The following is a 57,671-nucleotide window of genomic DNA, read 5'->3' as shown; positions in this document are numbered from 1 at the left end:
GAGCGTGCGCCGCATCTCGAATGGGTACTGCTGGCAATGCCGTATCATGCCGGTAATATCTTCGCCATTGAGCAACTGCGCAAACGCTCTTACCAAGGCAAGATTAGCGCCATTATCCAATACAGCGAGGATGAACAATCGCTGCAAGATCTTGGGGTTAATGCGGTTTATAACTTGTATGAAGCAGCCGGTGCGGGTTTTGTGGAACACGTGATCAGCCAGTTGACACCGAGTGGCACCATGCCGCCGCTGTTTAACGAAAACAAAACCCAAGAGCAACCACAGTAAAGTGAAATAACCCTTAAAATCCTGCTAACTCTTATTGGTGCAGTCGTGATATAACTGCACCATAACTGTGCTATGTATTTGAGTTAGCAGGATCCGCTTATCTATGTCCAATCCAGCCCCTAGTGCCACTAAATTATTTGTTAAAACCTTCGGTACTAAGCCAGATATGCTGTTTAGTGCCCCGGCACGGGTTAATTTGATGGGAGAACACACCGACTATAACGACGGTTTTGTGTTGCCGGTCGCCATCAACTTCCATACGGTTATCGCCGTTAAGGTGCGTAAAGATAACCAATTTCGCGCCATCTCCGACAGCTTTAGCGACATTCGCCAATGGCAATTTGGTGCAGAAGGCACCATGCACCCGGAAGATGGCTGGGTGAACTATCTGAAAGGCTTTAGCGCAGCCGTGGCATTGTCAGGCTTGCCCGCCAAAGGGCTCGATTTAGCCGTGGTTGGCAACGTTCCGGCTAATGCCGGTCTAGCCTCATCCGCATCGCTGGAAATCGCCTTTGGTACAGCCATTAACGATGCCAGCCAACTGCACTTGTCACCGCTGGCGGTGGCACAGTTAGCACAACGCGGCGAAAACCACTATGTGGGTTACGCCTGCGGCATCATGGATCAAATCACTAGCGCCATGGCCGAAGAGGAATGCGCGCTGTTGATCGACTGCATGGACCTTGAATGCCAGCCAGTCAAAATTCCTGATGAACTCAGCCTGATGTTGATTAACTCCGGTTTACCATCGGTGCTACACAGTGATGAATTCAATCTACGTCGCCAACAATGCGAGCAAGTCACGCACCATTTTGGGCTGGAGAGCTTACGCGACCTCGACCTTGCCGAACTGACCGCCGCCCAAGCCGAACTTGATCCAGAGGCCTACCGCCGCGCGCATCATGTGGTGACGGAAAACATCCGCACCCAACAGATGGCACGCGCGCTCACCCGCGGCAACATTGGCAAAATTTCACAACTGATGGCCGAAAGCCACGCTTCGATGCGTGATGATTTTGAAACCAGCGATCCGGCGATTGATATGTTGGTTGATCTGGTACAACAACGTGTCGGCAGCCGTGGCGGCGTGCGTCTTGCAGGTAAAGGTTTCGGCGGTTGCGTGGTCGCGTTAGTTGAGCATGAACTCACTGACGAAGTGATCGCCACTGTCGAACAACAATATCAGGCACAAAGCGGCTTAGAAGCCAGCATCTACCTGTGTAGCCCATGCGCAGGAGCCAGTAGAATCGAAAAATAGCGGTTGAAGGAGTCGTGACCGCTCACTTGAAAAAGGAGTCACAATGGTACGTTGCACCGTATTAGCACCTTGGCAAGATCCACGCGGCGGCGAAGTTGAACGCGTTCGTATCGACAATGGCACACTCGCCATTGAGGTGCTTAGTTTAGGTGCCATTATCCGCAAGTTGTGGGTGCCAGATAAACTCGGCAACCGCGCTAACATCGTACTCGGCTGTGACTCAGTGGCCGATTATCTCGCTCAAAGTGCACTCCTCGGCGGCGTCGCAGGCCGTTACAGCAACCGCATCAAAGATGGCTTGATCAGTTATCAAGGCCAGCAATACCCACTCGACACCAATCTACAAGGCAACTGCCTCCACGGCGGCACTGAGGGCTTTCATCGGCGCCAGTGGCATATTGGCCTGTTGCCTGACGGCGTGCGGTTGACCATGCTCAGCCCCGATGGGGATATGGGCTTTCCCGGCAACTGCCGCGTGCAGTTAGATTACCGCCTCGTCCATAACAATCTGTTTGTGGAGTTTACCGCCGCGCCCGATAAAGCCTGCCCCATCAGCCTGACCCAACACAGTTATTTTAATCTTGATGGCAGCGACAGCATTCGCACGCATACGCTGCAAGTGTGGGCCGACAAACTGCTGGTGCCGGATGAACGTAAGTTGCCGATTGATGTGAAATCTGTGGCTGGCACCGATTTTGACCTGCAACAACCGCAGCAAATCTCAACCATTTTGGCTAAACCCGCCTTGCATGGTGATGGGCTCGACCATTGTTACCAACTGCCCCATGCGCGCTCCGCGTTACATAAGGCGGCGCAACTGTCCACGCCGCTATCAGGCAGGCGCTTAACGTTATACACCAATCAGCCGGGCATGCAGGTTTACACGGGCAACTATATTGAGGGCACCATGGCGAGCCACGGCCAGTTGCTCAAAACTCATCAAGCGATGTGCCTTGAGCCACAGATGCTGCCAGATTCACCCAATCAGCCACAACTGGGCGATCCTTGGATTCTGCCGCCAGCGCTGTATCATCACATCAGTCGCTATGAATTTGATTGTATTTAACCGATGAATTTTCACTTTAACGGCGAAGATGCCGGACAGATTGTCATTGGCGCGTTTGCACTGTCGGTGCCGATTGCGTTTTCAGAAGAGTCTTGGCATCTCGCGCAAACCTTGCCATTGGGCAACATGGCGCTAGTGGTGCTGCTGAGCTTAGCGTTTATCGCCTTGTTTGCTTATCAAAGCGTGTTTCAATCCAATATTGTGCGGCGTCTTGCAGTGTTTTGGTTGCGGGTAATTATTGCGTACGTATTAACGCTAGCGGTGGTCAGCGTGGTGCTGATTGCATTAGATAAGTGGCCAATGTGGGCAGAGCCTGTATTGGCCATTAAGCGGACATTGCTGATTGCCATGCCCGCTTCGATGGGTGCGATTATTGTCGATAGCTTCGATAAGGAATAACTAGCGATTACTCGTCGATAGCTTCGATAAGGAATAACTAGCGATTACTCGTCGTAATCGTCGCTATCCCAATCATCACCGCCGTCATCATCGTAATCGTCACCGCTGGCAGTCACGTCAACATCGCTGTCGTCGTCATCGATTTGCGGCTCAGGTTTTGCCTTACGGCCACCGGCTGGCGCGGTATCTTTGATATTCGCCAGATTGATGCGCGACTGCTGTTTTGCCATAAAGGCAGAACGTGCAGACTTCCAGTCACCATTGAATGCGCTTTCCGCAGCTTTTACCTGGTCATCGCTCAACTCATACAAATTGGGTTTCACGATATCTTCTACATATTCCACAATCGCTTTGCGTTGGGTGTTGTAGAGAAATACGCGGCCAGGTGAGGCCTCGGGTAACTGATTATCATGGATGACGACAACGTTGCCGCGCGCGGTTCTCAGCTCGCCATACCAAACTTGTTTTTTTGCAGTGTTATACATATATGCCAATACCCTTAAATCAACACATATACCAAATTTTGTGAGCAAATAACGCGCGTTTCCAACAAGTGTGTACTCGTGCAACTGCGCTGATATCCCGGGAGTAAATTCGTTATTACACTGAATAAAACCCTTCGCGGAACCCGGCAAAACTCAGTCACCTTCCCCACAATCATAGCAGTGGTTTTAGCGGCCAGTTTCAGAGTGGGAATTTAGCCTAAAAATTCTGGAACGCAAACGAATTTATGCGATAAAAAACCAATTACTGATATTAATGCCGCATTTTTACCATACCGCTACCGCTTGATGACCGTTTTGAGAACAGTTTGTACTAAAGCGGAGAGAAATTTGCAGCGCGACGAGCGGCCATCCGCTTCAACCAGTAAAGATAGAGGCAAGCGCCGATGCGCGCCAGCACCAGCCCCACATCGGCACTGACGCTAACGCACCATCAATTGGCGCCACTCACCTGCAACACGATCTTGCCTTGATGTTCGCCCGACTCCATCAACTGGTGCGCCTGAGCCGCTTGGGCCAATGGCAACTCGGCATAAAGATGTGGTTTGAGCTGGCCTTGATCCAGCAGCGGCCACACCTGCTGTGCCAACTGCGCCGCAATCGCCGCCTTTTGTGCCACGGTTTGTGGCCGCAGGGTCGAGCCGGTCCACAAAATACGCTTAAACATCAACATACCGACATCGACCTCTGCCATGCGTCCTTGGCGGCAAGCAATCGACACCATGCGGCCATCCATGGCTAACACTTTGAGGTTACGGTTGATGTAATCGGCACCAATCATATCCAGCACCAACTGCACACCTTGGCCGTCGGTGAACTGATTCACCCGCTCGACAAAATCTTGTTCACGATAGTTAATCGCCACATCGGCACCGAGCGACTCGCAATAGGCTTGTTTATCGGCCGAACCACAAGTGACAATCACCCGCGCGCCAAACGCTTTCGCCAGCGAAATAGCGCTAGAACCGATGCCACCGCTGCCACCGTGGATCAACACTGTTTCGCCGGCTTGCAGCGCGCCGCGCATAAATAGGTTATGCCATACGGTGAAATAGGTTTCAGGCAGCGCCGCCGCTTCACTCATGCGCCAACCGTTAGGCACAGGCAAACAATGGGCCGACCAAGTAAGCACGTACTCACTGTAGCCACCACCGGGCACCAAGGCACACACTTTATCGCCCACCTGCCAACGGGGTTCACCCGCAGCAACAGCGGCAATCTCACCCGCCACTTCCAGCCCCAAAATTGGCGAAGCATCGGCCGGTGGTGGATAACTGCCCTGCCGCTGATAGATATCAGGGCCATTCACGCCCGCAGCGACGACTTTAATCAGCACCTGCCCAGCTTGCGGCGCAGCTACTTCCCCCAACGCCAACTGCATCACCTCTGGCATACCTGGGTGAGTAAATACGATTTGCTGACATTGCATAAGCTGCTCCTTATATTTCAAACACACTACATAGTAAAACCATCAGTAAGCAGAAATACACCGCCGCGTGACAACTTGCCCTGTAGTAGGCACTTAAATCAGCCATTAAAAAAGGATGCCGTAGCATCCTTTTCATTATCCCGTGCGGCTTATTCGCACTCAGCTAGCGCTGGCTGCAGCGGTGCTTCGTGCAATTGCAAGCGGTGCGGGTGGGTATAAACGGTAGCGCGGCCATTACGGCAAAAACCGACTAGGGTGATTTTGCTTTGCTCGGCGACTTCAGCGGCCAGAGCGGTAACGGCGGAGATAGCAAATAACACTTCAACACCGGCGCTGGCGGCTTTTTGCACCATTTCAAAACTGGCGCGACTGGTCAGCAATACCGCAGCCGGTTTTTCTGCATTACGCTGTGAAAAAGTACCAATTAATTTATCCATGGCGATATGGCGACCAATATCTTCATGGGCATAAATCACATCGCCCGCCAAATTAATCCCGAAGGCGGCATGTGTGGCACCGGTTATTTCGTAGGTGCGCTGAAATTCTTTAATTTTTAATAAAACGTCGGGCAATAAGCCTAAATCAAAGTTAACCGTATTGGGTACTTCTTTAATCGGTTTAACGGCTTCATCCAGCTGGGCGACACCACATAAACCACAACCGGTACGGCCTGCCATACTGCGGCGTTGCTCTTTCAATGCCATAAAACAGCGTTGGGTAATTTCGATGTTTACAATCACGCCATTTTCAACGTATTCAATATCAACACCTTTGATTTCATTGATGTTTGATACGATACGTTCTGAGATGGTAAAACCAATGGCAAAGGCTTCAATGTCTTCAGGGGTAGCCAGCATGACGGTGTGTGAGATGCCGTTATACACCAGTGCAATGCGCACTTCGTTGGCTAGGATATTGCTGCGCTCAGATATATTGTCACGATCGATGAGGGTGATATTTCGTTCAACTGTGACTTCTTTTGAAACTTCCAACATAAGCACCCTCTAAAATTAACAATTATATAAAAACAAGCATTCTTTAAATAAAATAGGAACTGTTTCACAAACACATCAGCTAATTAAGGTTTAGCGTTGCTTAACATACCACAATTCCCTATTATACGGCGGTCTTTTGATGGAAGAACGTCGTCTCCGGTGAGGCGTCCGGATTTCAAATCCGGGTGGGGCTGCCAGCAGTCCCGGGTAGGTTCGACTCCTATGTTCTTCCGCCACTTTCCTCAACGCTTGCTGCAAACACCGTAGCGTCACGCAATTCTCTACTATTGGCGCGATATTTTCTGCGAGTAAAGCCACAGCGATCAAGAAACTCTAGTAACTGAATGCTGACTTTGCGGCCTAAACCCACCATCTCTTTAAATTCAGCGGTTTCCAGCTGTGGCTGCTCGGCAAAGTGCTGGCGCAACATGGTGGCAATCTGCTGCAACTGCTCGGTCAACATGTAGCGGTCTTTCACTACGGCGGTTAAATAACCTTGCTGTACCACTTGTAAGCACAATGGCCGAATCTCACTGGCAGGCAGGTCAAACTGCTCGGCCATATCGGTCACCCACACTGGGCCGCGTTGCTCAGTCATCCACGGCAAAATCTGCTGCCAAAATTGCTCCGCTGCGGCGGTCATCTGCTGTTTGTGTTCGGTCAGCAGTAACAAGGAACCACGCTTGAGCACGCGCTGCTGTTGAGTCAAGTCGTCCACCAGCGCCACAGCAACCGCATCGGGCAAGGTGCTGTGCGCCATGCGTAGTAAGCGGTGTAAGCCGACGCCGGGCTGATCGGGATGCTGCTCATGAAAACTCGCCAGCGTATTGAGCAGTAATTGTTGCTGCTGTTGATACAGCTTCGGCGATACCACCCAATCACCAATCGCATGCAGTGATTGAGTCAGCACTAACATAGCAACACCACGTTCGTTGAGCTGCCAGCGCCACGCCAGTTGCTGCTTGTGCATCACGCTGGTTTGCAGCAGTAGCTCCACTTCATCACTCATATGTTGGCAATTTGCCACGGCTTGCAGCAACGCTAAACGATCGCCACTGCGCTTTTTACGGCTCGGCACATCCAGCGCTAATACGCGCGCGCCGCCAATGGTGGCTTTGGCGCTGGCATGGCGCAGCACGATGGTGTCATTTTGTGCCAATAGTAACGGCTGTTCGAGGATCAATTCCGCCAACGGGGCGCCGTCCTGCGTGGTGTCCGTCAATAACGACAAACGCGCCAAACAGTGTTCACCACCGTGATGGCAGTGCACGCTTTGCCAATGGGTGACTGGTTCGAAGGTGGATAAGGCGACCACCGGCCGATCACACGGCGCCGGCTGTTCAATCGAACTGAGCCAGTCGCCCCGTGTAGGCAAACGGTGGTGGTCGGTGCCGGTAAGGTTTAAGGCGACGCGGCAACCCGCAGTGGCATGTTGTTGCTCTTGGCCTTGGCTGTGCAAACCACGTACCCGCAACATGCCCTGCTGCGCCGAGCTGTAGAGCATATCGCCGACGCGGATCTCGCCGCTGATCACGGTGCCCGTGACCACACACCCCGCCCCTTTGACAGTAAAGGCACGATCAAGCGGCATACGAAATGCCTTGGCGGGGTGTTCACTGGCGTCGTCTTTCAGTTGCTGCAAGTGTTGCTGGAGCGCTGCAACGCCCTCGCCGGTCACCGACGATACCGCAAACACTTGGTCTGCTTGCAACTGATACTGTGCCAGCAGTGCCTTACCTTGTTGACGAACTTCTTCCACGCGCTCGGCTTCGACCATGTCGATCTTGGTCAGCGCGATGGTCAAACTGTGCAATGGCAGTAACGATAGGATCTCTAAATGCTCGCGAGTTTGCGGCATAACGCCATCGTCACAGGCCAAAATCAGTAGTGCATGACGGGCATGACTGACGCCCACCAGCATGTTGTTGATAAATTTTTCATGTCCCGGCACATCGATAAACGCCAAGCGGCTAGCATCAGGGCGATCCATAAAGGCGTAGCCGAGATCGATAGTCATGCCGCGACGTTTTTCTTCCGGTAGCCGGTCAGCGTCGATGCCGGTCAGCGCTCGGATCAGCGAGGTTTTACCATGGTCGACATGGCCAGCGGTAACTACGATCATGTTGGCGCTCCCAACTGTGCCAGGCTAGCGAGCAGTTGCTCAAAGTCATCAGCGCCGCGCAGATCCAGCAGCAGTTGCTCATCCTTGATACGGCCAATAATCGGTTGTTCAGCCGATTTAAAGTGGCGCTCTAACTCGGCTAAACTGCCACCCGCTTGGGCGCGGAATGCCAAAGCGGCGGATGGCAGATAAGTATCCGGCTGTGAGCCACTGCCAACTTGGGTTTGGCAAGGCACCGCGCGCAGCGGATAACGTGGCGCAAACAGCGGCTGCAGCGCGGCCACAAAACGCTCGGCTTGGCGGCAGATCTCCGCTTCACTGCGGGCAAATTTCGCCATAATCGGCAGTTGGCTATCGAGCGTTTCAGGATTGAGATAATGCAGTAAAGTGGCTTCTAACGCCGCCAGAATCAGCTTGTCACAGCGCAACGCGCGCTTGAGCGGATGCTGTTGCAGTTTGTCGATCAACGCTTGTTTACCGACAATCAAGCCTGACTGCGGCCCGCCGAGCAGTTTGTCGCCGGAGAAACTGACCAGATCCACGCCATCGGCCAGCATCTGCTGCGGCATCGGCTCTTGCTTGAGACCAAAGCGACGTAGATCGGTGAGCGCGCCACTGCCGAGATCGGAGATCAACGGAATGCCACGTTCACGGCACAACTTGCCTAAGGTAGCTTCGTCAACGGCGGAGGTGAACCCTTGAATATGGTAGTTACTGGTGTGTACTTTCATAATCGCACCAGTATTTTCGGTAATCGCTGCTTGGTAGTCACGCAGATGAGTGCGATTGGTCGCGCCCACTTCCACCAGCGTACAACCGGCTTGGCGCATGATGTCTGGAATGCGGAACGCGCCGCCAATTTCCACCAACTCACCACGCGACACAATTACCTCTTTACCCGCACACACTGCCGATAACATCAGCAATACCGCGGCGGCGTTGTTGTTCACTACACAGCAGGCTTCGGCGCCAGTAAGGCGGTGGATCAGTTGGCTGACGGCGTTATCGCGATGGCCGCGTTTGCCCGCTTCCAGTTCAAACTCCAGCGGCGTGGCATGGCGCATCACTTGGGTTACCGCGTTAATTGCGGCTTCTGACTGCTGCGAGCGGCCTAAGTTGGTGTGCAAAATGGTGCCAGTGAGGTTGTGCACTGGGCGCAAACTCAACTGATGTAATTGCTGTAGATGTTGAGCCAAATACTCGAAAGTCGTGGTGCTATTTGCCAGCCATTGCGGCAAACGTTGCTCGGTAGCAATCACTGCCCGCGCTGCTGCTAATTGTTGGTTAATCACCTGTTTTACGGCGTCTTTACCATATTGCGTTAGCAAGGCTTGGCTGGCATCGGCCGCCAATAGGCTATCAACCGATGGCAGGGCGCGATACAGGCTGGCAGGCGTGTCAAATACTTGGGTCATCATGTACAACTCAAAGGTAAAAATGGCGTGGCCGCAAGCAGCCACGCCATGAACGTTTAGTCAGCTTCGTGAGCTAACAACAGTGGGTTTACCGTAGTCGCGCTGTAACCTTTCTCGCTCAATTGCGCGTCCAGTCCCAGCGATGCCAAATCATCAGCCACAGCATCAAGTTGTGGTGACTTAGTGACAAACAACATCTTGGTATAACCATTACAGTCGTCGCAGGTTTCGATACGTACCGCGGCTTGGTGATCTTCAAATGACCACAGCTCCATCGATTCCGATTGGTTACAGGCGGTGCAATGTGCCCGCACGTAATGCCATTCGGTTTCACACAGGCTGCAGTGCAGATAACGCAGCCCTTCACGCGGTTCTTCACGTACCATGCTCGCCACTGGATGACTGCCACAAACAGGACACAGGCTTTCCTGTTTGATGGCGTTGGCATCCATACGGCTGATCAGCGCTGGCGCCCAATGTGACCAATACAGCGACATGGCAGCCCAAATAAACAGGCTGTATTGTGCTGGCACATCACTGAACTTTCCTTGACGCAGGCTGTTGCCCCATTCAGCCCACTGATCAGGCGACTGCTGCATCAATTCACGGATAATTTCAGCCACATTGGCCGGTACCAGCGGTAGCGCTTCACTTAACAGTGTTTGCAACTGCGCTAACCAGTAACGGTTATCGTGAGTGTTGGCGACTGACATTGGCTGCTCAAGTGCGGCGTTCAGCTCAGGTGCTGGGCCCATATCGGTTTCAGCTAACTTGGCTTGAACGCCCACTAATGAGCTGCACAACTTCAGGTAATCTGCCAGCGGAGAATCCTCCGCTAAAGTTTGCAGACGCTTGGCCCGATGACTGTACAGCGCTGCTGGCTTAGCCGGTAACACAGGTTTCAGCGCTAACGGTGACGGGTCAATCGGCATTACGGGGATATCGCTGGCATTACTCACAGCTGTTACTCCTTATCTTCGTGTTCTTTTGCCATCAATGGATGGTGTTTACGCGCCCAAGCCAAAGAGACTTTGCCGTACAACATACCGGTGATAGAACCTTCTACCCAGGTAGCCATCCAGAAATGCACTATGACAAAAACCAACATGCCAACGGCACATAATGCGTGGATCAGAATTGCCCAGCTTACCGCGTCGGACTCAAAATATGGCGCAAAGTACGGCTGCCACATCATGATGCCGGTAACGATCAGTGCAATTGCAAACACCACAAAGGCGCGGAACAGAATTTTCTGACCTGGGTTGTAGTGACCTACAGGCGGAATATTCTCTTCGTCCTCAAACATCACCGCCTTGATCGATTTGAACCAAGCGATGTCGGTTTTTTCCCATTTGTTGTGGCTATAGTAACGCACCAGCATCAGCAGCAATGGCAAACACATCATCAACCCCGCAATAGGGTGAACAAAGCGTGCCAGTTGCGGTGTGCCAGAAATCGCCCCTAACCACTGGAATGATGGATAAAAGAAAGAAAAACCAGTCAAAAACGTTACCAGACCTACCGCCACAATAAACCAGTGGCAGATACGGTCGAACAACTTATGACGCACGATCATTTTCTGCTTTTTCATTGGTTGTCCTCCTCGTGGTCTTCGGCACGATAGCCCGGTTGGTCTTCCTCAACGATGTTGCGACCTACAGTGATACGGTGCAGCAGTGCCACACCGGCGGTAGCCAAAATCCCCGCCGTACCCAAGGGTTTGAGCACGTCTTGCCACAGTTCAGTAGACACTTTGATCTGTGGATCTTTTGGCATGTCGTAGCTTTCTGGGTCGTTGATGTCACGCAGGATCATCACCATACCCGTGCCACCAACGCCAGCTGGGTTATAAATACCCGCGTTAGTGAAGCCACGATCTTTCAACTCGGCCACGCGTTTCTCTGCATAAAACAGCATGTCTTCGCGAGTACCGAACCGCAGTGCGCCAGTGGTACAGGTTTTCACGCACGATGGCTCAAGGCCAACGGCGGTACGGTCTGAACACAGGGTGCACTTGTAGGCCTTGTTGTCTACTGGGCTGATTTTAGGGATGTCGAACGGACAAGCACTGGCGCAGTAACCGCAACCAATACATTTGTCAGAGTCAAAATCCACCGTGCCATTGGCATGTTGCACAATGGCGCCCGCAGTAGAACACGCTTTTAAACAACCAGGATCGGCACAGTGCATACACGCACTGTGGGTAAACTGCCAGTGTAGCTTGCCGTCGGCTTCGACCTCGTTGTACTTCATCAAAGTCCAGCATTCCGGAGAGAGAGAAGCTGGGTTTTGATAAGTCCCTTGGAAAGAGCCAACCTCTTCCCGCAGATCGTTCCACTCGGAACAAGCTACCTGACACGCTTTACAGCCATTGCATTTGGTTGCATCAAACAGTTTTGCCACCTGTTTAACGCCGCCAACGCGTGCTTGCGCGGCTGGTGTTACGTCCGAAGTGCCGGAGCGTCGAATAATATCTTGAGTTGCCATTATCAGACCTCCGCCTTCTCAACGTTCACCAAGAACGCTTTGTACTCAGGAACACCAGTGTTCGCATCACCCATTTCGGTCGTCAGTACGTTACAGGTATAGGCTTTCTTGGTCAGGGCGTTATGGCTGCCGTGACGCGGAATACCTAAGGTATGTACGACTTGACCGTTCACGTTCAGCGGACGCAAACGCTTGGTCACCAAGGCTTTAGTGAAGATGTGGCCACGTTTCGAGCTAACTTTCACCAAATCGCCGTTCTTGATGCCTTTTTCTGCTGCCAATGTCTCGTTCATTTCCACAAAGGTCTCTGGCATAGAGATCGCTGCCAAACGGCAGTGCGTCGTCCAGAAGTTAAAGTGTTCAGTGAGCGAGTAAGTGGTACAGGCGTACGGGAATTCCTCTTTAGTACCTATGGTGTCTTTCACACCTTCAAACCAACGCAGCACAGGGCTGTGCACCACTTTTGGATGCAATGGGTTGGTACCAATTGGTGATTCCACTGGCTCGTAGTGTTCAGGGAACGGACCTTCTTTCAGCAGTTTCAGGGCGAACAAACGACCGACACCTTCAGGCTGCATGATGAATGGGTGCGCACTGTCTTGTGGATTCAACTTAGCATTGAAGTCAGGCACGTCGATGCCTTCCCACTTGCCGTCTTTCCACTCAACGATGGTGCGGTTTGGATCCCACGGTTTACCGTTCACGTCACAAGAAGCACGGTTGTACAGCACACGACGGTTTACTGGCCATGCAAACGCCCAGCCCGGGGTGATACCTTTGCCTGATGGGTCGTGGTTATCACGGCGATCCATCTGGTTACCTTGCTCGGTCCAAGAACCAGCGTACAACCAGCAACCACAGGCAGTGCTACCATCGGCTTTCAGTTCAGCGAAGCTGCTGACTTGACGACCGGTGTTCACATCGTAACCGTTCAACTCTTTGGTCAGCTCAATTGAGCTTGGGTTGTGCTTGTCGGTGTATTCCCAGTTAACCGCTTTCACTGGCTCAGGCAGACGACCGCCCTCTTCTGCATAGAGTTTTTTCAACTCCATCAGAATGCCAGAAACGATTTCTGAGTCAGCCATCGCTTCGCCCGGTGCATTCGCGCCTTTATAGTGCCATTGCATCCAGCGACCAGAGTTAACGATGGAACCTTCTTCTTCCGCAAAACAGGTCGTTGGCAGACGGAATACTTCGGTTTGGATACTGGCAGTATCCACTTCGTTGTAGCCCGGCTCGTTTTGCCAGAAGGTGGCAGTTTCAGATGACAAGTTATCCAGCACCACCAGATATTTCAGTTGGCTCAGTGCTTTCAAGTTCTTGTTACGGTTAGGCATGGAGTTAATTGCGTTAACACCCTGCACAATACAACCGTTGATCTGACCGCGGTACATCATGTCGAGGTATTTACCGAAGTCATACATCTGATCCCATTTCGGCATCCAGTCATAACCGAAGTCGTTTTCTGGTGTAGCGTTGTCGCCCCAGAACGCTTTCAGCAAGGATACGTAGAACTTAGGATAGTTTTGCCAGTAGTTGGTTTGACCTGGACGCAAAGGTTTTGGCGTATGCGCCGCCAAGTGGTCAGCCAAGGTTGGTTCTTTATCGCTTGGCAGTTTGACGTAACCCGGCAAGCTCTGCGCTAGCAGACCCATGTCGGTTGCGCCCTGCACGTTGGCGTGACCACGCAATGCGTTCACACCACCGCCCAATTGACCAATGTTACCCAGAATCAACTGCACCATCGCCATGGTACGGATGTTCTGCGCGCCTTTACTGTGGTGGGTCCAGCCCAACGCATACATAAAGGTAGCAACGCGATCTTTGGTGTGGGTGCTCGCAATCATCTCGCAAACGACTTTGTAGTCTGCTACCGGGGTACCGGTGATGTTGCTTACGGTTTCGAAGTCGTAACGTTCTACGTGCTGTTTCAGCAAGTTCCACACGCAACGCGGATGCTCAAGGGTTTCATCCACTTTGGCATAGCCATCGTCGTCGAGTTGGTAGAACCACGATTCTTTGTTGTAGTCGCCTTTTTCTTCATCAAAGCCAGAGAACAGACCATCGTGGAAGTCAAAGTCATCCCGCACCAGATAGCTGGCGTTGGTGTAAGCCTTCACATAGTCGAAGTTAACTTGGTCAGTGGTGGTCAAATAGCGGATCACACCCAGAAGGAACGCAATGTCAGTTCCTGAGCGGATTGGGGCATAGTGATCGGCCAAAGACGCGCTACGGTTGAAACGAGGGTCAACCACAACCAGTTTGGCATTATTATGTTGCATCGCTTCTGTAACCCAGCCAAAGCCGACAGGGTGAGCTTCTGCAGCGTTACCGCCCATAATAATCACTACGTTAGAATTTTTGATGTCGATCCAGTGGTTGGTCATGGCACCACGCCCAAATGTTGGAGCAAGACTTGCTACCGTTGGGGAGTGTCAGTTACGTGCAATGGTATCGATGGCAACAAGGCCGAGTGAACGTGCAAACTTTTGCGTTGCAATGCCACTCTCGTTGGACATACCTGATGAAGTCATCATCCCGGTAGTCAACCAACGGTTTACAGTTACGCCATCAGCGTTTTTCTCAATCAGGTTGGCATCACGGTCATCTTTCATCAAACGCCCGATGCGCGCGAAAGCTTCTTCCCAGCTGATACGTTGCCACTTGTTGCTGCCCGGAGCACGATACTCTGGGTATTCCAAACGGTGTGGACTGTTCACATAGTCCACCAGGCCTGCGCCTTTCGGGCACAATGCGCCACGGTTTACCGGATGGTCGGCATCACCTTCAATATGGAAAATTGCATGTTCAGAGTTTTTACCACCGCTGCCTTGGCTGTACATCAGCAGGCCACAACCTACCGAGCAATACGGGCAGTTGTTGCGGGTTTCTTTGGCTCTGAGCAGCTTAAATTCTCGCACTGCGGCATAGGCCTTCTCGGACATCAATCCCAGCGCTGAAATCGCTGAGGTTGCCGCTCCGGCCGCGCACAGTTTGAAAAACTGTCGTCTGTTCAATGTCATTTCACACACTCTCTTTAGTTATGTGCTCTCCAACTGCAGCTTCACGACTGCAGACAAGAATAAAAGGCTAAAAAGCGCCCTTTACTCACAGCGCGATTATCCTAAAAACAGACGATAGATAACAAATTATGACATGTGACATCAGTCACACGCGGCAGCGAGAAACACAAAACACTAATATATAGATGTCAATCTATATGAATCGCTAAATATCCAACAAAAGTAAGTATTAACTATAGATTTAACCACTTTTAATCTGTGGACATATTGTCTAAAGCAAATTGCCTATTTTGACCAATATGTGCCACCGCGCTCACAAACGAGTGACATCGATCACTAATTGCCACCACTTTCGGCCGAATTGCTGCTTTTATGAGTGATTTATCAAATGAGATATCGATCACATTTCAGTAAATTTGCCTCGCTGAATGCGGCAGTTGGCAGCCATCTCAGCACGGCTGGCATTCTAGGGGCAGCGCGAATGAGCCAGCATTCTTTATGCGCAGGCACCCGCCCAAAGCGCGCTTGATGCATGGCTGTAGCGGCTGTTGACCTTTGTTTATCGTTTTTACGGCAGACAGAGCGGGATTTAGGCAAACAGATGATGGGCGGTGAAGTCATTCGCCACCAATAGCCCGAATGAATGCCGCAGAATATTTTGTTGAAGAGCATATTCGCCAACGGAAGCTCTGATGGATGATGAATAGCAGCACCTTGCCCAACAAAAAGCGGCGCCTTGCCACTACCACACAAGACACCGCCATTGGCTTACTACTTACCGCCGACCGCTTACAACTTACCGCTTACGGCTTATAGTTCCGCCGTTAATCTCCTAGCTCTTGCTGGAATACAGGAAAGCCGTTGGCATCCCAATACAACGCGCGGGCGCGGGCATGACGGTTCGGGTCGGTCAGCGGATTACCACGCAGCTCTTTGTAGTTACGGGCGTGGTAGATCATTAAGTCGGTTTTACCATCTTCGGCCAACACAAAGCTGTTGTGGCCGGGGCCAAAACGCCCCACAGTAGCGTTGGTGGTAAATACTGGTGTTGGGCTTTTGTGCCAGCTTTTGCTGTCGAGCAGATCGCTACCGGCATCGGCCCACAACAAACCCATGGCGTAGCGTTCATCGGTGGCGCTGGCAGAATAGGTAACAAACACGCGGCCGTTACGTTCTATCACGGCGGCACCTTCATTCACTTTATAGCCTTGCACTTCCCAATCGAGTTCTGGTTCGCTTAGCTTAACCACTGGGCCAGTAATGCTGGTGGGCGAGTCCATTTCGGCAATCCACAAGGCAGAATTGTAGCTGCGGGCTTGATCTTGCTGCGCCCAAATCAGATAACGTTTGCCGTTGTGGGCAAAGGTGGTGGCATCAAGCGAGAAACTGTCCCACGGGGTTTTGATGCGGCCTTCTTCCTTCCAACTGCCTTGAGTTGGATCAGGATTGGGGTTAGACAGCACATACATGCGGATATTGCCCGGTTGGTTGGCAATACCGGCAGCAAAATAGATGTACCACACGTTATCAATGCGGTGCAGCTCTGGCGCCCAAATGGTGTCGCTCATCGGGCCGGTGGCATTTTTACGCCAGATGATTTTTGGCACAGCGATCTTCAGATCATTCAGCTCGCACGCTTGGCGAATCGCCAAATAGTCGAACTTAGGCGCGGTGGCAATCATGTTGTAGCAACCTGTGCTGGCATCGCGGTAGATAAATGGATCGGCGGCTTGCGGCACAATCGGGTTATCAATATTCAGGTTATCGTTAGCCTGCGCGTTGCTAAAGCTGAGCAGTAACACAGGGAGCAGTTTCACTGCCAAGGAGCATGTTCGGCGTAATGTGGACATTGGGTTCCTCGTTTTGCTGGCGACTGATATTAGCCATAAACCACCAATGTTAATATTGTAATAACAATAAAGGTACCGCTATTAAGGTCGAACTGTGCGCTGGCGCATGGGATGATAAGTCGACATTGATTATTACTTATTCCTTAATCATTTATTACCTTTTAATTTCATATGGTTATATTGAATTTTGAACAGCGAGATATAAATCAGTAATATGCTGTGTAGTTAAGGTTTAGCTGTTAGATTTACCTAAATCACTGCGACACAAGGGGGATGTAGATGAGCGACAAGCAATATGTACCGCCTAAAATTTGGAAAAATGAACCAAGCTCGGGCAACCAATGGGCCAATATCAATCGGCCTGAAGCGGGCGCCAGATTTGAAAGAGTATTGCCGGTAGGCGAGCACCCATTTCAACTGTATTCATTGGGAACGCCCAACGGTCAAAAAGTTACCATCCTGTTTGAAGAGCTGTTAGCGCTCGGCATTAACGACGCTGAATACGATGCGCACCTGATCAACATTGGCGATTCAGATCAATTCTCATCCGGGTTTGTGGCGGTGAATCCCAACTCCAAAATTCCCGCGTTGGTGGATCGTTCCGGTGATGCGCCAGTGAATGTGTTTGAATCGGCGTCGATACTGGTGCACCTTGCGGAAAAATTTGGCCAGTTTCTGCCTGCTAGCGGCCCGGCAAGAACACAAACCTTTAACTGGTTGTTTTGGGCGCAAGGCTCGGCACCGTTTTTAGGCGGTGGTTTTGGCCATTTCTATGCCTATGCTGATGAGAAGCAAGAGTACCCGATTAACCGCTTCGCCATGGAAGTGAAACGCCAACTGGATGTGTTAGATAAACAACTGGCGCACCACACTTATATCACCGGTGAAGACTACACCATTGCTGATATGGCGATTTGGCCTTGGTATGGCAATCTTGTGCTCGGTAAGGCGTATGATGCTGCCGAGTTTTTACAGGTGCATACCTATAAGCATGTGGTACGTTGGGCGAAACAGTTGGAAGCCCGCGAAGCGGTGCAACGCGGCCGCATAGTTAACCGAGTGATGGGCGAACCTTGGGAAAAATTGGCTGAGCGCCATAGCGCAGCGGATATTGATCAGGTGTTGGCGTTGAAGCCAGCGGATTAGCTTTAAGCTGTAAGCGATAAGCGATAAGCGATAAGCGTTAAGCGGTAAGCCGAGAGCGATAAGCTGTAAGCAAACAAAAAGCCCCGCCAGTGATTGGTGGGGCTTTTGCTTAGCTGAATACGCAGATGCTAGTTAGCGGCGTTAGTTTCAGGTTTGAGATACTTTTCAAAGAATTCGGTTTTTAACGTCATCAGATGCAGCGAGGTGCCCGCGCCTTCCGACAGCGAATGGGTGCGGTTCGGATAAGACATAAACTCAAACTGCTTGTTATGTTTCACCAACTCGTTGATCAGCTTTTCAGTGCCTTGGTAATGCACGTTGTCATCACCGGTGCCATGCACCAGCAGCAAGTGACCAGTAAGATCCTTAGCAAAGGTGATCGGTGACGTTTGGATGTAGCTGTCAGGGTCAGTGTTCGGGTTACCTGAGTAACGCTCCTGATAGATGGAATCGTACAGGTGAATATCCGCCACTGGCGCAAACGCCGCGCCGACTTTGAATTTATCACCGTGGCGGAACAGCAAGTTCAGCGTTGAGCTGCCACCGCCGGAATGACCCCACACGCCAACGCGCTCGGTATCAATCACGTTCCAACGTTTAGCCATTGCATCCAAGGCATCCACTTGATCGCGCACGGTGATACTGCCGATCTTTTTATAGATCGATTTGCGCCAGTCGCGGCCTTTGGGTGCGCGGGTGCCACGGTTATCAATCGACGCCATGATAAAACCACGTTGCGCCATCATGCTCGACCATAAGTAGTTGCCGCCGCCCCAACGATCTTGCACGGTTGAGCCCCAAGGTTCGCCGTAAACGTAGAAGATAATTGGGTATTTTTTGTTAGGGTCCATATGCGGCGGGAACATGATCCAGCCATCCAGCGCCACGCCATCACGGGCGTTCACTTGGAAGAACTGATGTTTAGGCAGATCCACCGTCGCCAATTTGGCTTTCAGCTCAGCATTATCGGTCAGCGCTTTAATGGTCTGGTGGCCGTCGACTTTGATAATTTCGTTGCTGCTTGGCACATCAAAGCGGCTATGGCTGTGCATCGCTAGGCTGCCATCTTTAGAGATGTAGTAGCTGTTGCTGCCTTGGAATTGCGCCGGGGTTAACCGCTCAAGTTTACCGGTGCCATCCAAATTAGCGCGGTACAGATAACGCGACTCGGGATGATCCGGCGAGGCGGTAAAGTACAAGCTGTTGGTGGCTTCGTTCAGGGTAAGCAGATCGACAATGTCATACGCGCCCGGCGTTAAATCAACCACACTTTTGCCATCGCGCGATACGCGATACAGGTGGCGCCAGCCGTCACGTTCGCTGTGCCAGATAAAGTGGCTGCCGTCTTTTTCCCACTCGGCGCTGTAATACCACTCTAAAAACGCATCGTCGTGTTCGGTCAAAATGGTGCTGAGCTGTTCATGCTGCCAATCAAACAGGCGTAAAACGTTGCTGTTTTGCGGCCGATTCACATCTTGGATCATCACCGCAGCGCTAGTGCCTGCCCAGCTAATGCGCGGCACGTAACGGTCGCGATTATCGCCCGGCAATGGCGCCCAGCGGGTTTTAGCATCGTTGATATTCACCACGCCGATGCGCACCGCCGAGTTTTGCTCGCCCGCTTTCGGGTATGGAAACTGAGTGATAGTCGGATACAGCGCATCAGTGTTGTTAATCATGGTGAACTGCTTCACGCCGCTGCTATCAAGCTGCCAATAAGCGATGTTTTGGCTGTCTGGGCTCCACTCAAAACCATCGCGAATGGTAAATTCCTCTTCGTACACCCAATCAAAATGGCCGTTGATTAAGCTGTCTGTGCCATCAAAGGTCAGTTGGGTGACTTTATGCTTGGCGGCATCTTTGCCCGTCAGCGATTCCATAAAAATATTGTTGTGCTGCACATAGGCCACTCGCTGGCTGTCGGGCGAGAACTTAGCAAACATTAGCGATTTGCCTTCTGGCGTCGCGCCACCAACTTGCTGCAATTGGTTGGTTTTTAAGTTCAAGACCCAGTAATCACCACGGCTACGGCTGCGCCACACTTTCTCGGCATTGGTAAATACCAGCAACCAGTTGCCATCGTCTGACCAACGGTAGTCTTCAATGGTCAGCGCTTCTTTGGCATCTTTTGGCGTCAACTGTTCCAGCGATACCAACACCTTACGGCCAGTGCCATCGGCCTGATAAAACACAATGTCGCTGCCTTTAACGCCGTGTTCCTCTTCCTCGCCCGGCTTAGGTTTTTCAGCGCTTTTATCGCGCGACTCCAGCACAGTGTAACCACTGCCATCATCGAGCCAACGAAAGTACGGTGCCCGCTCTGGCTTAAAGGCTTTATCATGGAAAATCTGTTGTAAGGTCAGCATGGATTGGCTCGGTGTCGCAGGTTCAGAGGTGGCGCAACCGCTCAGCAACGTCAGCGCGGTAGCCGTGCCCACCAGCAAATTAATAAGTTTCATAGGCGATGTGATGATTAGCATTGTGGCAGAGTTAAGAGTGGTTTATTGAGTATCACGAAGCCGTTGCAAGCGACAATCTTTAGCCGCGCAAACTTCGTTAACAAATGTGTATCATCACATTTACCCACCAGCGACATTGGCGACTAACCCGTAATACTCAGTGACAATTCTTGTTTTGTCTGGCTAATAACCTCTCGTTAGCATGGCTGACACAAATCATTCGAATAACGACAAAAAATGCCCATTAAAACAACTCTACTCGCCTCCTCAATTATCGCTATTCTGAGTCTTAGCACTGCCAGCGCTATGGCCGCCCCGCTGCAAGCCACTACCTCCGCCGACAGCAGCAGTGAACTTTGGCCGAATGCCCAATACGCCGCCAATATTCCCACCATTAAACAGGTACTGGGCTACCACTTGGGTGAGCGCATCACCACCCACAGTGACATGCTGCGCTACTTTGAAGCACTCGCCAAAGCCGCACCAGATCGCATCAAACTGTTTGATTACGGCACCACGTGGGAAGGCCGCCAACTGATCTACGCCGCCATCGCTAAACCGGACACACTGGCGCATCTCGATCAATTCAGTGCCGACATGCAGCAACTGGCCGATCCACGTAAGACCAACAAACAACAAGCGCAAAAGCTGATCAAGCAGCTGCCCTCGTCAGTGTGGTTAGAGCACAGCGTACACGGCAATGAGATCAGCAGTACCGATGCGGCAATGATGACCGCCTACCACCTGCTGGCCACCCAAAACGATGCGATGGTTGATAAAATTTTTGCCAATACTGTGGTGTTTATCGACCCACTGCAAAACCCCGATGGTCGCATGCGTTTTATCAATTTTTACTATCAAACCGTGGGTCTGCAACCGAGCAGCGATCGTTTGAGTGTTGAGCATAACGAGCCGTGGCCACGCGGTCGCAGCAACCACTATCTGTTTGATATGAACCGTGATTGGCTCACCATCACCCAGCCCGAAACCGCTGGTCGCATTAAAGCGCTACTCAAGTACAAACCGAACATTGTGGTCGATTTGCACGAGATGCAAGGCGACGCCAGCTACTTCTTTGTACCGGCGGCCGATCCAATCAACCCGCACATGAGCAAAACGCAGATCGCCAACAACACCTTGGTGGGCAAAAACAACGCCAAATACTTTGATGAGTTTGGTTTTGATTACTACACCCGCGAAGTATTTGACGGCTTCTACCCAGGTTACGGCGATAGCTGGCCAACCTTTTACGGTGCCTCGGCCGCCACTTATGAAGTGGCCTCAGCGCGCGGCGATCATTTCAAAAAAACCAACGGCGATATCCTCACCTTTATCGACACGGTGCAGAAGCATTTTGTTGCCTCACTCGCCACCGCCGAAACCGCTGCCGATCATCGTGAAAAACTGCTGACCGATTTCTATCAATATCAAGTCGATGCCATCAAAGCGGGTAAAGATGATGACGAGCGCAGCTTTATTCTGCCCGCCAGCGATGACTTAGCCGGCAGCCATAAACTGGCGACCTTAATGGCTAAACATGGGGTAGAAGTACGCCAAGCAGACAAAGCCTTTAGCGCGTGTGGCAAAGACTACAGCGCTGGCGCGTATGTGATTGATACCGCCCAGCCGCGCGGCCGCTTTGTCAAAACGCTGTTCACCCAGCAAGTGGATATGGATAAACCGTTTTTGACCGAGCAAGAACGCCGCCGCGCCCGTAAGTTGCACGACGAGATCTACGATGTCACTGCGTGGTCGCTGCCATTGATGTACAACGTTGACAGCTACAGCTGCGACGATGCCATCGACGTTGCTAGCCACAGCGTTAGCGCCGATGCGCCGCTGCAAGGCAAAGTGGTTAACCCGAACGCCAAAGTGGCCTACTTAGTGCCGTGGGGCGATATGGCTAGCGGCCGTTTTCTCACTGCCGCGCTGCGCCAAGGCATTCGCGTAAAAAGTGCCGACAAAGCCTTTACCACTGGCGATAACCACAACTACCCCGCGGGCTCACTGATTGTTGAAGTCAAAGCCAATGACGCCGATTTAGCCGCCCAAGTGCAGCAAATCGCTAACGACACCGGCGCACAAGTGACCGGCGTGGATTCCAGTTGGGTTATCAAAGGGCCAAACTTTGGCAGTGAAAACACCGTCACCATGAGCGCGCCAAACGTTGCCATGGCATGGGATGAACCGACCAGCTCACTCAATGCCGGTAATACTCGCTATGTGATTGAACAACAGTTCAACTGGCCGGTGACCGCCATTCGCAGCGCCCAACTCGCCAGCGCCAACTTGAGCGACTACCAAGTGCTGATCTTGCCATCTGGCGATTACAGCCAAGCCTTAGGTGAAAGCGGCGCCGCCAACCTGAAAAACTGGGTTAAACAAGGCGGCGTGTTAATCACCTTAGATGACGCCACCCGTTATGCCTCAACGCCAAAAGCGGGCTTGATTGATGTGCAACAAGAGTTGGCTTACCGCGCAGAAAGCAAAGACGGCGCACCGAGCGACAAAGCGGATAAATCTGATAGCAGCGACGACAACCGCGTGGCCGGTAGTTTGATCAAATCGCACGATGAACTGATCAGCCGGATCGAAACCCCGCAAGAGCTACCGGATCATGTCTCTGGCGTACTGGCGAATGTGGAAGTTGACCAAGAGCATTGGCTCACCGCTGGAGTGAAGCCAGAAGTGGTCTCGTTAGTGATTGGTAACGATATGTTCACCCCCATCAAACTGGCCTCCGGTAAAAACGTCGCGTGGTTTAGCGATGAAAAACACCTGCTCGCCAGCGGCTACATGTGGCAGCAAAACCGTAAGCAACTCGCCTACAAACCATTTTTGATCTACCAACCTACCGGTAACGGCATGGTGATTGGTTACACCCAAGACCCAACTGCCCGTGGTTATCTGGATGGCTTGAATGTGATGTTGATGAATACCATCTTCCGCGCAGCGGCGCATGCGACGCCATTGCGATAAGGTGAGTGGTGCGATTGGTAATCGCACTTTTGAGTAAAGCAAAAGCCCTCGGTTGAGGGCTTTTTGTTATGCGCTGCGCGCGATGCTAGTAGGTGATGTTTGGATGTTTTCAGTTTGTCTGTGAACACTTACGTGCATGTCGCATTGGATGCGCTAAATCGCCTGCCGCGGGCTTTGATTTTATGGCTTGCAGCCATTGCAACCTACGGTTGCGAAAGTCGTGGAACTACTCGTTCCACACCAGAGCCAAAGGGCGATGCTCGTCCCTCGCCCTTTGGAAACCCGACGACGCCCCACGGCGCAAAACGCTCCGGCGCTTCTGGTTTGCCATCTTCGCAAATCGCTCTGATTCGTCATCCATGACTCACCATCGCTTCTCGGCGTCCATGCCTCGATTGCTCTATGTCTGCCCAACGCACCTACGCAGCACCGAAGGGGTAGTTGGTGTTGCCTGCAATGCCGCATGTGAGCGCTGCTCCGTTTGTGCCAGATTCGCGCAATGTCGCTTTTTATACAGCGGTGCTGTTGAAATGTCGTATTCCATGCAGTTAGCCACTTCGAAAGTGGGATAATTATCTATTGTGGTCAATAAGATATAAGCATAGATTAAGCGATAAGAATTGATAAAAAACGACATTGTACCGTGTGAAATTACGACATCATGTCGTCTAATATACTGTTATGTTTGTCCAAAGCTCATAGCTTTTTGGGAGTATCCATGCCAATAAAAAAATGGTTAATTCAATATTCTATAGCGCTGCCCATTGTCTTTTCTTTATTAGCAGCTGTTCAATATCTAAAAGGGCAAAGTTTGGAGTATTCGGTAGAGTTTGGTGTTACTTGGGCAGTTATATCAATTGGCATTTTTGCATTGAGGCGGTTTTATAACTATCGCAAAAATATTAATTGTGCGCTCTGTAATGATTTACCCAATAGCAACCAAGATTCTGGTGACAGTAAGTAAACATAACAAGCAAATGTTAATCACCCATGCTACGCATGGGCTGCGACGGCAAAACGCAAAAAATGAGGACAGCCACCAATTTAGCTTCACCTAACACACTGAAATTGCAGACAACGCCAATTCCCCTTCGGCGCCGCGTAGGTGCGTTGGGCAATATCAGGCAATGTATCGTTTTATAAGAAAAAATGACGGCTTACAGACTTACTTTTTCCGCACAAGTCTATAAATTATCTAACGATATACGCTGTAATTTCTGGGAAGAACTGTAATGATTTGGAGTATTTTCTCTTCCGCTAAACGCTACCCAGCAGTAGCTGTAGGTAAGGAAGATGGTTTTGTAGATCTAGCATTTACTATTTCAACTGCAAAAAAATATCAATCAGGCGCTTTTGAAATCGAAGTAAAAGGCAAATTGGAAGGTGCCAACGTCGGTTTTGCCATTGAGTTATTACCATCTTGGGAAGCAACCCCCATCGAAGGTGTTGCCAATTTCTATTGGGGGGAAGCATTTTTCAAAAGTACGGGGGTAGAGTCAGAGGCTTTTATAAGCGCGCTAGCGGATCTATATGGTGCAACCATTAGCCACATAGTTATTCCAGATAAAGTCTATGCCAAAGTAGTTGGCCTTGATTGTAATCCAGAGCAACTTGAAACAACGCCATGCCGTATGAAGTTCTTTTTTAATTCAGATGGTGCAGAGGAGCTATATTCTGAAGTTTTTATAAACGTTGATCTCGCTGCTAACATGCTCCAATTTAACGAAAAAGATGTAGGTTATCGTGCTCCACTACTACGGTCATTAATGCGATAACTGCCTAATTTATCTCAGCATTATAAATCCATAAACCCACGAATGATGTGTCAGATTAAAGGTAGAGGTAAAAAATGGGACATCCACCAATTTAACCTCAGATAACACACTGAAATTTCAGGCAACACCGATTTCCCCTTCGACGCGGCGAAGGAGCGTTGGGCAGGCATCAAGCAAGCGCAGCTTGCTATGGCGAAGCCATAAAATTAAAGCCCTCTGTTGAGGGCTTTTGCTTACGCGCTTTTCATCAAGTGTGCAACATCACTGCACGCTGAAAAAACTGCTATTTCAGATTCTCAGTGAAGAACGCTTCCAGTTTGGCAAATGGAATAATGTTCTTATCGTCGTACAGATCGGTATGCACCGCATCTGGGATGATGATCAGCTCTTTGTTGTCACCAGTCAGCTTGGTAAAGGCATCTTTACTGAAGTAACAAGAGTGCGCTTTTTCACCATGGATCATCAGCACCGCGTTGCGGATTTCATCGCTGTATTGCAGCAGTGGCATATTGGCAAACGACAGTGGTGAGGTGACATTCCAACCTTTGTTGGAGTTTAACGAGCGTTGATGATAACCACGGTCGGTTTTGTAGTAGTCAAAGTAATCTTTAACGAAGAATGGTACATCGTCTGGCAGCTCATCCGGCACACCGCCCGCCAAGGCATAAGTGCCATTTTTATAATCTTCTGTGCGTTGCGCATTCAGATTTTTGCGCATTTCATAGCGATCATCGGCGCTCATTGAATCAAAATAGCCGTTGGCTGTAACGCGCGACATATCGTACATGGTCGATGTCACTGTCGCTTTAATGCGTGGGTCCATCGCCGCTGCGTTCAGTGCCATGCCGCCCCAACCGCAGATACCGATGATGCCGATGTTATCCGCATCAACATTATCTAAAGTAGAAAGAAAATCGACCGCGGCAGAAAAGTCTTCAGTGTTAATGTCTGGCGATGCGACATATCGCGGCAAGCCACCGCTTTCGCCGGTGTAAGACGGGTCAAATGCAATGGTCAAAAAGCCTTTTTCCGCCATGGTTTGCGCATACAAACCCGATGATTGCTCTTTTACCGCACCAAATGGGCCAGCTACGGCGATAGCAGCTAATTTACCTGATGCGTCTTTAGGCTCGTACAAGTCAGCAGCAAGCGAAATGCCATAGCGGTTATGAAAAGTGATTTTGCGGTGTTTTACGTTCTCACTCAGTGGGAATGTTTTATCCCAATCTTGGGTCAATGCTAACGTTTGATTATCCACGTTCAGGTTTCTCCGTTGCTAAAATGTCTTGGTAGCTTGTTCTTTCTCAAGCTGCTGCGCCATAATCTACCCCCTAAAGCCGACTTTAGGTCAAGCACAAATTTGCATTGGGGATAACGAAGTAATGTATTCAATTGGTGAAGTATCAAACATGTTTCAACTGACGGTGCCGACACTGCGGTACTACGACCAGCAAGGCTTGTTTCCCAATCTCAAACGCAGTGAATCCGGCGTTCGTTCGTTTTGCCAGAATGATCTTGAGGGTCTTCGCGTTATCGAATACCTGAAAAAAGCTGGCATGTCGTTGAAGGATATTCGCACTTTTATCGATTGGTGCCATGAGGGAGATGGCACGCTGGTTGACCGCCAAAATATGTTTCTGGATAATTGGCCGTAGTGCAGGCCGAGATAGCCGAACTTAACCGCGTGCAAGACTTACTCAAATTTAAAGCTTGGTATTACACCCAAGCGGTAGCTGAAAACACTGAAGCGCGCATAAAGCATATTCAGCCGCAAGATATGCCAGAAGAGATTAGAAAGGCGTATGAAAACTCACATGCTGAGTTGGAGTGCCCACCAGCACATGTTGGAAATTAACGGCTGACGTCTGGTAAGACGTGAGAATATTAGACACCTTCTAAATTCTCAAAATACTGCCGCTCATACGCTGCTAGCGGCACTCGGCCATTGTTTAATCTAATAGAATGCTATAACAAGGCGCATCTTAGCTAAATGTTATTGTCATCTGCAAAAATCAACTCAACGGAGCGAAATGAACATTGCCCAAATAATAAGCGAAAGACGCGCAGGTTTTCTAAAGATTGAATCTAAGCATATTTATGATGCCAATATCGCCGCAGCAGTGAATAGCCTTGGTTATGCCGTAGGGGCTGACTGTTTAACAGAGTGTGATGTTCATTACGCTCTTGATGTTATCAAAACGATGCTATGGAAAGATTTGGCCTATAGCATTGAGTTAATCAAAGAAGATGCGGCGATAACACGAGCAGAATACTTGATAAGCCAGTTCGCCAATTCGGAATCGACCTTTTTTGTGAATGGCGACTTCAAAGATTATCATACTTCATCGTCTAGTGATTTCACGCCAATAACGACAGCCACATTTAACGCAGCGCTATTTATTCTAAATAACAATACTGTTACTTGTATTTTGGTCGATGATGAAGATTGAGTTGCATTAAATGGATATTGTAATGAAATTTGAATTACATGAATTACATGAATTACATGAATTTAAAGCTACATTCGGAAGATCTTGCCCGCCATTATTGGTGCAACTTCTCAGAGATCCCATTTTTCTTCATGGTGCAGTTGGTTTTGAAATCCCCGGGCGACTTGTAGCTGAAATACAGTATCTATTAACGCTTAGTGATGCTAAAAAAGCTGACATTGATGCCGGCATGTTTGCATTTGCAGTAAATACCGATGGTGATGAATTATTAGTCGATCTATCTGACGAAACGTTAGCTATTTATCAACGTGAATTTGACGAAATTGACACCATTGGTATGACAATCACGGACTTATTAAATTCTCAAAAATTCACATTGACCAATAGTGAAAACTAACCCCAATGTCAGATAATAAGTGCACCATAGAATGTATTGATTATGCTAAGAAATAGTTAAAAGGTTATTTTTATGGCTTACGATTTAGTTGTTGGCACTAGTCCTTTGGTAAAGGACAACCCCATTTGTGTGAGTAGCATTGAGTTTTCATCTTATCCTGAGCTATGTTCATTACACCAGCGAAACAGCGGTACGTTTTTCACGAAATTGATGGATCAGTTTAGTGACGCAACATTTAATCTCGCCGAATTATCGGCAGCGCAAAACTCACTGTTTGAACTCATGCTGCAAGATATTAATGCCAAAGAGTTAGCCATTGTGTATCAAATTATCTCAGCAGTATCCTACGCCATACATGTTCAGCAACCCATGCATGGCGTTGCTGATTAATCTCAGGGCTGCAATATTTCGCCATGGGCTCACCTTAGCGAGCGCACCGTACCTAACATCGCCAATCCCCACAAACTGCGCGCTGCTGCGGCGCGAGTACAAGGAAAGCAAAGTGACCACTAAAATCGAATTATTGGCCAAATTGAACGCATTATTCGATGCAGACCCAGATGCGCCACCAGTAGTGACTTTAGATGAGTATTTCTCAGAAAATGATGATGAAGAGTCCATCGCACCCAACAACTGGGGATTTGGCAGACCATCAATAAAGTTAATCTACCAACACTTGCAAGATATCGCTGCCAGAACAGATGTACAGGGCGTTTATGTCGGCCTTCATGATGAGTGGCCGGAATCACTCGATGACGATGAATTATGGCCTGCCGCTGAAAACATTCATATTATTACCACGGCGCCACAATCTGAGGTAGAAACGTGGCTTGAAGCACTGGAGATTGACGGCGTTAGCGCTGGCTGGCCTTATGGCGAGCATAAGCTGTCGCCAAAACCTCAAGCCGACTATACGCTTTATACCATCTTCTGGGACTAACCATTTTCAGCGGATAAAGCGCGAATAAACTCGCGACTAGTTTGGCTACGTGAGCTCGCTTATCAGCACTGGTTTTTCGCTAAGATTTTACGACGCCACTTCAACATTAGCAGCAATGGATAACAGGAATACCAATGGATTTTGCACAACTGCTAGGTAAAAAACTCAAAGATGATCTCCTACTGGAAATATTTGCGCAATACGATATCGACGTAGTGTATGACTTCGATAAAACCCATGAAAATATGGAAGATCACTACTGGGCTGCCGCACCACAACATGGCTTTCAGTTTCGTTTTAATCAAGCACAATTATTGGATGTAATATTTCTATATATGGTGCCACGAGAAGGATTTACGCCAATAGATAAAGCCGAAATTGACGTACCAATTTATACGTCATTTAAGGAGGCTAAGCAGGCTTTTGAACACAATGGCATCGCCTTTACTCAGTCACCAGTAGAAGATCCAAACAGCACCTGGTTTCAGCGATGGATAAAAGCCAACCACGGAGCATACACTGCGCATTATGAGTTCAAAGACCAGCAATTACGCATGATCACTCTTAGCCTGCCAAATGAGTAACTTATTCATTAATCATACGTTCTAGTTGGAAGTGTTGTTATGTTTGCAGATTTTAATGTCATGCTTGATGGTGACCGCCGTATTACACGAAAAAGACGTTACACAAGCAGTGAGATAGAAGATTTTGAAAACCAGTATCGTCTAACCCTGCCTGCCCTTTATAAACATTTTTTACATGACGTCGGCACTTTTTTATATGTAGATGACGCCTATGGCGCGACCTTTGAGTTGCTCAATCTTGAACAGATCAGCGATTGGTCGCAGCAAGTGTTTTATGGTTCAAATAATCTATTTCCAACAATACTGCTAATCGCCAGTGATACTAGCGGAGAAAACTTCGGCATCATTGCGGGGAGCGAGTTATTGCAGGTGTTTGATCCAGAATGCCCAGTAGAACTTTGGCCGGAAGAACAGCTCGCCAGCTATCGCTTTAGCGATTGGTTTCAGCTGCTTTTGAACAAAAAATTGACCAAGACTTGGTAGCAAGGATGCACGGCATCTGTGTAAAACATGGCCTTTCTTTCGGAATTAGTTAATGAACAAAGAAAATTTACTCAAGGCATTTGATCAAGCGATCATCGACCTTGAAGCCGCAGGCGACATTGTCGTAACGACCACGGTTTCTAGCAAGATATCCACGTATTTATACTCGGTTGTACGTGATGCATTATGCGATGAGCACAAGCAACAATCAGCAGCGCTACAGCTGCCAGAACTCCGCATAGAGTCAACGCTCGCTCATTGCATTACTAAACTCGAAACAATCTTTAATCTCACCGCAGACGATGCCGATCAGTTGGCCTATCAGTTTTATGCATTGTGCCATGAGCGCCATTCAGAGCTAGAAATCGCTGATTACTTTTCCCATGAAGGTCCGTTTGAGATTGCGTTAACGGCATACTATTGCTGCCACTTGGGTAAAAATCGGTTCGGTAATTCTGACTATCTTGACTGGAGAAAACCCTTCTATGCGGAATTTGACCGCTACGATCGCTAGTAAATTCTCGGTGCACTGATTATCTCAAAACAGGACGACCTAAACGCTATGGAATTGCGTCAACAACTCGACATTCAGCAAATTGCGTTAAATTCCGCCGAGGTTTTGCCAAAGTTTGCCTACCGCCGAAACTCGCCAGTGTATCCATTGGTATGTAGCGTCAACCACACCATTTGCTGCCTGAATTCTCAGCACTTACAACCAATTCCCGTTTTGCTTGAACGGATAAAGCGGTTTATGGATGAACACCCGGATTTGTCTGGGGCTGAAAGTTACTACTCATCAGTATCAGCATATATCGCTGATGTAGAAAGGTATTTGGTGGAAAATGACGTATAACCTTGCACAACTCCGAGTTGCAAATCGACCGCTTTCGCTGCCGTAACACAACCTCCCCATCAGGATAAATAACATGTTCAAAAGTCCGCTATTAAGCCAAATCCTCGCCGCCGAGCTGAGCAACAACAATGAGATTGCTGAGAATACTCAATGGCTGCCGCAATGCGAAAAACTTATCATTTTGGCATACCGATTCTCGCGCACTTACGATGGTGCAAACTATCGCGAATTAAACGACGGCCATTATTGGTTCGCAGAGTATGTGGATGGGGATGAGTGTCTCGCCTGTAAATTTAAAACGCATTCTATCGACTTACTGTGACGTCAAGATCTCCAGCAACAATGGGAAGATGTCCAAAAATAATTGCAAAGCGTTGACAGGCAACACCAATTCCCCTCGGCGCGGCAAAGGAGCGTTGGGCTGCCATTGAGCAATCGAGGCATTCGCCAAAACGACCAACCCAACGTGCTTTAGAAAGCTAACAACACCAATGTTCTTACAGAAGTACGCCGAGAATTCCCAGCACAGATGAACCAGTGACAATATAAAAAGGACAGCCACCAATTTAGCTTCACTTAACACACTGAAATTGCAGACAACACCGATTCCCCTTCGGCGCGGCAAAGGTGCGTTGGGCAGGCATCAAGCAATCGAGATATGGATATCGAGAAGCGATGGTGAGCGAGGGACCGCGAATCAGAGCGATTTGCGAAGATGGCAAACCAGAAGCACCGTAGCGTTTCGCGCCGTGGGGCAGCAAGGGGATCGACAAGGGGCTAGGCTGAACAGCCCCCTTGTCTCGTAGTGTGAGCGCGAAAGCTCACGACTTTGCCAAGCGTAGCTTGGTATGGCGCCAGCCATAAAATCAAAGCCCGCTGCAAGCGATTTAACACATATTTGCCCACTGGCGACGCCACAAAAAACCTATAAAGAAACAATCACCGATACGGCACGTATCAGCCAAGCGCAGCTTGGCACAAAACCCCAAGGTGTTGCCCACCAAACAACACCTTAGAACCCTCTTCGTTTCCAAAAGTTACCGATCTGTTCCTCTTCATCACGGTAGTGCACTTTAAAGCTTTGCTCGGCGACTACTTGGCCGCGAATTTCTAACGTCATGCGCCAGCGGCCGACTTTATTGGCGAGTGGTGCCCAGATGGTGTCACCGAGAAAGAACTTCCAATCGTTGGATTCAACGTACACTTCACCATCAAAAGGCGCCATGACTTCGCCTTCGTCATCGGTAATGTCGGGATGGTAGATGCAGTAACGCATCAACTGATTTTTGGCTTTGCGAATACGGGCAACGAAGCCAAATTCAATGTCTAATTCGGCGGGTATATGCACGGTGGCTTGCAGGAATTTGGGCAACTCTTTGCTGTCTTCATCCCACTTACTGAAAATGCCGGACTGTAATACGGTGACGTCAGGTTTAAGTTTCGACACTGGCGTTGCTCTCTGTTGCTGAGGTGATATTGAACATTATGGCGGCGCATGCGCCATAAAAAAGGCGGCAAAGTGTAACATGCCGCCTAATAAACTTCAGCCTAGCGCAGCGCCAGCGGGAACTTGCAGCTTGCGGTCGCTGCGGTTTGTTGCCCTTGCTGATCAAACTCTTTGCCACAAACTTGCTTACCATCGCGGTACAACAGCTGCCAATGGGGTTTGCCGCTGGGGTAATAGTTAGTTGAGACGCCGTCTTTTCTGCGCTGGTTAAAATCAGGCACTTGTTGGCCATTGATGGTTTTCATCGCTTGGGTTTTAAAGACTTCTTCTCGTGACACTACGCCAGCAAAATAACTACGGTCGATCATTTGGCCGTCATTGACCACTTCGCGTGTTTTATCCAAGCTGCCATCACTGCGGTTACAGTTGTATTCCACCAAGCCTGACGCGGTGTAGTGCTCAATGCATTGGCTCATGCCATTAGCAAAATAGGTGTAGCGCCAACCAAAACGTGCCCCGGCACGGCACTGTTCGCCATCAGCAGCAGTACAATATTGGGTAATTTCGTCAATGTGCTTATCATCTGCAAAATGGTATTCCATACCCGCTTTCTGGCCGTGCTGATATTCCGCGACAGTCGCAACGCCATATGGCGCACGCGGTTTAAACCATATTTGCCGTCCCTGCATTTCAACACCAGTACGAGAGTCTTTCAGTACGGTATTATGCAACTCTTTTAGTTGGCCGCTGTGTTTATCAAAGGTCAGTTGTTGGCCAACTTTTTCCCCATATTGATAATGCTCAACTTCTTGCAGCAGTTCGCCATCGTAGCGTACGCTCAGCCCATGCTGCTGACTCACCCAGGTGCCAGTACCATCTTTAAAGGCACGGAAGTCGCGTTGTTGATACAACTTGCCATATTTGTTGAAACTCAGCTCGGCACCATCAAGTTGCCCATGATGGAAGTATTTCACCTGTTTCAGGCTGCCATCATCACGGTAGTAACTGGCTTCGCCTTCGAGCGCATCGTCAACATATTGCTCACGTTCACGCACCACACCATCGTTGCCGGTCACCAGTCGCTCACCGTGTTTTAAACCATCTTGGTAATGCACCACCTCTTGGCTATCCCAGAGAGAACTCAACCATTCACCCTGTTTCTTATCATCGACGTATTGGCCTTTTTGCTCCAACCGTTTTGGGATTTTCCCTGAGGCATCAGGCTCAACATCGGTGATTTGCCACGTTTCATAATGACCATTGAGTTTGCCATTGGTGTAACTGGCTTCCCCCATCAGATCCTCAGTATGGTACGAATACAGTAACCATTTTCCCGCACGCTGACCGTCTTGATATTGGCCTTTCCAGTAACGGTCATCGCTGTACGCTTCAAGCCATTCGCCCACGCGCTGACCATTTTGATAGTCACCTTCAACTTCAATCGCACCATTACGTGGGCTCATGTTGACATAGTGGCCGTGGAGTTTGCCGTTGTCGTAAGTAGCTCTCACCACTACAGCGGCAAAGCTAGGCGATGCCTGCATATATTGCCATTGCGTGCCTTGCAACTTGCCTTGCTGCTCATAACCAATAGACGTTAATTGAAATGGCGCGGGATCTTGCTGGCCAAAAAATTCACGCTCATAGTGAGCGACTAAAGCATATTGCTGCCCATTGGCACTGATCTGTGCGGGATACTGCAGCCGATATGCCACCGCGTCATCAACATTAGCCGTGGCATGACCATTTTTATCAAGATAGCCGCTGAACTGGGCTTGCATGGCTAACTGACCGCTTAATGCCGCTTTGACGTTGTCATCAGCGTCTTGTGGTAGCTCATAGCGGGTAGTGAAATCTTGCAACGGCCATTGTTTGAGGGCTTGCCGCACCGCAGCAACAGTGAAGGATTTTAGGGTTGGCACCATACCGTTTAATTTCGTTTGAGCACGCTGCAACGACTGCCACTCAAAACCATTACTATCGCCATAGGCGCGTAATGCTTTCCCTTCGGGTGTATTCAGCATAACCAACACTTCACGGTGATGGTCACCGTCTAAGTCTTGATAGAACACCGCCACCACTTCAGTGCCACTCGGGTAACTATCGAGCTGTTGGCCCTGTTCGCCGTTGATGTAAGCGGTTAACTTGTCGGCTTGCTGATAGAAGCCTAGTTCGTTCTCATGGTCGGGCAACTCTAGCGGACCATGCACCAGTTCACCGGCTAATGCGGGAAAAGTAACTGCTGAAAAAATCACAAATTTAAACAAAAAATGAGTCGCTTTACTGCTCATGCAATATCATCCTTGTGCTGACAACTCTGCCATTCGCTGGCGAAAAACAGCCAATACTTTATCAGTTTAGCCAGCAAGGTAACACGGATAATTGTCATAAAATGTCAAAAATAGGCAGCTAGCAGGCGTTGTACTTGCGCAAGTTGCGGTGGGTTAATTAAGGACAACCGAGTGAACTTGCCATAGTGAATGGAGTCATAACGCTAGACCAGCGGATGACCGTAATGATTAGATTTGATGAAGGAATATCAAATGAAGTACCTACCCTTGGCGCTATGCAGCTGCGCCTTACTCAACGCTTGTATGACCAATAGCCCCAGTAATGAGCCCTGCCCACCAGGTGGCTGCACTGAGGATAACGTCAAATATGAAGGCGGCTATAGTGTACAGTTCCCTGCCCCCAGTAATTGCGATGAAGTCTTCGACACCAAAGAGAGAAGCAAATGCAAAAGCCAAGCGGCAATTCTGACTGACGCCATCAAGCAACATCAATCACAGTAATTAACGATTAAGAGCCTCTAAATGAAACACTGTAGTATGCAACGTTTTTCATCCGCCCTGTTTATGGTAGCGATGTTAAGTGCGTGTAGTAGTCGTAGTGATCGTTCCTACGCCGAGGAAATGGCCAGTCTGTGCTGGCCCGATGATGGCGATAGTTGCGCCGCTGCTGTAGGTATAGGTGTGGCACTTGATGCCGTAACCAGCCTCACTCGCCCAGCAAGCACAGACGGCTGTGCCAAACTCAGTGGCACCAAGCAGCAAGAGTGCATGACACAGGCAAAAGCGTTGAGTGAGTCGATCGATAACCACCGTAAACAGCAGTAATGGGTTGGCAGCAACGGCAAGCATCGAGCAAGCACAACAGCTATCGGATGCCGTTAACCAACAACATCCATAGTCACAAACAAGCTTTGGTGGATAACTATTTATCTGCCCATTTATAACACGATCAAATAAGGAATGATTTCATGGAAAGATGGTTATTAACTTCGCTGACGTGCCTAATCATGGCAGGTTGTAACAGCACCGCCAGCACTCCTCCCTGTAATCCGGGCGATTATTGTCCGGAGCAAGAAACGGCGGAGCTAACGTTGTTTAACTACGAAACCGCAGACAGATGTGATGAGATGGTCAATCCGCAGAGCAAAGCAGACTGTAAAGCCAAGGTCGATGCGATTAACGAGGCCATTAAACAACGCCGTAATAAGCAGTAATAACAAAGGCCACCAGCGGTGGCCTTGCGGTAAAACAGCGTCAAGCTAGCACCGAAGTTACTCGTCAATCTTGCAGTTAGCACTCTCTGCCGATGGCTCGCCAAGCAGGTTCAGCTTTTGACTACAAATGAACTTACCGTTTTGGTACAGATACTTATAAGTGGGTTTACCGGTTAAGGCGCTGTACTGAATCGTCACACCATCTTTGCGCATGCCGGCAAAGCCATACACCGGCTTGCCTTTGATGGTGGTTGAGTAGTTGGCAATTAACGCAGTTTGCTCCTGCAATACCCCACCGGAATAATAGCGACGTTTGATGGCGCGATCCGGAGCCGTCAGCTGTTGGCTTTCGCTCACATCACCTGAGGCACTGTAGCACTGGAAGCCTTGCTCCTGCCCTTCAACATAATCGCGCATACACTGCACGCTGCCGTCCTCATAGAAGCTACGGCGCACACCGCAGCGATCATTGCTATGGTAAGTAAACGGTTTGCCTTGCCAAGTTTCATCAATTTGTTGGCACCATGGAATTAACTCGCGCAGCGCACCGTTGTCGTAGAATTGATAGCTGGCATCAACACTTTGCCCGTGCCACTCATGGGAAAGATAAGTCAGTACACCCGCTTGGTTCAGACGCCCCCCCATGCCTTGTCGCTCAGCGGTAAAGAGAAAAAACTCTTTCAATTTGCCGCTATCTTGGTGAAATTCGTAACGATTTCCGCTGCGCTTGTCGTCTTGATAACTGCGCACATAATCGAGCTTACCGTTGTCAAAATAACCAATGGCGGTGCCGTCTTTGAGCGAGACTTGCTTACCGTCTTGCTCGGCAATCTTGTATGGCGTAATCCAACGTAGTTGGCCGTTGTCGTAGAAAGAGTAAAAATCGCCGTCTTTTACATTGTCGCGATAGTTAACCTGTTGTTTAATATTGCCATTATCGTAAAACTCACGTCCTAAGCCACTGCGCACACCCATGTCGTAGTGATATTGGCTGATCAGCACACCAGCGGCATTAAAAGTGCGGCTGTCACCATGGCGCTTACCCTGATGGTACTGCTCTAGCAACTGCCGAGATTCACCCCGCACGTCAATTTGCCATTCGCCTTCGCGTTGCCCATCCACATATGACCCTTTGGCATCACGCTCGATCCAATTGCCCTGTTTAACACCCATCTCATAGCGACCTTGGGCATAGATCACCCGTGCGGACTGATCGTCTTGCTGGTAATCTGGTTGCGTCTCTTGATAGTCACCATTGAGCTTGCCCTGCTCATAGTGAGCAAAGCCGACTTGCTGGTCATCAGAGCCGAACTGTAACCACTTACCCTGTTTTTTATCTTGTTGATAATTGCCTTGCCAGTAATCACCGTTTGAGTCCGTTTCCGTCCAACGGCCTTGGCGCGCACCAGCCACATAACTGCCCGACACAGCCAACTCACCAGTTCGCTCAGAGAACAACTGATAGTCGCCATCAAGTTGATTTTGCCGATAGTGGCTGACCGAGGCTAACTCAACCCAGCCATCGTGGCTCGGGTTGAATTGCACCAATTCCCCCGCGTATTGGCCTAAATCATCGGCCGCCATATAGCCCACCGCAGTGACAATAAAACCACTGCCATCGTTGTGCATGTTGTACGCAGCACGGGCATATTCTTGGGTGAGATAAAAGGTTTTGCTGTGCCCTGCCACGGTATCGGTGATGCTGGCGGGATATTGCACAAAGTAGCTGTCAGCACGAGCAGCGTCAGTCACCGGCTGACCGTTGCCGTCGCGATAACCGAGAAACTTGCCCGCTTTGGCATACTTGCCGTCCATCAATTGCGACAGCACTGGATCAGTAATATTGCTGATGCTGTAGTGCACCAAAAAGTTTTCCAGCGGCCAAGCCTTAAGCGCCTTGCGCGCGTCAGCCACGGTAAAGTGTTTGAGCTGTGCCGTTAATTGATCGAGCTTTGCTTGTGCCCGCGTTAATGGCCGCCATTGGATGTCGTTTGCGCCGTAGGCGGTCAAGCGTTTGCCGCTGCTGTTTTGCTGCATCACTATCACTTCGCGCTGACCATCGCCATCAAGGTCTTGGTAAAACACCGCGACAATTTCGGTATCTTTTGGATAGCTATCAATCTCTTGCTGACCGAGATATTCAGCGCTGACCAACACCGCTACCGCGTCAGCGCGTTGCTCAAAACTGAGCGATTGCGGATCATCTTCATCATCGGGGAGGGTCAGCGGCCCGTGGATAATTTGACCAGCCTGAGACATGAATGAACATAACGACAAGGCAGCGACGACAATAAGCTGTCTCATTTGCAGCATCCTTTTAATCAACATGAAGTGATGAGCCATTCCCTAAGCGCTGACTCGGCGTAGTGCGGTTATGTCGTGGCGAAAAACCGCGAATATCGAGCTAAAACAATCAATTGCTGGCGGATTATACACAGTTTATCAGCAAACAGCACACTGGCTGATGACACCAATGTCACATTCTGGCTAGGCTAATCCCGCGCGATGATGTTGTGCTCCCAGCAATTGCTGCGAACGTGGGCTAGATCGCCGCGCCGCACTAGCAAAGCCATTAAAATTAGCGGTCGTTTAAGTAGTTGTGGTTTCCCTTGTGACCAGTCAGTTTGAGTTATTAGCTCCGGGCGGTGATCTCGCCTCTATTCATGCCGCCATTGCTGCGGGTGCCGATGCCATCTATTGCGGTTTAGGCCGTTTTAATGCCCGTAACCGCGCCGAAAACCTCACGCTGGAGCAGCTCAAAGCGGTGTTGCCGTTAGCGCATCAGCACCAGTGCAAAATCTTTGTCACGCTCAATATTATGCTGCTGGAAAGCGAACTCAACGCGGTGGTAAAGCTGCTTAATCAACTGATGCGGATTGAGATCGACGGGGTGATTATTCAAGATCTCGGCCTCGCCTACCTGCTGAAACAGTATTATCCAATGCTGGATCTGCACGGCTCAACCCAACTTAACAGCCACAACTGCGGCCAAATCCAACTGCTGCAACAACTGGGTTGCAGTCGGGTCAATCTGTCACGCGAATTAAGCATTGATGAGATTAAACCGCTGGCGCAATTTGGCTTGCAGCATGATGTAAAAATGGAAGTGTTTGTGCACGGCTCCTACTGCATTGGCTTTTCTGGCCTGTGCTACATGAGTTCGCTGCGCAATGGTGCGTCGGGCAACCGTGGCCGCTGTAGCCAGCCGTGTCGCGATACTTATCAAACAACGGCCATGGGCGTTAAGCATCCGCTCAATATGAAAGACAACTCGGCCTATTTGGATTTGCCGCTGTTGGCCGATGCGGGCGTGTACTCGCTCAAAGTGGAAGGCCGCATCAAAAAGCCGCACTATGTGTATACCGTGGTGCAGCAATGGCGCAAACAGCTCAATAGCTATGAGCAGCGCGGCCAATTGCTGACCGACACCAGCGTACTGTACAAGGTATTTAATCGCGATTTTTCTGATGGTTACCTGAGCGGCAATATCCATCGCCAGATGTTTATCGACAACCCGCGCAATCATGCCGCCGAGCATTTTGCCAACCTTGCCAATGTGAGCAACGAAACCGACCGCCAGCGCATCAAGGTGCAGGTGTACGATGAAAACACCGCCATTATGCGTCAAGTGGATGCGGCAGTGGCTAAGTTACTCGCCGAGCCAGTTTCTGAGCCGAGCCAACGTAAAATTGCCGATGTGCATCTGCCCAAGCTACATGATCATGCTATTAAACAAGCGGCGACTCTGTCGGTGCTGTTATCGTCGCCAGCTGATATTGCCTTGAGCGAGACCGCCGCGTTACCTGAAAACCTGCAGTTTTACTGGCAAGTACCGGCCTCGTTAGCGCGAGATTTAACCGCAACCATCGCGCTATTTCAGCGGCATCCGCAGTTACTGCCGTGGTTTCCAGCGGTGTTGATTGGTGACAACTACGACGCGGCTATTACCTTGCTGCAAACCATCAAACCGCGCACCTTAGTGAGCAACAACAGCGGCGTCGGCTTTGCGGCGCAGCAGCTAGGGCTGCACTGGCAAGCGGGGCCGATGATGAACATCAGCAACTCCTACAGCCTACTGTGTTTGCAGCAAGAGTTTGGTGCCAGCGGCGCGTTTATCTCAAACGAGATCGCCGGTTTTCAGATGAAACATATCAAGCGCCCCGCCAACTTCCGCCTCGCCTATATGCTGTATCAACCGTGGGCGTTGCTGACCAGCCGCCAATGTTTGTTCCAACAAACCACCGGTTGTCGTAAGCAGAAAATCAGCAAAAGCTGCTTACCAAAATGCGCTAAAGCGACCACGCTCACCAATGAAAATGGCGAACCGTACCGCATTCAAAAACTGGCAGGGCAGCACAACGCCATTTACGGCAATGAACACTTTATGAATCTAGCCTTGGTGCGTGAACATGCCGACATGTTTAACGAACTGTTTATCGACTTGAGCGACATTGATACCGCTACCAACATCGGTCTAAATAAAGCCGAATTGATCTGCCAATTTGCAGCACTATTGGATGAAACACAGTGCGAGCAAGCCATCGCCTTGCTGAGCCAACAGATCAGCCCCACCACTGAAGGCCAATACCACGCTGGGCTGTAATCACCGCCCACGGCACTCGCCTGCTATCGCTGACCGGCCTCATCTGCGAGACACTTGGCCGATATAAGTTACTTACCGCACAAATAACCGCGGAACCGCAGCAGAAGGTGTTGCAGAACACACAGTTACGGTTAATAGTTTCTCTGTTAAACCCGTGTTGCCGTATAAAAAACACTCAGGAAGCCACAAAAACAGAGCGAGATAGCCATGTACAAAGTTCTTTTACTGGGATTAGCCATAGCCATTGGCTGGCCTGCGGCAGCAGAACCCACCAGCGAAACAGCAACGTTACAAGCGTTACAACAAGGATTACAACAGAACATTAGCGAGTTAAAAGAGAGCAAAGGTGAGCTGAAAGCCGTTAGTGAATTTCGTATCAAGGAACAAGCGCAAGCGTTCCGCAATACCCTCAAACAAGCACTCGAAGAAGACAATCCAAACGCCGACGTGTTATTGCCCTATGTGCAAAAACATCAGCAGCAACTGCAAGCGTTCGTGCAATATATCAATAACGAAATGGCGCGTATTTCTGCCCAACTTGGCAGCGATAATGATGCTCCATTGATGCTGGAACTATCACGGCGCAACTTAGAGAAAACCGATTTTTACCGTGATCAGTTGGACCTGCTCAACTGGGCCGACCGCCTCAAGGCCGACACCAGCAGTGAGCGACAAGTACTCACAGAGCAACTGCAAAACCAAGCAGCGCACCTGCAAAGTTTGGTGAGCTACAACCAACAGCAGATGAGCGCCTTGGTTGAAGACGTCAACGAAGCCGGTAAAGATGCCAGCAGTGAGCAACGCGCGCAGCTAGGCGTACTCAAAGAACGACTCAACAATAACAGCGCAGCACTGGGTGCTGATATCAGCATGCTCGACAGCTTAGGCGTTGACACCAACGCCCTAAAACAGAGCTTGTTTGCCGTGTCTGGCAATATCACCCAAGACGTTTTTAACGTGAGTTTTGTGTCGCAACTGTTCGGCAATTGGTTGCACGTGGCCGAGACCAGCATTGTCGAAAATGGCCCGAGCCTTGCCGTTAAGCTGTTGGTATTTTTGGTTATTCTATTCTGCGCGCACTTACTGGCTAAACTCACGGAACGACTGGTACGCAAAGCAGTAAGCACCTCTAAACTCAATTTCAGCAAGCTGTTGCAAGACTTTTTCGGCGGATTATCTGGCAAGGTGGTGATGACCATCGGCTTGCTGATCGCGCTATCGCAACTTGGTTTTGAACTTGGCCCCTTGCTGGCAGGCTTTGGTATCGCCGGTGTGATTATCGGTTTCGCGCTGCAAGACACGCTGTCTAACTTTGCCTCTGGCATGATGATTTTGGTGTATCGCCCCTACGATGTCGGCGATTTGATCAACGCCGCTGGTGTGACTGGCCGCGTGAGCCACATGAGCTTAGTGTCCACCACAATTAAAACGCTAGATAACCAACGCTTGATTGTGCCCAACAACAAAATTTGGGGCGACACCATCAACAACATCACCGCCGAACGCCACCGCCGCGTGGATATGACCTTTGGCATTGGCTATAGCGATGACATTGAAAAAGCAGAGAAAGTGCTGCAAGAGATCGTTTCGCAACATCCAAAAGTGCTGCAACACCCAGAGCCTGTGGTCAGGCTGCATCTGCTCAACGAATCATCGGTCGACTTCATTGTGCGGCCATGGGTGCAACCGGATGATTACTGGATTGTTTATTGGGACATCACCCGCGCCGTGAAAATGCGCTTTGATGCGGAGAACATTACCATTCCGTTCCCGCAACGAGATGTGCATTTTTATCGCGGGTAACAATGGTTTGAGTCATTAATGCAAAAGGGGCAACGATTGCCCCTTTGCTTTCCATAACGTATTGTTCGAGGCTCACGCTTTAGAACAAGTAGACGGCGCCAGACGATGCGCTTGTGTCGTCATTAAACTCTTCACGACACTCTGGATTTGTAAACTATATCATCAGCTTAAAAATCCTATTTCGTTGCCTACTTTTTTACCGCGTTGATGTGACCAACGCCAGTTGTTGGTTAAAGTGTGCTTGTTCATTGCCAGTATTCATCTTAAGGTGAACCACAGCAATTTTGTTCGGAAAAGATACATTCTGCGACAGGAAGTTAACAGTATAAGCAATTGATAAGGGAGGTTTTATTTATGGTCGCTCGACGTGAATTTATATCAGCGATGGTTGCCAGTGCAGTATCTGCGACGGCTTTGCCAAGCTTTGCTGCAAGTGACACAGATAAAGTAAGTTTTCCCAAAAATGCTAATGCTCAAGCCCCCTTCACTCCCCCTTATGGATTGGCCTTAGGCGGTGTACCGTTAGCCAGTGGTTTCAAAATCACGCCACTTGAAGATGGTATTGATGCCGTGCGCACCGCATGGCAACAAGGTATTCGTTACTTTGATACCTCCCCTTGGTATGGCCAAGGCCGCAGTGAACGCCGCATGGGTGCATTTTTGGCAGAGCAGAACCGGGATGAATTTTTTCTCTCTACTAAAATTGGCAGGCTGCTAAAACCCGGTAATCCACCACAATCAAAAGTATGGCCCAAACCTGCACCATTTCACCGTGAGTATGATTTCTCGGCCGCTGGCGTTCGCCGCTCGATTGAGGATTCAATGCAACGACTTGGCGTTGATCGTATCGATTTTGTCTTTATTCATGACTTATCACCCGATAATGGCGATATGGGGAGTGATTGGCTTGAGTACTTCAAACAGGCACAACATGGTGCCATGCCTGAGCTGATCCGTATGCGTGAAGAAGACATTATTAAAGGCTGGGGGCTGGGAGTGAATACTTTAGCGCCGATTTTAAAAACGCTAGAAGTCAGCGATGCCGATCTCTTTTTAAGCGCCACCCAATATACACTCATCCGTCATCAAGACTCACTCGCGCAACTGCATCCAGCACTGCGTAAACACGGTAAAAAAATGGTGGTAGGGTCACCGCTTAATTGTGGTTTTCTGTCAGGTGCCGAACGCTTAGATTACGGCGGCACCATTACGCCCGAACTGCGCACTAAGCGCCAACAGTTACAGGCGATTGCACAACACTATGGTACCGACCTCAGAACGGTCGCCCTGCAATTTGCAGGAGCGCCTGATGTAGTCACCTCGGTGATTGTGGGTGCCCGTAATGGGCAACAAATCGCGGAAGATATCGCCTCGATGCAGCAGCAATTGCCCGCTGAACTGTGGCAGGAACTGAAATCGACAGGGTTGATTGCGGCTGAGGCGCCAGTGCCCATCATTAGTTGACCACTACCAATAACGAAGCAAAGGGGGCAAATCAGCCCCCTTTGCTTACGCTGTTAGCGCAAAACGTGATGGCGTTATGTTGCCGTCCCCGCACTAAGGTTCAGCCAAACTACGCCGCTTTGGCGGCAAAACTGTGGCACCCTTTGGGGCAGACTTTAGCGCAGGCCTGACAGCCGATACAGTCATCGCCGTCGGCGATACTCATCACCATCATCACTTCTTCATCGTAAAGATCGTCTTCATCGGCATCTTCTTTTTCAACCAAATCAAACACATTACGTGAACAAACCTTAAAACAGCGGCCACAGCCGATACAGCTGTGTTGATTTACGGCCTCAATGTATTGTGGCTCCCACTGCCCGCCCCCACGGGTCACCCCGACGACATTACTCATTGTGTTGCTCCTGATATTGAAAATTAGAGATTTGAGTTGCGAGTTGCGAGACTCGAGTTTCGAGTTTCGAGACCAGTAACCCACCGCTCGCCACTGCTTTCTTTTAGCTGTTGCCCGCTACTCGCGACTCGTCACACGCCGCTCGCGCTGCGCCGCGCTCACCATTCCTCATCCATCAAGGCTTGTAGCCGATCGGCTTCGTTGGTGGGCGCGCGGGTAACTTGTTTGAGCGAGCGGGCTAACCAGCCCATCGGTTTGCCTTGCAATTCTTGTTGTAGCTCTTGCAGCAGGGTATGAATATCGGCGCCCTCGCCGACTTTCACCGGATGAATGCCGCGCTCCAATAGCTGCCGAATGGCCGACGCGCCACAGGCGTTGCAAAACACGGCGGCGCAGCCCGCAAGATCGTTAATCCGTGCCGGCAAACGGTCATGGGCTTTTTGCTCACCTTCGGCGTATTCAATCGCTTCGAGAATGCGCCACTCGCTGTTATCCACGCCATAAATCAACATGCCGCGGGCGCTGCCAAAATGCTGTTCCACTTGGCGACGATTGCCGGTCGCAAAGGCCACTTTCAGCGGAAATTCGCCCTCTTGTGGCTTAGGTTCAACATGTAATTTGCGTTCTGAGTGGGTGGTAATGTTGCTCATGCGCTCTCCTTAGCGGTGGCGTGCGGCGTCACCTGCTCGGCACCGAAACGATAACGGCTGATATGTGGGGTGACTTCGTCGTGATGATGGCGCAACACCAAATTAGCTAGGGCAAACAGGCGCTCGCGGCTGCCTTCATAACCAAACTGATGCACATCCATGTTGCCGAACTGGTCGTGACACGGATACCCCGCACGCAGCACTGGCGTGTGTGGTTCAAACACGGCGGCGGCATGGCTGTTACTGATCACCAAACGCAAACTGGTGGCGGTTTGGCTGAGGCGATGAATATCGCCAATGATCACTTCACCTGCGTCCAACTCTGCCAGCCCAGCCATATCGACGGTGGTGACTATACGCGGCTGTTTGATGCCCATTTCGCTGAGCAATGTCGAGTAGCCAATCACTAAATCTGGCTCCAGCGCCATGCCGACCGATTCATTGCTGAGCACAAAGTGACAATCGAGCATGGCATCTTGCAGCCGCCGCCGCGCGCGGTTAATCCAGCTAGGGACCGGCCTGCCGCTGAATTTAGCCAACTGCATCACCAAGGCATCCATGCTGTTAATGCCCATGCCCATATCGCACTCGATAATCGGAATATTAAAGCGCTGCTTCAGCCATGTGGCAGTGCTGAGCAGCGAGCGACCAAGCACTAAGGTGGCGGCGCTGTCGGACATCTGCTCAATTTCCAGTACCGAGGTGCCCCCGGTAGAGGTTGGTGAGAAATCGTCGTCACCCAAATGCCCATCCAGCGACAGCGACAAATCCGGCACTAATACCGCATCTAGCTCAAACGCTTCGAGGTAACGTTTCAGGGTTTCGATATCGGCACTGGTCATGCCGACCGAACAAAGTACGTTGAGTTGTTTACGCACCCGCGGTTTGCCTGATGGTGGCTGTACTAATTGCCGCACCAGCGCATCCACGCAGCTCGCAAAGCCGGTTTGCATGCTGCCGTTAAAATCGGGTGTCGACATATTCACAATGCGAGTGGCAGCAAACTCGGGATGGCGCAGACGAAAATCGGCAATCACGCGGAAGGTATCGGTGCCCTGCATTTCGGTGAGGCCAGAGGTCATGACGGTGATGATTTGCGGCGCCTCTTTGTTACACAGGGTTTTTAACGCTTCAAACAGGTTGTCATCGCCGCCCATTACCGCTGCGACTTGGTCAATGGCGGTATTTTGCAGCGGGATCGGCTCGCGCAGATGTTGGATCAAATACACTTTGGCAAAGGCGCCGCAGCCTTGGGAGCCGTGCAATAACGGAATGCAGCGGTTGATACCGAGGCTGGCGAGTGTGGCACCGGTGGCAGGGCTGGTTTTCAGCGGCTGGGTCACCAGCGGCGTGTTTTGTTTACTGATAGTTGCCATGGAAACTCCTCGAATCTGCTTAGGCGCTCACGTCGTGGGTTTGTGGGGTAAGTTCATGGTCTTCCGCCAGTTGGCCGTTATCCCACGGTGTTTTTTCCCACGGCGAACGGCTGCGTACCGCGCCCCAAATCGGGCTGTTAAGCGTGCGTACTAACTCTTCGGCTAAGGTGATCATCCCTTGATAACCAGCGTAGGCGTGGTGGCGTTCTTGGTTGATATCCAAAAATGGCATTTTGGCTTTCAGCGCGGTGTACATGTTGCGGCCACCGGCAATCATCAAGTCAGCGTTGTGCTGACGACAGGTGCTGATCAGTTGCCGCGCGCCGCCTTCATCCAGCATCAAGGCGTTTTCGCCCATGATGTCGATAATGCGTTGCTTGTCCGATTGGGTGGATTTTTTGGTGCCAGTGGCAACCACCTCAATGCCGATCTCTTGCAGTGCCGATACTACTGACCATGACTTAACGCCGCCGGTATATAGCAGCGCCCGTTTACCCGCCAGCAACGCCCGGAAGGGTTTTAGCTCGGCGCGCACGCGGCTTTCTTCACGGGCGATCAGCTGCTCGACGTCAACGGTAAGCTTGGGATCGTTGAGCAGTTTGGCAAAACCGCGCAGCGCGGCGGAGGTATCTTCAATGCCGTAAAAACTGCCTTCAAACCACGGTACGCCCCACTGCTCTTGTAGCAACCGCGCCACGTTAATCTGCGCTCGCGAACACACCACCATGGCCGCATCGGCACGATGCATGGTTTGAATTTGATGGAATTGAGTATCGCCCGCCATGCAGCACAATACCCGCAGGCCAAGCTGTTCAAACAGCGGCGACACATGCCAAAACTCACCGGCGATGTTGTATTCACCAATCAACACAATGTCGTGCACCTTGCGCGATGGGTCATGCTGCATTACCGGCTTGGCCGGTGGCTCGGCGGTGCCGACCACATGTTTCACCATCACGCTGCCCGCAATACGGTTACCGAGGTTTTTTTTGCCGTAAAAGCCAGCGGCATCCACCGGGATCACCGGCTTGTGCCACCGCTCAGACGCCAGTTTACAAATGGCATCAATGTCGTTGCCTTCCAGCGCGGGCACGCAGGTCATGTAAACAAACACCGCTGGCGGGTTGTGCTCCTCAATCAACTGTTTGATGGCGTGCAGCAAGCGTTTTTCGGCGCGCCCCATGATCACATCTTGCTCGTTAAGGTCGGTGGTAAAACCTAAGCGAAACAGATTAGAGCCAATGGCGCGGGTGCCACGATTGTTCCAACTGTTACCCGCACAAGCGATGGGGCCGTGCACGATATGGCCAACATCGGCAATCGGCAGCAAGCTGATTTGCGCGCCATCAAAACTACAGCCACCAGCGGTAGCGCCAGGTTTTGGCCGCGAACAGCCGCTTTTACTGCCTTTGTTATGCTCGCACGCAGGTTCATCCTGCAATAGGCGGATCTCAGATGGCTTCATGGCTAGCTCCTTGCTGCTGATGGTGGCGACGGTTTCGACCCACCGCTGACGGCCAATCGAAAGTGATAAGTTGAAATTGCAAGGAGGAAGCCAAGAGTTAAGCTATTGTTTTTGCTTAGTTCTGCGTTCTAAAAGCCGACATAAAAAAATGGCTTTGTCGGGTTTACGACAAAGCCAAACAGGGATGTAAGACAAAGGCGTAGCTTTTGTCTTAACAGGTCAATCAAGATGCAGTGCCACCACCACGCCCGCGCAATCTTCGGGCGAGAAAGTAAGCCCCGCACAACTATCTGGCCGCAGTTGCATCAAATGCAGATCAAAACTGGCATAGCTCAGATAGGGTTCGCGCTCACCCAGATCATCTTCAAAACACAGGGTAAACTTCAGTGATGGGAATTCACTGCGCATGGCAATCAACACCTGTTCGTTGATGACTGGATGAGACGCGATTTGTTCACCAATGCTGGCAATCCGTTGCGCCGCTACCAAAGCAGTGGCAGATGACACGCAGGTCATGTTATGCCTCCAGCTCTGACAGTTCGGCGTGGATTTCTATGCCCAGCAGTTTGGCAATCCAAGGCGGTGGATTGCTAGCAATCACCGCACTCAAACTCTGCATTGCTGGCCCAGCCTCTTCCGGCACGGCCTTTTTCACCGGATGGATATTGGCGCGGGTAACGCGTGCCGCAGCGGGGCCACCAATCGACAGCGTAAACAACATTTGGCAGCCTTTAAGCAGCGTCAACATATGCTCGGCGCGGGCTTCACCCGACAAGCCCGATTGCACTTGGCGAATATCCACCAGCTGATGGGTAGCGGCATTAACTTCATACACCAACACCCGCAAGCACGAGCCGTAATGCCCATTGATCATTTCGCCCTGATTGGAGGTGATCGCCACCGTCAATTTAGGGCCGGGCAACGGCGGTACATCGATAATTTCAGGAGCATCTACTGCAGCCACTTCGCTATTGGTCAAAATCGCTAATGCTTCATTAACATCTTTGCGCGTAGGCGTTTCTGACAGCGAGTTCACCATCAGCCGGAACGCCTTAGGCGACAAGCTAGCGAGTTTATCTTCTGTCATCGGTTCGCCGAGGTGCTGCACCAGCAGCCCTAACAGCGAAATCAGTTCTATGTCTGGCAGGCTGCGGCTAGCTAAAGCCACCCGCAATGCTGCCTCGTCGGAAATAAATCGAGCCATTGCCCTCTCCTCCTTAAGCTGCCTGCAACCGTTTGGCGCGGACAGTGATCGGCAATTTGGGCCGGGACGGCATCGGGTCGATGTAGTAAATCGCCCCGCTGATTAAGTGTACTTCGCCACCCCAGCGTTGTTCTTCGTCAAACTCAAAGTGGGTAATGGCCTCTTCCAAATCTTTCTTGGGCAGATAGAGGCACAATTCCCCCTGCTCGTTGTACTGAATCATTACGTTTGCCATGGTGCTTCCTTTATTTGATGCAACGCTAAAAAAAGCCAGCAGGGCTAACCTGCTGGCTTGCGGTTTAGCGAACGAGGTCAAAGGCGTAATCTGTTTTGCCTAAGTCCATGGTTTCACGATCCAGCTTGGCCAGTACTTCATTCACTAAGGTGGTGAGCACATACATGGCCCCTTCGTAGCCCAAGGTGGCGCTGCGATGCAGGTGGTGACGGTCAAAGATTGGGAAGCCGATACGTACCAAAGGTACTTCAAACTCTTCACCTTTGGCTTTGGTGTCACGCTGAATGAATTTGCCGTAAGAGTTGCCGATCAACAGATCGGGCTTTTCGGTAAACATCAGCGAGCGTAAGTGCCACAAGTCATGGCCGACCAACACTTGCGCATTTTCGCCGTATGGCGTTTCGGCCAGTTGGGCTTCCATCTTTTTGCGCCAGCGTTTGCTGCCGTTATGACACAGCACGTGTTTGATTTCGCAACCGAGTTCGGTCAACAGTTTGCACATACCGCTGAGGTAATCTGGGTCACCAAAAATAGAGATGGTGACGCCGTGCAACCAAGTGTGCGAGTCGGTCATCATGTCGACCAAGCGACCACGCTCTTTGGTGATTGAGGCAGGGATTGGCTTGCCGGTCAGCTCGGACACTTTCATCACAAAGTCATCGGTCCATTCCAAGCCCATCGGAATGTTGAGTTTGGGCACTTCTTGGTGCCAAATCTCTTCGACAAATTTGGTTGATTTGGTCAGTTGATCCGGTTGCAGCATGATGGTGGTAATGGCGTTGGGTGCGTCTTTCACCTCGGCCACAGGCGTACCACCGGCGTACATACGATATTCACCGTCCGCTGGAGTATCCAACACTTCGGAAGGATCACACAGGAAGGAATAGTCAACATCCATCTCTTTGAGCATTCGCTGGATCACACGATAGTTGCCAAGGTAAGTTTCAAAGCCTGGCACAAGGTTAATTTTGCCATTGCTACCGACTTGCTTACCTTCCATCTGGTTGATGGTGAAATAGCGCAGAATACCTTCAAACATGTTGTCCCAACCGGTCACGTGGCTGCCCACGAAACTTGGCGTGTGCGCAAACGGGGTTGGCACACTTTCTGGCAGATGACCTTCTTTTTTGGCGTTACCGATGAACGCGTTTAAATCGTCCCCGATAACTTCTGCCATGCAGGTGGTTGAAACGGCAATCACTTCCGGCTTGTAAAGTGCGTAAGCGTTTTCGAGGCCAGCAAACATGTTTTTCTGGCCACCGAACACCGCCGCATCTTCAGTCATAGAGTCTGACACGCAGGCCACCGGCTCTTTGAAGTGACGGTTAAAATAGGTTCTAAAATAAGCCACGCAACCTTGTGAACCATGCACATAGGGCAGGGTTTTTTCAAAGCCCAACGCACACAGCACTGCGCCTAACGGCTGACAGGCTTTAGCGGGGTCAATGGTGACGTGCTTACGGCTAAAGTTAATCTCTTGGTATTCTTTGGTCGTTGTCCAGTCAAAAACCTCTTTGACTTTGGCATCTTCCACGGCTTCTTCAAAAGTCGCGTGTTTGCCAGCCAACAGCTCCTGATATTCTGGTTGCTTAAATAACGCATAACCAGTTTTGATTTGCTCGACTTTTTGCGTCATGACTATTCTCCTACCGTGCCACTAATCCGTGAACTCCGGCGCGGGTTATCTACCTATCTGCCACTGCTATTACGCAGTTTTCGCCAGATCTGCGGCTTCCGTCTTGGTCCATGGGGCCTTCATGTTTTTCCAACATGGGTTGTTCATGGTCAAATCCATATCGCGGGCAAAGATGGCGAAACCATCCACACCGTGGTACGGGCCTGAATAATCCCAGCTGTGCATTTGGCGGAATGGGAAGCCCATTTTTTGGAACACATACTTCTCTTTAACACCGGAGCCAACCAAGTCGGGTTTGAGTTTTTTCACGAACTCTTCCAGCTCATAGGCGCTAGCGTCATCGAACAGCAAAGTAGCGTCTTTCACTTCTGGGGTGGTTTTGACGTAGTCGTCGTTATGGGCGAACTCATAACCGGCACCGCAGATCTCCATGCCCAAATCTTCATAGGCACCGATGATGTGACGTGGACGCAAACCGCCGACATACAACATCACTGATTTGCCTTCTAAGCGTGGACGATACTTGGCGATCACTTGGTCCCACTGTTCGCGGTAACGTTTGATCACTGCTTCGGTTTGCGCCTTGATCTTGTCATCAAAGAAGCCAGCGATTTTGCGCATAGACTCTTCAATTTTGGTGGGGCCAAACAGGTTGTATTCCACCCAAGGTATGCCGTTTTTCTCTTCCATGTAACGCACGATGTAGTTCATGGAGCGATAGCAGTGCACTAAGTTGAGTTTCACTTTTGGGGTGTTTTCCATCTCGGCCAACGTGCCATCACCCGACCATTGCGCCACAACGCGCAGCCCCATATCTTCAAGGATGATACGAGAAGACCAAGCGTCACCACCGATGTTGTAGTCACCAATAATGGCGACATCGTAGTCTGTGGTTTCAAACTCTTTGCCTTCATTTGGCTGTAGCACATGGTCACGAATAGTATCGTTGGCAATGTGGTGCCCAAGTGATTGCGATACACCGCGGAAGCCTTCACAGCGCACAGGCACAATGGTTTTGCCCAGCTCTTCGCCTTTTTGTCTGGCGACCGCTTCAATATCGTCACCAATCAAGCCCACTGGGCATTCAGATTGCACTGATAAACCTTTGGTCAGCGGGAACAACTGCTCCAGTTCATCAATCGCTGCGGCCAGCTTTTTATCGCCGCCAAACACGATGTCACGTTCTTGGAAGTCCGTGGTGATATTCATGGTGCCAAACGCGTTCACCCCGGTCAGGCCGGTGTAATAGTTACGTCGCCCAGCGCGTGAGTATTGGCCGCAACCGATAGGGCCATGCGAGATATGGATCATATCTTTCACTGGGCCCCAAACTACCCCTTTCGAGCCAGCGTAGGCACAACCACGAATGGTCATCACCCCCGGCTGAGATTTACGGTTGGAGGTAATACACTTGCTACCCGCATTGGCTTGGTCGTTAACCGCCAAATGCTTCGCACGGTCTTTACGCGCCGCCTCCGGATAAACTTCCAGCACCTCATCAATCAAGGCCTGGGTTTGTTCTTTCGTCATCTCCATCGCATGTCCCTCTTGGATAAATGCTTGAATAAGATTGCCGCGCGGCGCTTAGGCCAATTCAGCAGCGGTCTTACCGATGATTGTTTCGTCTTCTACGTCCATGATGCCGAATTCCATCAACAGGTCTTCCAGCTCATCCATGGTGCATGGCTGTGGTACCACAAACATTTTGTTGTCGATGATCTTCTGTGCCAGTGAGCGATATTCATCCGCTTGCTTACATGTTGGGTCGTATTCGATCACTGTCATACGGCGGATTTCAGCCCGTTGCACAATGTTGTCGCGTGGTACGAAGTGGATCATCTGGGTGCCGATTTTGGCCGCCAGCGCCATGATCAATTCATCTTCACGGTCAGTGTTACGTGAGTTGCAGATAAGACCGGCCAAACGCACGCTACCGGATGCTGCGTATTTGCAGATCCCTTTAGAGATGTTGTTAGCGGCGTACATCGCCATCATTTCGCCAGAGCAAACGATGTAGATCTCTTGTGCTTTGTTTTCACGAATTGGCATCGCAAAACCACCGCACACCACGTCACCCAACACGTCGTAAAACACAAAGTCGAGGTCATCTTCATAAGCGCCTTCTTCTTCCAAGAAGTTGATCGCAGTGATAACGCCACGGCCAGCACAACCTACGCCTGGCTCTGGACCGCCTGATTCAACACAACGCACGTCGCCGTAACCAACTTTCAATACATCTTCCAGTTCGATATCTTCGACAGAGCCCTGCTCAGCCGCGGTTTCCATGATGGTGTTTTGTGCTTTAGAGTGCAGGATCAGACGGGTGGAGTCCGCTTTAGGGTCACAACCGATGATCATCACTTTCTTGCCTGCTTCAGCCAGTGCCGCGACCAAGTTTTGCGTCGTGGTGGACTTGCCGATACCCCCTTTGCCATAAATCGCACATTGACGAATTGCCATATTGAGTCCCTCCCTCGGGCTTGTGAAATCAACAAACGTGTTGAGTAAACAATTCGAGTTGGTGGGTGCGAAAAACGCGCCAAGGGCGGGTAAACATGGTATCAACATGTTTTTATTGAATATTTTTTGTTGTCGCATTACCGACAATGGCAGGAGCGCGCAGACAAAGGGCTGAGGTTTGTCGTGTTTTCAACAAGTTTGTAGGGTCTGCTGTTGCGGCAGACGTAGCGCAGTTATGGGTGGATGACTAACGTCATCCTAAGCTTCGCTTGGTGGTGTTTATCACTGCGTGATTGCAATCTGCGGTTGCCAAAGCTTGATGGCTAACGCCATACCAAGCTGCGCTTGGCTTTTATGGCTTGCAGCCATTGCAACCTGCGGTTGCAAAAGTCGTGAGCTTTCGCGCTCACACCACGAGACAAGGGGGCTGTTCAGCCTTGCCCCCTTGTCGATCCCCTTGCTGCGCCGAAGGGGAATTGGTGCTGCCTGTAGATTCAGAGTGTTAACTGAGGTTCAATTGGTGGCTGTCCCCATTTTTGTTGTTTTTGTTATCACTGGTTCATCTGTGCTGGGGAATCTCGGAGTACATCTGCCAGCATAGATCTGCACGAATGAACAAGGACGGTGAATATCTCGATTGCTTGATGTCTGCCCAACGCTCCTGCACTGCGCCAAGGGGAATTTGTTTTTCCTGTAATTTCAGTGTGTTATCTGAGGTTCAATTGGTGACTGTCCCCATTTTTTTAGTCCCCATTTTTGTTGGTGCGAAAAACGCGCCAGGGTCTGCTGTTGCGGCAGACGTGGCGCAGTTGTTGGTGGATGACTAACGTCATCCTAAGCTTCGCTTGGTGGTGTTTGGAGGTTGGGTTATTTCATGTGGCACCGGTGGTACCTTGTGGTTTCAATGTGGTTAATCACCTGCGGTGGGGACGTGCATGGATGCACTAATGCCGTGGAGCACATGGACGTGCGAGAACGGCCTTATGCACAGATGATCCAGTGACACGCTGTGAACCCATCCATGGGCGCTCGACCCTCGGCGTCGACATACAGGATGTATTAATGCCGTGGAGCACATGGACGTGCGAGAACGGCCTTATGCACAGATGATCCAGTGACACGCTGTGAACCCATCCATGGGCGCTCGACCCTCGGCGTCGACATACAGGATGTATTAATGCCGTGGAGCACATGGACGTGCGAGAACGGCTATGGCTCGGACGGTCACTGGTTCATCTGTGCTGGGGAATCTCGGAGTACACCTGCTAATCCTGTGTCGTCTTATCTTTCGCTACGGCGCTTCTGGTTTGTCATCCGCGCAAATCGCTCATTCCTTACTGTCGCTTCGAGGTATCAACATGCAGCGTGATACACACTGGCAGCGCCATACAAAGGTAAATCTTATGTGCTGACGTTTGAATGGTCTGACAATAAACTTTATTGTGCTGCACTGATGTGGAAGCTTTATTTACTAGGCGGTAGATATCGCACTAGCACCGCTGGAACAGCTGGGTCGTTTTAATCTGGCTCACTGACAGTAAAAAGGCAAAGATGGCTGCACGCTCACAGCATCTAAGCATCAATTAACGCTGCTGTATTTCGTTAATCACTCGACTAAGGACAAATATGAGTAATGAAGCGCTTTTTGCTGCATTGGAACAAGCCGTTCCGGGCTTTTCGGCAACAGAGATTACGGTGCCCGCTGTAGATGAACGACAGGGAGAATATAAGCAAGTTTATTGGCTGGATGAGTTATTGGGAGAAGATTTCCTCTGTTATGTGGAATGGAAAGAGTTTGATCCGTGGGGAGTGGATGGGCTCAATGCATTAATTCCGGTTAAACAGGCTGAAATCACCTTATCGACCGACAGTCTTTATGATGAACAGGGCTTTCCGGTTCAAGAGATCAGCCATGAGGAGTTTATGTATGATGCGGGTGGTTTCTTCCTGCCGGTGTTACAGCAACAACTAAAACCTGCGGGGTTACAGCTGCTGCAAGTGGGGATATTGCAGCGCGATGGCAAAACCTATTTACATGAAAACCCGCGCTTTATTTGCGTAACAACCGATAAAGCTGATGTTGAGCAGCTCAATTTTGCCTTACAACAACGAGGGCTACTACTTTGCTAAAAACAATGTCTTTAACCAGCAGCATGACTGGCCGGTTAGTTATTAGCCTGATGCTGCTATTAGTGATAACTGGCTGCTCGCGCCAAGTACGCTGGAAGCACCCAACACCATCGACAGAGTTATTGCAAAAAGCCATGACCGACTTGCATGGTTATCATGTTTTCAGCGATTTTGATACACGCGATAACAGCCTGTTAAGCCGTGAAGACGCGGTAAAAATGCTGGCAGATAACAGCCTGATCACCAGCGACACGCCAAACTTTAAGTTCATCAGCTTTAGTGGCAACGAGATTACTATTGTTGGTTATAACCAATACTACCGACCAAAAACGCAAAACTACCGCAGCCCCATCATTTACCGCTATCGCGGTAAGCTAGAGGATGCGGTGTATTCTTTGCCGCATATGGCACCGGTATTGGGTGATTTAAAAGTAACGTCAAAGCCGATTGAGAACGTACAACTGTGGTTGGTGAACGAGCAACAAGCGGCATCTACCGATTTTGACGGCAGCTTAATGTTTAAAGTCTGGAACGGTGAGTATTTCGATATCAGCGCCTTTACCACTAAAAGCTGGGATTATCTTTTCTAACGTAGCCGTCCAGCCGCGCTTACTGACAGCGCGGCCTGCGTGGTCATTCGCTGACTGGTTGGTTGAATGCCGTCCCGTAAAAAGCAGCTGGTTTACTCAGTAACCAGTGCCTGTATCGGCAGCGTCATAAAAGCGCTGTTGGGATCGAGGCTGTAATCGGCGAATGGAGGGCAGTCGCTGAAACCGAATTTGCGGTAGAGGCTGCGGGCGGCGGTGAAGTAATCCATAGTGCCAGTTTCTAAACTCACTTGGCGAATACCGCGCTCGACGGCTTGTGCCAGCGCATATTGCAGCAATGCCGATGCCACGCCTTTGCCGCGAGCAGCAGGTGCGGTGCGCATTGATTTCAATTCAGCGTGGTCGCTATCGAGCACTTTCAGCGCTAAACACCCCAGCAGTTCACCGTCTTGTCGTGCGCTCCAAAAGGTAATCTCCGGCTGGCGCAGTTTGTCCAAGTCCAGCGCGTGTACGCTTTCGGCAGGTGAGTTGGCGTACATGTCATCCAGGTGTTGTTGCAGCAAGCCGATGATGTCTGCAGAGGTTAACGGGTCGATAGTGATTTGCAACTTAAGGTTTCCAAGGTTGGTTGGGATAACTACAGGTTATATTTGAATCTATATTTCTATCAATAACCCAGCAATTTTTAAGACATCCGATGCAATTCCAAACGCGCTCAAAAAAATGAAAAAAATAATACTAACATCATGATATTAAATAGATTTAATTAGTCCAGACAGTAGTTGGTAATCGGGGAGTTTGAAGCTTGCACAAAAACTACCTATCACATACAATAAATTCATCTTGTATCCTTAGCTCAGGAGCTTTTAATGAAAGCATTAATGGGTGAACTTGCTAAAAAGATTAGAAAAGACGTGAAAGGTCGTGAAGCGATGAAACTTTTTTTGACAGAAGGGGCGACTGAGAAAACGATTAAATTGTCTGATGGTAAAAAATATCGGTTAGTGTCAAAAAGCTCTTAATGTAATGAGTATTACTTTATCTGCACTATTTATTTTCCTTCTTATTGTAACCGGATTTATTTTTTACAATACTCATGATAAAAAAGAAGGTCATAGATTAGAACAAAAACCTTTCGAAATATCTTCTGCTGGTGGAGTTTTATCTTCTTTCATATTTCACTTCATTTATGCATCAGCAATTGATAATTACTACAAAATAAACTTTAAACTTTGCATATCAATTGTCACAGGTGAGAAATTAACAAGTAAAAATATCGACAACCTAATATCTAACAGTCATTTAATTTTCTTTTATTTTATAACCTCCTATATTATTGCTTATGTTTTAGGCAAGCTATCTCAAAAAATTAGATTGTATTTAAATCCATATAAAATTTCAGCCTTTGCTTATGATACCCCTTGGTATTATGAGCTAAAAGGGAAAGTATCAGAAGAATTATCCTCACAAATTATAAAGGTTTCTTGTCTAGCAGTTATTGGTAGCGAATCTTTTTTATACTACGGGTATTTAGAAGATTTCTATTTAGACAAGACAGGCCAACTAGATAGAATTGTATTATCAGATGTATATAGAAGAAACATTAAAAATGATGACAAAGGTGAAAAAGACGAACGGTTTTATGCGATAAAAGGGGCAAGATTGATTCTTAAATACTCTATAATTCACAATATAAACATTGAATATATTGAGATTATAGAGGTGAATGATAATACGGAATGATTGTTATAATAAAAAGAGATAGGAATAAACATCAGGGTGAGAGCATGAATGCCTAAATATCACTCAACGCATTTAAACCCGCTGTTAGTACCAGCTCTAGGTAGTCA

The 57,671-nt window shown here is 49.9% G+C and carries 55 protein-coding genes and 1 tRNA gene (1 of these 56 running past the window's edge); 30 read left to right on the top strand and 26 right to left on the bottom strand.

The window, feature by feature from the left end:
- From L9G74_RS13895 to L9G74_RS13880, 4 genes are all read left to right on the top strand, one after another.
- Positions 1–288, top strand: the 3' end of a protein-coding gene (locus tag L9G74_RS13895; RefSeq protein WP_238897018.1) for a cation:proton antiporter domain-containing protein. The gene continues 1,344 nt to the left of window position 1, outside the view; 288 of the gene's 1,632 nt are visible here — the last part of the coding sequence; its start codon lies beyond the left edge, outside the window; the stop codon is at positions 286–288.
- Between the two features lie 103 nt (positions 289–391).
- Positions 392–1,546, top strand: a complete 1,155-nt coding sequence (gene galK / locus L9G74_RS13890) for a galactokinase (protein ID WP_238897017.1) — start codon at positions 392–394, stop codon at positions 1,544–1,546.
- Positions 1,547–1,589: 43 nt separating this feature from the next.
- Positions 1,590–2,612: an aldose epimerase family protein gene (locus L9G74_RS13885; protein ID WP_238897016.1), complete on the top strand. Its 1,023-nt coding sequence runs from the start codon at positions 1,590–1,592 to the stop codon at positions 2,610–2,612.
- A 3-nt stretch (positions 2,613–2,615) separates the two neighbouring features.
- Positions 2,616–3,011 carry a DUF2391 family protein gene (locus L9G74_RS13880; protein WP_238897015.1) on the top strand — a complete coding sequence of 132 codons (396 nt, stop codon included), beginning with the start codon at positions 2,616–2,618 and terminating at the stop codon, positions 3,009–3,011.
- A 44-nt stretch (positions 3,012–3,055) separates the two neighbouring features.
- On the opposite strand, the gene L9G74_RS13875 is transcribed toward L9G74_RS13880, so the two are convergent.
- The 3 genes from L9G74_RS13875 to fdhD form a co-directional block, all read right to left on the bottom strand.
- Positions 3,056–3,496: a hypothetical protein gene (locus tag L9G74_RS13875; RefSeq protein WP_238897014.1), complete on the bottom strand. Its 441-nt coding sequence runs from the start codon at positions 3,494–3,496 to the stop codon at positions 3,056–3,058.
- A gap of 451 nt (positions 3,497–3,947) precedes the next feature.
- Positions 3,948–4,943 (bottom strand): NAD(P)H-quinone oxidoreductase, encoded by a 996-nt coding sequence (locus L9G74_RS13870; protein ID WP_238897013.1) that lies wholly within the window; start codon positions 4,941–4,943, stop codon positions 3,948–3,950.
- 149 nt (positions 4,944–5,092) lie between these two features.
- Complete coding sequence (gene fdhD / locus L9G74_RS13865) at positions 5,093–5,938, bottom strand: formate dehydrogenase accessory sulfurtransferase FdhD (RefSeq protein WP_238897012.1); 846 nt, start codon at positions 5,936–5,938, stop codon at positions 5,093–5,095.
- A 141-nt stretch (positions 5,939–6,079) separates the two neighbouring features.
- Between fdhD and L9G74_RS13860 the strand changes: the two genes are divergently transcribed.
- Positions 6,080–6,174: transfer RNA gene (locus tag L9G74_RS13860), tRNA-Sec, on the top strand.
- Here L9G74_RS13860 and selB read toward each other — a convergent pair.
- The 7 genes from selB to L9G74_RS13825 all read right to left on the bottom strand — a co-directional run bounded on the left by selB (position 6,159) and on the right by L9G74_RS13825 (position 16,802).
- Positions 6,159–8,060, bottom strand: coding sequence for a selenocysteine-specific translation elongation factor (gene selB, locus L9G74_RS13855; RefSeq protein ID WP_238897011.1), 1,902 nt, complete (start codon positions 8,058–8,060; stop codon positions 6,159–6,161). The genes L9G74_RS13860 and selB overlap by 16 nt on opposite strands.
- Positions 8,057–9,478: an L-seryl-tRNA(Sec) selenium transferase gene (gene selA / locus L9G74_RS13850; RefSeq protein ID WP_238897010.1), complete on the bottom strand. Its 1,422-nt coding sequence runs from the start codon at positions 9,476–9,478 to the stop codon at positions 8,057–8,059. The genes selB and selA overlap by 4 nt, the downstream gene beginning before the upstream one ends.
- Positions 9,479–9,531: 53 nt before the next feature.
- Complete coding sequence (fdhE, locus tag L9G74_RS13845; protein WP_238897009.1) at positions 9,532–10,434, bottom strand: formate dehydrogenase accessory protein FdhE; 903 nt, start codon at positions 10,432–10,434, stop codon at positions 9,532–9,534.
- Between the two features lie 5 nt (positions 10,435–10,439).
- Positions 10,440–11,066, bottom strand: coding sequence for a formate dehydrogenase subunit gamma (locus L9G74_RS13840; RefSeq protein ID WP_238897008.1), 627 nt, complete (start codon positions 11,064–11,066; stop codon positions 10,440–10,442).
- The gene (gene fdxH, locus L9G74_RS13835) at positions 11,063–11,962 is read right to left on the bottom strand and encodes a formate dehydrogenase subunit beta (RefSeq protein WP_275297437.1); all 900 of its coding nucleotides are present in this window, start codon (positions 11,960–11,962) and stop codon (positions 11,063–11,065) included. Before fdxH ends, L9G74_RS13840 begins: the two co-directional genes overlap by 4 nt.
- A gap of 2 nt (positions 11,963–11,964) precedes the next feature.
- On the bottom strand, positions 11,965–14,979 hold the full coding sequence (fdnG, locus tag L9G74_RS13830) for a formate dehydrogenase-N subunit alpha (protein WP_238897068.1): 3,015 nt from the start codon (positions 14,977–14,979) through the stop codon (positions 11,965–11,967).
- 830 nt (positions 14,980–15,809) lie between these two features.
- The gene (locus L9G74_RS13825) at positions 15,810–16,802 is read right to left on the bottom strand and encodes a glycoside hydrolase family 43 protein (protein WP_238897007.1); all 993 of its coding nucleotides are present in this window, start codon (positions 16,800–16,802) and stop codon (positions 15,810–15,812) included.
- A 312-nt stretch (positions 16,803–17,114) separates the two neighbouring features.
- Here L9G74_RS13825 and yghU point away from each other — a divergent pair, with 312 nt between their 5' ends.
- The gene (gene yghU, locus L9G74_RS13820; RefSeq protein WP_238897006.1) at positions 17,115–17,981 is read left to right on the top strand and encodes a glutathione-dependent disulfide-bond oxidoreductase; all 867 of its coding nucleotides are present in this window, start codon (positions 17,115–17,117) and stop codon (positions 17,979–17,981) included.
- Between the two features lie 128 nt (positions 17,982–18,109).
- Here yghU and L9G74_RS13815 read toward each other — a convergent pair whose 3' ends face one another.
- Complete coding sequence (locus L9G74_RS13815) at positions 18,110–20,440, bottom strand: S9 family peptidase (protein ID WP_238897005.1); 2,331 nt, start codon at positions 20,438–20,440, stop codon at positions 18,110–18,112.
- A gap of 237 nt (positions 20,441–20,677) precedes the next feature.
- On the opposite strand from L9G74_RS13815, the gene L9G74_RS13810 reads away from it, so the two are divergent.
- The 3 genes from L9G74_RS13810 to L9G74_RS13800 all read left to right on the top strand — a co-directional run bounded on the left by L9G74_RS13810 (position 20,678) and on the right by L9G74_RS13800 (position 25,194).
- The gene (locus L9G74_RS13810) at positions 20,678–23,419 is read left to right on the top strand and encodes a M14 family metallopeptidase (protein ID WP_238897004.1); all 2,742 of its coding nucleotides are present in this window, start codon (positions 20,678–20,680) and stop codon (positions 23,417–23,419) included.
- A gap of 718 nt (positions 23,420–24,137) precedes the next feature.
- Complete coding sequence (locus L9G74_RS13805) at positions 24,138–24,383, top strand: hypothetical protein (protein ID WP_238897003.1); 246 nt, start codon at positions 24,138–24,140, stop codon at positions 24,381–24,383.
- Between the two features lie 268 nt (positions 24,384–24,651).
- The gene (locus L9G74_RS13800; protein WP_238897002.1) at positions 24,652–25,194 is read left to right on the top strand and encodes a hypothetical protein; all 543 of its coding nucleotides are present in this window, start codon (positions 24,652–24,654) and stop codon (positions 25,192–25,194) included.
- A gap of 283 nt (positions 25,195–25,477) precedes the next feature.
- Here L9G74_RS13800 and L9G74_RS13795 read toward each other — a convergent pair whose 3' ends face one another.
- Entirely contained in the window at positions 25,478–26,452 is a 975-nt protein-coding gene (locus L9G74_RS13795; RefSeq protein ID WP_238897001.1) for an alpha/beta hydrolase, read from the bottom strand.
- 124 nt (positions 26,453–26,576) lie between these two features.
- Here L9G74_RS13795 and L9G74_RS13790 point away from each other — a divergent pair, with 124 nt between their 5' ends.
- From L9G74_RS13790 to L9G74_RS13740, 11 genes are all read left to right on the top strand, one after another.
- Positions 26,577–26,849: a MerR family transcriptional regulator gene (locus L9G74_RS13790; protein WP_238897000.1), complete on the top strand. Its 273-nt coding sequence runs from the start codon at positions 26,577–26,579 to the stop codon at positions 26,847–26,849.
- Positions 26,849–27,049, top strand: a complete 201-nt coding sequence (locus L9G74_RS13785) for a hypothetical protein (RefSeq protein WP_238896999.1) — start codon at positions 26,849–26,851, stop codon at positions 27,047–27,049. The genes L9G74_RS13790 and L9G74_RS13785 overlap by 1 nt, the downstream gene beginning before the upstream one ends.
- Positions 27,050–27,224: 175 nt before the next feature.
- Entirely contained in the window at positions 27,225–27,644 is a 420-nt protein-coding gene (locus L9G74_RS13780) for a hypothetical protein (protein WP_238896998.1), read from the top strand.
- Positions 27,645–27,666: 22 nt separating this feature from the next.
- Positions 27,667–28,041: a hypothetical protein gene (locus tag L9G74_RS13775; RefSeq protein ID WP_238896997.1), complete on the top strand. Its 375-nt coding sequence runs from the start codon at positions 27,667–27,669 to the stop codon at positions 28,039–28,041.
- A gap of 72 nt (positions 28,042–28,113) precedes the next feature.
- Complete coding sequence (locus L9G74_RS13770) at positions 28,114–28,431, top strand: hypothetical protein (RefSeq protein WP_238896996.1); 318 nt, start codon at positions 28,114–28,116, stop codon at positions 28,429–28,431.
- Positions 28,415–28,981, top strand: coding sequence for a YfbO family protein (locus tag L9G74_RS13765; RefSeq protein ID WP_238896995.1), 567 nt, complete (start codon positions 28,415–28,417; stop codon positions 28,979–28,981). Before L9G74_RS13770 ends, L9G74_RS13765 begins: the two co-directional genes overlap by 17 nt.
- A gap of 134 nt (positions 28,982–29,115) precedes the next feature.
- The gene (locus tag L9G74_RS13760) at positions 29,116–29,565 is read left to right on the top strand and encodes a hypothetical protein (RefSeq protein WP_238896994.1); all 450 of its coding nucleotides are present in this window, start codon (positions 29,116–29,118) and stop codon (positions 29,563–29,565) included.
- Positions 29,566–29,604: 39 nt separating this feature from the next.
- A complete protein-coding gene (locus L9G74_RS13755; protein WP_238896993.1) occupies positions 29,605–30,048 on the top strand; it encodes an SMI1/KNR4 family protein in 444 nt (147 codons plus the stop codon).
- A 52-nt stretch (positions 30,049–30,100) separates the two neighbouring features.
- Complete coding sequence (locus L9G74_RS13750) at positions 30,101–30,562, top strand: hypothetical protein (protein WP_238896992.1); 462 nt, start codon at positions 30,101–30,103, stop codon at positions 30,560–30,562.
- Between the two features lie 48 nt (positions 30,563–30,610).
- Positions 30,611–30,901 carry a hypothetical protein gene (locus L9G74_RS13745; RefSeq protein ID WP_238896991.1) on the top strand — a complete coding sequence of 97 codons (291 nt, stop codon included), beginning with the start codon at positions 30,611–30,613 and terminating at the stop codon, positions 30,899–30,901.
- 73 nt (positions 30,902–30,974) lie between these two features.
- Complete coding sequence (locus tag L9G74_RS13740) at positions 30,975–31,223, top strand: hypothetical protein (protein WP_238896990.1); 249 nt, start codon at positions 30,975–30,977, stop codon at positions 31,221–31,223.
- A 690-nt stretch (positions 31,224–31,913) separates the two neighbouring features.
- Here L9G74_RS13740 and L9G74_RS13735 read toward each other — a convergent pair.
- Together L9G74_RS13735 and L9G74_RS13730 are read right to left on the bottom strand one after the other, a co-directional pair.
- Positions 31,914–32,348 (bottom strand): DUF3859 domain-containing protein, encoded by a 435-nt coding sequence (locus tag L9G74_RS13735; RefSeq protein ID WP_238896989.1) that lies wholly within the window; start codon positions 32,346–32,348, stop codon positions 31,914–31,916.
- A gap of 101 nt (positions 32,349–32,449) precedes the next feature.
- Positions 32,450–34,639: a toxin-antitoxin system YwqK family antitoxin gene (locus L9G74_RS13730; protein WP_238896988.1), complete on the bottom strand. Its 2,190-nt coding sequence runs from the start codon at positions 34,637–34,639 to the stop codon at positions 32,450–32,452.
- 252 nt (positions 34,640–34,891) lie between these two features.
- On the opposite strand from L9G74_RS13730, the gene L9G74_RS13725 reads away from it, so the two are divergent.
- The 3 genes from L9G74_RS13725 (at position 34,892) to L9G74_RS13715 (ending at position 35,853) form a co-directional block, all read left to right on the top strand.
- Positions 34,892–35,140: a hypothetical protein gene (locus tag L9G74_RS13725; protein WP_238896987.1), complete on the top strand. Its 249-nt coding sequence runs from the start codon at positions 34,892–34,894 to the stop codon at positions 35,138–35,140.
- Positions 35,141–35,161: 21 nt separating this feature from the next.
- Positions 35,162–35,464, top strand: a complete 303-nt coding sequence (locus L9G74_RS13720; RefSeq protein WP_238896986.1) for a hypothetical protein — start codon at positions 35,162–35,164, stop codon at positions 35,462–35,464.
- 143 nt (positions 35,465–35,607) lie between these two features.
- Positions 35,608–35,853, top strand: coding sequence for a hypothetical protein (locus L9G74_RS13715; protein ID WP_238896985.1), 246 nt, complete (start codon positions 35,608–35,610; stop codon positions 35,851–35,853).
- Positions 35,854–35,910: 57 nt separating this feature from the next.
- On the opposite strand, the gene L9G74_RS13710 is transcribed toward L9G74_RS13715, so the two are convergent.
- Complete coding sequence (locus L9G74_RS13710; RefSeq protein WP_238896984.1) at positions 35,911–38,157, bottom strand: toxin-antitoxin system YwqK family antitoxin; 2,247 nt, start codon at positions 38,155–38,157, stop codon at positions 35,911–35,913.
- A gap of 307 nt (positions 38,158–38,464) precedes the next feature.
- Here L9G74_RS13710 and L9G74_RS13705 point away from each other — a divergent pair, with 307 nt between their 5' ends.
- From L9G74_RS13705 to L9G74_RS13695, 3 genes are all read left to right on the top strand, one after another.
- Positions 38,465–40,456: a peptidase U32 family protein gene (locus L9G74_RS13705; protein ID WP_238896983.1), complete on the top strand. Its 1,992-nt coding sequence runs from the start codon at positions 38,465–38,467 to the stop codon at positions 40,454–40,456.
- Positions 40,457–40,663: 207 nt separating this feature from the next.
- Positions 40,664–42,259 carry a mechanosensitive ion channel family protein gene (locus L9G74_RS13700; protein WP_238896982.1) on the top strand — a complete coding sequence of 532 codons (1,596 nt, stop codon included), beginning with the start codon at positions 40,664–40,666 and terminating at the stop codon, positions 42,257–42,259.
- Positions 42,260–42,613: 354 nt separating this feature from the next.
- Complete coding sequence (locus L9G74_RS13695) at positions 42,614–43,723, top strand: aldo/keto reductase (RefSeq protein ID WP_238896981.1); 1,110 nt, start codon at positions 42,614–42,616, stop codon at positions 43,721–43,723.
- Positions 43,724–43,832: 109 nt separating this feature from the next.
- Here L9G74_RS13695 and fdxB read toward each other — a convergent pair whose 3' ends face one another.
- The 10 genes from fdxB to nifH form a co-directional block, all read right to left on the bottom strand.
- On the bottom strand, positions 43,833–44,117 hold the full coding sequence (gene fdxB, locus L9G74_RS13690) for a ferredoxin III, nif-specific (RefSeq protein WP_238896980.1): 285 nt from the start codon (positions 44,115–44,117) through the stop codon (positions 43,833–43,835).
- A 158-nt stretch (positions 44,118–44,275) separates the two neighbouring features.
- Positions 44,276–44,767 (bottom strand): NifB/NifX family molybdenum-iron cluster-binding protein, encoded by a 492-nt coding sequence (locus L9G74_RS13685; protein WP_238896979.1) that lies wholly within the window; start codon positions 44,765–44,767, stop codon positions 44,276–44,278.
- Positions 44,764–46,143 (bottom strand): nitrogenase iron-molybdenum cofactor biosynthesis protein NifN, encoded by a 1,380-nt coding sequence (gene nifN / locus L9G74_RS13680; protein WP_238896978.1) that lies wholly within the window; start codon positions 46,141–46,143, stop codon positions 44,764–44,766. Before nifN ends, L9G74_RS13685 begins: the two co-directional genes overlap by 4 nt.
- Before the next feature lie 19 nt (positions 46,144–46,162).
- Positions 46,163–47,608: a nitrogenase iron-molybdenum cofactor biosynthesis protein NifE gene (gene nifE, locus L9G74_RS13675; protein WP_238896977.1), complete on the bottom strand. Its 1,446-nt coding sequence runs from the start codon at positions 47,606–47,608 to the stop codon at positions 46,163–46,165.
- Positions 47,609–47,827: 219 nt separating this feature from the next.
- Complete coding sequence (locus L9G74_RS13670) at positions 47,828–48,124, bottom strand: DUF6129 family protein (RefSeq protein WP_238896976.1); 297 nt, start codon at positions 48,122–48,124, stop codon at positions 47,828–47,830.
- A 1-nt stretch (position 48,125) separates the two neighbouring features.
- Complete coding sequence (locus tag L9G74_RS13665) at positions 48,126–48,812, bottom strand: NifB/NifX family molybdenum-iron cluster-binding protein (RefSeq protein WP_238896975.1); 687 nt, start codon at positions 48,810–48,812, stop codon at positions 48,126–48,128.
- A gap of 13 nt (positions 48,813–48,825) precedes the next feature.
- Positions 48,826–49,047, bottom strand: a complete 222-nt coding sequence (nifT, locus tag L9G74_RS13660; RefSeq protein ID WP_238896974.1) for a putative nitrogen fixation protein NifT — start codon at positions 49,045–49,047, stop codon at positions 48,826–48,828.
- Between the two features lie 64 nt (positions 49,048–49,111).
- A complete protein-coding gene (gene nifK, locus L9G74_RS13655; protein WP_238896973.1) occupies positions 49,112–50,683 on the bottom strand; it encodes a nitrogenase molybdenum-iron protein subunit beta in 1,572 nt (523 codons plus the stop codon).
- Positions 50,684–50,752: 69 nt separating this feature from the next.
- Complete coding sequence (nifD, locus tag L9G74_RS13650) at positions 50,753–52,213, bottom strand: nitrogenase molybdenum-iron protein alpha chain (RefSeq protein WP_238896972.1); 1,461 nt, start codon at positions 52,211–52,213, stop codon at positions 50,753–50,755.
- A 54-nt stretch (positions 52,214–52,267) separates the two neighbouring features.
- Positions 52,268–53,143: a nitrogenase iron protein gene (nifH, locus tag L9G74_RS13645; RefSeq protein WP_238896971.1), complete on the bottom strand. Its 876-nt coding sequence runs from the start codon at positions 53,141–53,143 to the stop codon at positions 52,268–52,270.
- 1,626 nt (positions 53,144–54,769) lie between these two features.
- Between nifH and L9G74_RS13640 the strand changes: the two genes are divergently transcribed.
- A complete protein-coding gene (locus L9G74_RS13640; protein WP_238896970.1) occupies positions 54,770–55,273 on the top strand; it encodes a hypothetical protein in 504 nt (167 codons plus the stop codon).
- A gap of 5 nt (positions 55,274–55,278) precedes the next feature.
- Positions 55,279–55,863 (top strand): hypothetical protein, encoded by a 585-nt coding sequence (locus L9G74_RS13635; RefSeq protein ID WP_238896969.1) that lies wholly within the window; start codon positions 55,279–55,281, stop codon positions 55,861–55,863.
- Positions 55,864–55,955: 92 nt separating this feature from the next.
- Here L9G74_RS13635 and L9G74_RS13630 read toward each other — a convergent pair whose 3' ends face one another.
- Positions 55,956–56,429, bottom strand: coding sequence for a GNAT family N-acetyltransferase (locus tag L9G74_RS13630; RefSeq protein ID WP_238896968.1), 474 nt, complete (start codon positions 56,427–56,429; stop codon positions 55,956–55,958).
- Positions 56,430–56,690: 261 nt separating this feature from the next.
- Here L9G74_RS13630 and L9G74_RS13625 point away from each other — a divergent pair, with 261 nt between their 5' ends.
- Together L9G74_RS13625 and L9G74_RS13620 are read left to right on the top strand one after the other, a co-directional pair.
- Positions 56,691–56,843: a hypothetical protein gene (locus tag L9G74_RS13625; RefSeq protein ID WP_238896967.1), complete on the top strand. Its 153-nt coding sequence runs from the start codon at positions 56,691–56,693 to the stop codon at positions 56,841–56,843.
- Positions 56,844–56,847: 4 nt separating this feature from the next.
- Positions 56,848–57,564 carry a hypothetical protein gene (locus tag L9G74_RS13620; RefSeq protein WP_238896966.1) on the top strand — a complete coding sequence of 239 codons (717 nt, stop codon included), beginning with the start codon at positions 56,848–56,850 and terminating at the stop codon, positions 57,562–57,564.
- Positions 57,565–57,671: the final 107 nt, after the last annotated feature.

It is taken from the genome of Shewanella electrica, from assembly GCF_022321485.1.
GTDB lineage: Bacteria > Pseudomonadota > Gammaproteobacteria > Enterobacterales > Shewanellaceae > Shewanella > Shewanella electrica.
Note: the sequence above shows the minus strand (reverse complement) of the source record. Positions and strands in the feature narration are given on the sequence as shown.

Excerpts from the sequence above, each read along its gene's own strand:
- L9G74_RS13805 (WP_238897003.1), top strand. The coding sequence starts at position 24,138 with ATGCCAATAAAAAAATGGTTAATTCAATATTCTATAGCGCTGCCCATT.
- nifT (WP_238896974.1), bottom strand. The coding sequence starts at position 49,047 with ATGGCAAACGTAATGATTCAGTACAACGAGCAGGGGGAATTGTGCCTC.
- L9G74_RS13840 (WP_238897008.1), bottom strand. The coding sequence starts at position 11,066 with ATGAAAAAGCAGAAAATGATCGTGCGTCATAAGTTGTTCGACCGTATC.
- L9G74_RS13725 (WP_238896987.1), top strand. The coding sequence starts at position 34,892 with ATGAAGTACCTACCCTTGGCGCTATGCAGCTGCGCCTTACTCAACGCT.
- L9G74_RS13870 (WP_238897013.1), bottom strand. The coding sequence starts at position 4,943 with ATGCAATGTCAGCAAATCGTATTTACTCACCCAGGTATGCCAGAGGTG.
- L9G74_RS13880 (WP_238897015.1), top strand. The coding sequence starts at position 2,616 with ATGAATTTTCACTTTAACGGCGAAGATGCCGGACAGATTGTCATTGGC.
- selB (WP_238897011.1), bottom strand. The coding sequence starts at position 8,060 with ATGATCGTAGTTACCGCTGGCCATGTCGACCATGGTAAAACCTCGCTG.
- L9G74_RS13875 (WP_238897014.1), bottom strand. The coding sequence starts at position 3,496 with ATGTATAACACTGCAAAAAAACAAGTTTGGTATGGCGAGCTGAGAACC.
- L9G74_RS13720 (WP_238896986.1), top strand. The coding sequence starts at position 35,162 with ATGAAACACTGTAGTATGCAACGTTTTTCATCCGCCCTGTTTATGGTA.
- L9G74_RS13640 (WP_238896970.1), top strand. The coding sequence starts at position 54,770 with ATGAGTAATGAAGCGCTTTTTGCTGCATTGGAACAAGCCGTTCCGGGC.
- L9G74_RS13740 (WP_238896990.1), top strand. The coding sequence starts at position 30,975 with ATGTTCAAAAGTCCGCTATTAAGCCAAATCCTCGCCGCCGAGCTGAGC.
- L9G74_RS13665 (WP_238896975.1), bottom strand. The coding sequence starts at position 48,812 with ATGGCTCGATTTATTTCCGACGAGGCAGCATTGCGGGTGGCTTTAGCT.
- L9G74_RS13625 (WP_238896967.1), top strand. The coding sequence starts at position 56,691 with ATGAAAGCATTAATGGGTGAACTTGCTAAAAAGATTAGAAAAGACGTG.
- L9G74_RS13775 (WP_238896997.1), top strand. The coding sequence starts at position 27,667 with ATGAAATTTGAATTACATGAATTACATGAATTACATGAATTTAAAGCT.
- galK (WP_238897017.1), top strand. The coding sequence starts at position 392 with ATGTCCAATCCAGCCCCTAGTGCCACTAAATTATTTGTTAAAACCTTC.
- L9G74_RS13755 (WP_238896993.1), top strand. The coding sequence starts at position 29,605 with ATGTTTGCAGATTTTAATGTCATGCTTGATGGTGACCGCCGTATTACA.
- L9G74_RS13635 (WP_238896969.1), top strand. The coding sequence starts at position 55,279 with ATGTCTTTAACCAGCAGCATGACTGGCCGGTTAGTTATTAGCCTGATG.
- L9G74_RS13770 (WP_238896996.1), top strand. The coding sequence starts at position 28,114 with ATGGCTTACGATTTAGTTGTTGGCACTAGTCCTTTGGTAAAGGACAAC.
- L9G74_RS13800 (WP_238897002.1), top strand. The coding sequence starts at position 24,652 with ATGATTTGGAGTATTTTCTCTTCCGCTAAACGCTACCCAGCAGTAGCT.
- fdhD (WP_238897012.1), bottom strand. The coding sequence starts at position 5,938 with ATGTTGGAAGTTTCAAAAGAAGTCACAGTTGAACGAAATATCACCCTC.
- nifN (WP_238896978.1), bottom strand. The coding sequence starts at position 46,143 with ATGGCAACTATCAGTAAACAAAACACGCCGCTGGTGACCCAGCCGCTG.
- L9G74_RS13700 (WP_238896982.1), top strand. The coding sequence starts at position 40,664 with ATGTACAAAGTTCTTTTACTGGGATTAGCCATAGCCATTGGCTGGCCT.
- L9G74_RS13760 (WP_238896994.1), top strand. The coding sequence starts at position 29,116 with ATGGATTTTGCACAACTGCTAGGTAAAAAACTCAAAGATGATCTCCTA.
- nifH (WP_238896971.1), bottom strand. The coding sequence starts at position 53,143 with ATGGCAATTCGTCAATGTGCGATTTATGGCAAAGGGGGTATCGGCAAG.
- nifD (WP_238896972.1), bottom strand. The coding sequence starts at position 52,213 with ATGACGAAAGAACAAACCCAGGCCTTGATTGATGAGGTGCTGGAAGTT.
- L9G74_RS13685 (WP_238896979.1), bottom strand. The coding sequence starts at position 44,767 with ATGAGCAACATTACCACCCACTCAGAACGCAAATTACATGTTGAACCT.
- L9G74_RS13815 (WP_238897005.1), bottom strand. The coding sequence starts at position 20,440 with ATGAAACTTATTAATTTGCTGGTGGGCACGGCTACCGCGCTGACGTTG.
- fdxH (WP_275297437.1), bottom strand. The coding sequence starts at position 11,962 with ATGGCAACTCAAGATATTATTCGACGCTCCGGCACTTCGGACGTAACA.
- L9G74_RS13710 (WP_238896984.1), bottom strand. The coding sequence starts at position 38,157 with ATGAGACAGCTTATTGTCGTCGCTGCCTTGTCGTTATGTTCATTCATG.
- L9G74_RS13750 (WP_238896992.1), top strand. The coding sequence starts at position 30,101 with ATGAACAAAGAAAATTTACTCAAGGCATTTGATCAAGCGATCATCGAC.
- L9G74_RS13730 (WP_238896988.1), bottom strand. The coding sequence starts at position 34,639 with ATGAGCAGTAAAGCGACTCATTTTTTGTTTAAATTTGTGATTTTTTCA.
- nifK (WP_238896973.1), bottom strand. The coding sequence starts at position 50,683 with ATGACGCAAAAAGTCGAGCAAATCAAAACTGGTTATGCGTTATTTAAG.
- L9G74_RS13780 (WP_238896998.1), top strand. The coding sequence starts at position 27,225 with ATGAACATTGCCCAAATAATAAGCGAAAGACGCGCAGGTTTTCTAAAG.
- selA (WP_238897010.1), bottom strand. The coding sequence starts at position 9,478 with ATGATGACCCAAGTATTTGACACGCCTGCCAGCCTGTATCGCGCCCTG.
- L9G74_RS13810 (WP_238897004.1), top strand. The coding sequence starts at position 20,678 with ATGCCCATTAAAACAACTCTACTCGCCTCCTCAATTATCGCTATTCTG.
- L9G74_RS13765 (WP_238896995.1), top strand. The coding sequence starts at position 28,415 with ATGGCGTTGCTGATTAATCTCAGGGCTGCAATATTTCGCCATGGGCTC.
- L9G74_RS13620 (WP_238896966.1), top strand. The coding sequence starts at position 56,848 with ATGAGTATTACTTTATCTGCACTATTTATTTTCCTTCTTATTGTAACC.
- L9G74_RS13695 (WP_238896981.1), top strand. The coding sequence starts at position 42,614 with ATGGTCGCTCGACGTGAATTTATATCAGCGATGGTTGCCAGTGCAGTA.
- L9G74_RS13670 (WP_238896976.1), bottom strand. The coding sequence starts at position 48,124 with ATGACCTGCGTGTCATCTGCCACTGCTTTGGTAGCGGCGCAACGGATT.
- nifE (WP_238896977.1), bottom strand. The coding sequence starts at position 47,608 with ATGAAGCCATCTGAGATCCGCCTATTGCAGGATGAACCTGCGTGCGAG.
- fdxB (WP_238896980.1), bottom strand. The coding sequence starts at position 44,117 with ATGAGTAATGTCGTCGGGGTGACCCGTGGGGGCGGGCAGTGGGAGCCA.
- L9G74_RS13885 (WP_238897016.1), top strand. The coding sequence starts at position 1,590 with ATGGTACGTTGCACCGTATTAGCACCTTGGCAAGATCCACGCGGCGGC.
- L9G74_RS13790 (WP_238897000.1), top strand. The coding sequence starts at position 26,577 with ATGTATTCAATTGGTGAAGTATCAAACATGTTTCAACTGACGGTGCCG.
- yghU (WP_238897006.1), top strand. The coding sequence starts at position 17,115 with ATGAGCGACAAGCAATATGTACCGCCTAAAATTTGGAAAAATGAACCA.
- L9G74_RS13745 (WP_238896991.1), top strand. The coding sequence starts at position 30,611 with ATGGAATTGCGTCAACAACTCGACATTCAGCAAATTGCGTTAAATTCC.
- L9G74_RS13715 (WP_238896985.1), top strand. The coding sequence starts at position 35,608 with ATGGAAAGATGGTTATTAACTTCGCTGACGTGCCTAATCATGGCAGGT.